Genomic DNA, 57,671 nt, shown 5'->3' on the forward strand with positions numbered 1-57,671 from the left:
CACGGCATGAGCGCCGATTCCAGCTGCACCTTGAGGCTCATCTTGGAGGCGCCGAGGGTGCGTTCCTCGAAGCGGATGGGCACCTCGGCGATGGTGATGCCTTTCTTGACGGTGCGGTAGTTCATCTCGACCTGGAACGAGTAGCCGTTGCTGCGGATCGAGGCGACGTCGATGGCGCGCAGGGTGTCGGCCTTCCAGGCCTTGAAGCCCGCGGTGGCGTCCTTGACGCCGAGGCGCAGGATCAGGTTCACGTAGAAGTTCGCCCAGGCCGAGAGCGCCTTGCGGTACCACTTCCATTCCTCGGCGGTGGAGCCGCCGGGCACGTAGCGCGAACCGAGCACGACGCCGGCGTCGGTGCTGGTGAGTTTTTCCAGCATGGCCGGGATGACTTCGGCGGGGTGCGAGAGGTCGGCGTCCATCTGGATGACGACGTCGGCGCCTTCGTCGAGCGCGCGGGTGATGCCCGCGATGTAGGCGCGGCCCAGGCCGTCCTTCTCGGTGCGGTGCAGCACGCCCACGACGTTGGGGAGTTCGGCGGCGAGCTTGTCGGCGACCTCTCCGGTTCCGTCCGGTGAGTTGTCGTCCACGACGAGCACGTGCAGGTCGGCCACCGGTAGCGCGGTCAGCCGTTCCACCGCAACGGGCAGATTTTCGCGCTCGTTGTAGGTCGGCACAACAACGGTAACCCTCAAGGGTCGCCCTCCCTGCTCACCTGGTCGCGCCCGGGAACCCGTACGCAGGCCGCGAGCGATCGTCTGATTTCTCGTGAACGGTAGCTGATCCGCCTCCCCGCGAATTCAGCGCACCAGGCCCACACTCTGCCATCTCACCGCGCCTGACGCACATCCGGTGATCTTGCGAACACTGTCGTTCAACTTCCGTCACGCCACTGCCGGTCCCGCGCATCCTCGGCCGCATTGCGTTCCCGCACGATCTCCAACGCCCGCTCCGCCGTCGCCTGATCCGGAAACGGCCCGAGCCGATCCGCAAACCAACACCGTTTCCCCTGCTCGGCCCGCTTGTGCTTGAGGCAGTAGTACCAGGAATCAGCCATACCCCCAGCTTCCCACCGTGACGAGTGGCGAACACGGAATTCGCCGATCCAGCCTGTGTATCGACGACGCCCAGGACTCGACCAAGAATCGGACAACCGATACCCGATGGAACCGGGGCAGCATATGGCCAGGAGGAGAGCGGACAAGAGAGCCCGAGGGAACGAAATCCAAAGACGCAACCAACCACAGGGGGGTCCGGGGGGCGAAGCCCCTCCGGGCGGGGACGGGGGGGTTGCACCCCCTCAAATAAATAGACCCTCCGCCATAGCGAGCGCTTTTCGCGAGCATGACGGAGGGCGGAGGGTGGCCAGGGCCGGGATCGAACCGGCGACCTTCCGCTTTTCAGGCGGACGCTCGTACCAACTGAGCTACCTGGCCGCAGGCACCCGAACGGAATGCCATACGTGAAACGCCGGATTTCTCCGGCGTTTACTTGCGACCCTGACGGGACTCGAACCCGCGACCTCCGCCGTGACAGGGCGGCGCGCTAACCAACTGCGCCACAGGGCCTTGCACTACTACTTACGATCCGAAGATCGTACCCCCTACGGGATTCGAACCCGCGCTACCGCCTTGAAAGGGCGGCGTCCTAGGCCGCTAGACGAAGGGGGCTCGTCCCGGATTTCTCCGGACCGGCTTTACAACGGCTGTCCGTTGGGAGCTCGCATAGCTTATGACAAGGTTGCGAGGTTTCCCAAACCGGCTGGTCAGAGCGCCAAACCGAGCTCTTCCAGGCGGGCGCCCGCACGCCAGCCCTCGCGGCGGAATCGTTCCACCCATTCCGGGGTGGACATGGACTCGATCACCACTTCGAGTGCCTCCTGGAACCGGGAGCGCAGATCGACGCCGTTGCCGAACAGGTCGATGAAGTAGCGCTGGCCGGCCAGCGCGGCCGCAAGGGTGCGGGCGAAGCGGTCGGGGTCCGCGTCGGCGCGCAGCTGCCCCTGCTCGATGGCGCGCACGGCGAGTGCGCGGGTGGCCCGCGCGATGATGCGGCCACCGCCGTTGGGGACCTCGCGATAGAAGTCGGGCTCGATGATGAGCCGGAATTCGGCTTGCACGATGATGTCGTGTTCGAGCCGCAGGGCGATCTCGTCGAGCATGCCGTGCATGACGTCGAGCGGACCGAGATCAGTGCGGGCGAGCCAGCGATCGGCCGAGAACCGATATCGATCCAGTGCGGTGTCGAGGACCGCTCGGGCCAGGTCTTCCTTGGAATCGAAATGGAAGTACATGGCGCCCTTGGTGGCTCGCGATCCTTCCAGTATGCGGTTGAGCGATGCGGCGGCGTAGCCGCTCTTGCCGAACTCAACGGCGGCGGACCTGATTATCGCCGCACGTGTCCGGCGGGCCCGCTCTTGCTGCCGTGCCATCTTCGAAACGCCTCCGAAGCCTTATGGAGCCCAAGGGGTTCCACCCCGGCGGGCTCCTTCGCCGCCAAGGCGAGCCCGAATGGAAACAGGCCATTGGCGCGAATTTATGAGTTTTATCAACACTTACAACAGGGTTTTCGCCCCGGATACAGACTTTTGGTACGAAAACTAGGCGAGAAACCCGAAACACACCGACTGGTATAATTTTCCTGCCCGGGTGCGCCGCAGGGGGTGCGCATCCGGGCTTTGTCGTCGTCGCGCTTTCCGTCGTCCCCGATTTGCCTCCTGGCGGCGTCAACTCATGGGAAGCCCCGAATTCACCGATTCGCCACGGTACCCGGAATTGTCACCCGACACGCGGCAAACCGTAAGAGTGAGGTTGCCGGACCAGCCGATACCGGCCGCAGCTAACATCACGCAACAACTAGGATGGACCGGCGGATACCGAATCGGCAAGCGACACAGCGCCGTTGGAGAATTCGGTTACCGTGTTCCGTACCCGGAATCCACTACACCCGCCACCGCCGCAGACATCGACCGCCCAGCGTGCGCGGATATCCAAACTCCTTGGTATGCAACATGTTTGAATGATATCGCGCCTGTCCGACCGCAGCCAAGGCCACCCTTGCCCCGCCCGCAAGCCCCCATGACATCGGCCATCCCCGACGCCGCCGGATCCGGCCCGGCGACCGCCCCCGAACCACCCCGCCCGGCCGCGCGGACTCACCACCGGCCCCGGTTACGAGAAACCGCGCCTCCCTATTACACTGCCAACCGCGCCCCTATAGCTCAGTTGGTAGAGCTACGGACTTTTAATCCGCAGGTCCCAGGTTCGAGCCCTGGTGGGGGCACCGCACGGGCGCCCGGTTCAGCACCGGGCGCCCGAGGTGTTTCCGGCGGTGAATCCGTACCGCCGCACCCGGTTCCGCGCTGCTCGGCGGGCATGCCGAGGTCGCCGGCCGGGTCTGCGGCGACTTTCGGAGCCGGCTCCCGCGGGCCGTTGTCGCCTGGCCGGCACGGGGCAAGGACGTGGGTAGCCATGGGGCAGAAATGGGGCAAACTCGCCGAGGCGCGACGCCGGAGTCCCCGCGGACCGGACGACCCTCGGACGAGGCGGGCGCCGAGCGGACGAGGACACCGCCGCGGCGTCGGCGACCCCGCATCCCCGGTGCGCGCTGAGTGATACCGCACAAGATCACCTGGTCCGCTAACGCCGGGCGGGGCCGCGGCGATAGACCCCTCGCTGCGGGACGAAGTCCTACACTCGCTAGTAGTTGCCGAGCGCCAATGACGGCGTATGACGTCCATCACCCCGACAATTCCGTGGCTGGATGCGTTTCGCATCACACCTACGGTGCCGTAAGGTATGGCCGCATCGGCAACGGTCAAACCTGAGGGGGGCGACCCGCAAGACCGCATAGATGAAGGGCTGATACATGGCAAGGGATCTGACTCAACTCGAGCTGCTGACGGAGTTGGAGCCGGTTGCCGAAGAGAACGTCAACCGGCACCTGTCCCTGGCAAAGGAATGGCATCCGCACGACTACGTCCCGTGGGACGACGGCCGCAATTTCGCCGCACTCGGTGGGGTTGATTGGGATCCGGAACAGTCGAAGCTGAGCGAAGTCGCCAAGGCTGCGATGATCACCAACCTGCTCACCGAGGACAACCTGCCGTCGTACCACCGGGAGATCGCCGAGAACTTCTCCCAGGACGGCGCGTGGGGCACCTGGGTCGGACGCTGGACCGCCGAGGAAAATCGCCACGGCATCGTCATGCGCGATTACCTCGTGGTCACCCGCGGCGTCGACCCGGTCGCGCTCGAAGAGGCGCGCATGATCCACATGACCAACGGCTTCGCCTCCCCCGCCGAGGCCGACGCCGGCTTCCTGCACTCCGTCGCCTACGTGACCTTCCAGGAACTCGCCACCCGCGTGTCGCACCGCAACACCGGCAAGGTCTGCGACGACCCGATCGCCGACCGCATGTTGCAGCGCGTCGCCGCCGACGAGAACCTGCACATGATCTTCTACCGCAACATGTGCGGCGCGGCCCTCGACCTGGCACCCGACCAGACGCTCGAGGCCATCACGCTCATCCTGGAGAACTTCCAGATGCCCGGCGCCGGCATGCCCAACTTCCGCCGCAACGGCGTGCTCATGGCCAAGCACGGCATCTACGACCTGCGCCAGCACCTCGAGGATGTCGTGGAGCCGGTGCTGAAGAAGTGGAACATCTTCGATCGCACCGACTTCACCCCGCGCGGTGAGGCAGTCCGCGAACGCCTCGGCAACTTCCTGGAGAAGCTGGGCAAGGACGTGGTGAAGTTCGAGGAGCAGCGCGACCGGATGCTGGCCCGCGAGGCCGCCAAGCGCGAACGCGAGCTGGCGAGCTCCGCGGCGAGCTGATCCGCGAGCAGTCGCAAATACAACAGAGCGCCGCCGTCCGATCCGGACGGCGGCGCTCGTGTGTTCAGGCTGGCTGCTACTTCAGCGGCAGCGCACCGTCGACCCCACCCACATCGGTGATCTTCCAGTCGGAGTTCTCATCGAGGGTCACGCTGTAGCTGACGGTGGTCTGCGCACCCTCCGGGGTCTGGGCGTTGGTGGAGTTCACGTTGACGAACACGCTCACCTGGTAGATGCCGTTCTGCTCCGACATCACCTTCGCGGTGATCGGCGACGCGGTGGAGGTCCACTTCAGCGGCACCAGGATGCGCTCGAGCTTGGGCGCGGTGCTGTCGAATTTGGTCGCCAGCTGATCGGTGGTGCCCGCCTTGAGTTTGCCGACCCAGCCGTTGATGTCCTGGTAGTTCACCGTTGCCGCCCCGACTGCGTAGTCGGTCGCGACCTGTTCGGCGCGGGCCGCGGCCGCATCGCGGGCCTCGCGATCGGCGACGTCGCCGCGGGCGGACCACCACAGCGCGGCGAACACCACCGCGGCGACCGCGAGCGCGCCGATGACGGCGCCGCGGACGATGGTGGAGACCTGCACCGAAACGGTGCCCGGTCGGTTGGTCTCGGGTGTCGGCGCCGTCGGAGCCGAGGTGGGTTCCTTGTCGATGGTCGCGGTGGTGCCGCTTCCGGAGTGCTCGGTCATTGATCCTCTTTCGATCGCATACCGCATCGCGCAAACTCCCCGGCGGCGATGCCTTGCGAACACCAGGCTAACGACTTGGTCACAAGTACCTCGAACCGAGGGTCACATACACCATCCGACCGGCCGAATGGGGGTGTGAGCCGATCGTCGCGGTGAGCAGTAGTGCACGGATGAGACACTGGAGGGCGTGACGATGACGACGAGCGAGCTGAGCACCGGGCTGCGGATCGGGCCGTATCCGGTCGATCCGGCGGTCGTGCTCGCCCCGATGGCCGGAATCACGAATCTGGCGTTCCGCAAACTCTGCCGCGAATTCGGCAGCCCCACCTCGATCTACGTCTGCGAGATGATCACCGCGCGGGCGGTGGTGGAACGCAATGAGAAGACGCTGCACATGATGTCGTTCGACGAGGACGAGCATCCGCGGTCGATGCAGCTCTACGGCGTCGATCCGGCGACGCTCGGCGAGGCCGTGCGCATCATCGTCGGCGAGGGCTGGGCCGATCACATCGACCTCAACCTGGGCTGCCCGGTGCCCAAGGTCACCCGCCTCGGCGGCGGTGCCGCGCTGCCGTACAAGCGCGCGCTGTTCGCCCGGATCGTGCGCGCGATGGTGGCCGGGGCCGCACCGGCAGGCATCCCGGTGACGGTGAAGTTCCGCATCGGCATCGACGACGACCACCTCACCTACCTCGACGCGGGCCGAATCGCCGAATCCGAGGGAGCCGCCTCCGTCGCCCTGCACGCGCGCACCGCCGCACAGCGCTATTCCGGGCAGGCCGACTGGTCGGCGATCGCCCGGCTCAAGGAAGCCGTGACCACGATCCCGGTGCTCGGCAACGGCGATATCTTCTCCGCCGACGACGCCGTGCGGATGATGGACGAGACCGGCTGCGACGGCGTCGTGGTCGGGCGCGGATGCCTGGGCCGGCCGTGGCTGTTCGCCGAATTGCAGGCCGCGCTGCGCGGCGAGCCGCTGCCCGAACCGCCGAACCTGGGCCGCGTCGGCGAGGTGCTGTACCGGCACGGCGCGCTGCTGGCCGAGCACCTCGGCGAGGACAAGGCCATGCGTGACCTGCGCAAACACATGGCCTGGTATCTGATGGGCTTCCCGGTCGGCGCCGATCTGCGCCGCTCGTTCGCGACCGTGTCGAGTCTGGTGCAGCTGGAAGATCTCATCGGCCAACTCGACCCCACCGTGCCCTTCCCGCGGGACGCCGAGGGCCCGCGCGGACGCCAGGGCTCGCCGGGCAAGGTGGCGCTGCCGCACGGCTGGCTCGACGATCCCGACGATCCCGCCGTGCCCGCGGGCGCCGACCTGATGCACAGCGGCGGCTGATCCACCCGGCGGCACCTCCGCGGGCAACCGTTCAGCATTCGCTTCGGCATATGACGTTTCGGTCGAGTGGGGCTCTCGTCGGGTGGCCGACCGTGGCGGAATCGTTATCATTGCGGAATCACTTCGGTCGGCCGGAGGCGGCGGCAACAGCGCGACGCCCGGCCGAACAGCGGTAAGACTGGAACACAGCAGTCGGGCCGGGCACTGAGGCAGAACGAAAAGCGAGGTTCGTTGGTGGGTGACGATCGGCACGGGCATTCGCCACGGCCCGGAGGTCGCGCCCCGTGGGAGCGGTATCCCGCGGCGGGTTCCCCCGAACGGGATGGCTCCGACGCGCCGCGCAGATCCCGTCACGCCGACCCCGCGGACTCCGAATCCCCCGCGATCTCGGTGCAGGATCTGGTCAACCGGGTCGACAGCGAACGCATCGGCAGACGCCGATCGGCCGATCCCGGACGCGGTGAGCCGCAAGGGCGCCCGGCGCCGCAAGCGCAGCCGCAGCGTCCGGAAACCGCCTCCCGTCAGCCGATCGCTCCGGCCCAGCGGGCCGCTCCTGGTGCACGGCAGCCGAGGCCGACGCAGCCGCCGCCCGCGGCGGAACCGCCGCCGCGCCGCGCCGCGCCGAGCCAGCGCCAGTCCGCCTCGCCCCCGCCCGACGACGGCGGACGGGCGGCGCAGCGCCGAGGCGAATCCACCCAGCGCCGAGTGGTCGACCCCCTGGCCGCCGATATCGCGCACCCGTCCGTCGATGCCATCCGCCACCCGGCCGAGACGGGGCGCCATCCCGCCGAGGCACCGCGTCGCGGCGCGGAGACCGGCGCGGTGCGGCGTCAACCCGATGGCGCCCGGCGGGCCGTCGACCCGGAGGCCGCGGCGAACCGCCCGGAACCGAAACGCCGTCAACCGGGCTCCACGGCCGCTGTTTCGGCGGCGGCCGCGCCCGGTTCCGGTCGTGGCCGGCAATCCGCCAGCACACCCGTGCGCGGCGCCGGCAGGACCGGCGCCTCGCCGGTGGTGCAGGACATCGCCGGCACTGCCGAGGCCGCAGGCCGGCGTAGCCAGGAGCCGCCCGAAGTCGTCACCGACGTCATCCCACCGGTCGAGGAGACCGGCCGCCCACGCAAGTCGCGTGGCAAGTCCGGTGACTGGCCGACCACCGACACCGCCACCCCGGAAGCCGTCGGCGCGCCGCGGCGGACCCGGCTCGCGGAAAGCAAACGGCGCAAGCACCGCCGGGCACGCGTCGCCGGACGGGCCGCGCTGGCCATCTCGGCGGCCGTCGCACTGCTGATCACCGGCGGCGGCTGGAGCTATCTGCGTGCCAGCGGAAACAGCTTCAACCAGGTGTCCGCGCTCGGCGACAACTCCGAAGACGTCATCGATGGCAATGCCCAGCTCGGCGACGAGAACTACCTCATCGTCGGCACCGACACCCGGGCAGGCGCCAACGGCAAACTCGGCGCGGGAACCGTCGAAGATGCCGAGGGCGCTCGCGCCGACACGGTGCTGCTGGTGCACGTGCCGAAGAACCGCCAGCGCGTGGTGGTGGTGTCGTTCCCGCGCGACCTGGATGTCAGCCGGCCCGAATGCAAGGGCTGGGACAACGCGAACAACGACTACACCGAGGAAACCTTCGAGCCGTTCATGGGCGACAAGCTCAACGCGGTCTACGCCCTCGGCGGTCCACGCTGCCTGGTCTCGACCATCCAGCGGCTGACCGGCAGCACCATCAACCACTTCATCGGCATCGATTTCGCCGGCTTCGAGGCCATGGTCGACCAGGTCGGCGGAGTTCAGGTCTGCACGACCGAACCGCTGATCGATGGCGAACTGGGCACCGTGCTGGACAAGGCGGGCAAGCAGACCATCAACGGCGCGACCGCGCTGAACTATGTGCGCGCCCGCAAGGTCTACGGCGAGATCCGCGGCGACTACGACCGCATCAACCGTCAGCAGAAGTTTCTCGCCTCGCTGCTGCGCACCGCGCTGTCCAGCAAGGTCCTGCTCGACCTCGGCAAGCTCAACGGCTTCATCAAGGCCTTCACCGAAGCGACGTTCGTGGACAAGGTCAAGCCCGACGACCTGCTGACGCTGGGACGTTCGCTGGCGGATGTGAACGCCGGCGCGGTCACCTTCCTCACCATCCCGACCTCGGGCACCAACGCCTACGGCAACGAGATCCCCCGCGAATCCGACATCAAAGCGATCTTCAAGGCGATCCGCGACGACCGCCCGCTGCCCGGTGAGAAGCCCGGCGCGGCCGCACCGACCCCGCCCGATCCGGCTCCGGCTCCGCCGCCCGCCTATGTCGCGGTCGACCCGAGCACCGTCTCGCTCCAGGTGTCCAACGGCTCCGGGATCAAGGGCCAGGCCAGCGCCGCGGCCACCAAACTCAACAATGTCGGCTTCCCGATCTACAACACCGGCAACTACGACGGCGGGACCTCCGACACCACCGTCGTGCGATACGCGACGGGTTACGAGGCGGAGGCGGCGACCGTCGCCAGCGCCATTCCGGGCGCGACCATGGAGGCCGCCGACAGCGCCGGCCTCGGCAGCATCATCGAGGTAGTGCTCGGTTCCGACTACCAGGGCGTGGTCAGCGAACCGACCGCCGTCGGCGAGTCGATCACCGATGTCGCGGCCGCCCCGTCGAGCCCGACCCAGACCGCGCTACCCGAGGATCTCGAGCACATCAACGCCGCGGACGACATCTGCGCCTGACGACTCCAGCAATCTTCCCCAGACGCGGCCCCGGCATTTCACCCGCTGTTCGTGACTTGGACAGCGCCGCGAACTAGTGTCAGTTTTCATGCGTGTCATCTACAACGAGCAAATGGCCGGTCTCGCTCAGCTGTTGGGCGAGATGGCCGGTCTCGCGGGTTCGGCCATGGACCGGGCCACCCAGTCGCTGCTCCAGGCCGACCTGTCGTTGGCCGAACAGGTGATCAGTGAATACGACCGGATCTCGGAGATGATCTCCGACGTCGAGGAGCGCACCTTCGCGCTGCTGGCGTTGCAGGCGCCCGTCGCCGGAGATCTGCGGCAGGTCGTGAGCGCCATCCAGATCGTCAACGACGTGAACCGGATGGGCGCGCTGGCCCTGCATGTGGCCAAGGTGACTCGCAGGCGTCATCCGAACCACGCGGTCCCCGAGTCGGTCAACGGCTACTTCGCCGAGATGGGCCGGATCGCGGTCAGCATGGGTGAGAGCGCCAAGGAGGTGCTCGAGACCCGCGACCCGGAGCGTGCGGCGCTGCTCAACCAGCAGGACGACGCGATGGACGATCTGCATCGCCACCTGTTCACCCTGCTGATGGACCGGGACTGGAAGTACGGCGTCGCCGCGGCCGTGGATGTCACGCTGCTGGGCCGCTACTACGAGCGCTTCGCCGACCACGCCGTCGAGATCGGCCGCCGGGTGATCTTCCTGGTCACCGGTGAACTGCCGCCGGACGACGACGCGGAGGTATAAGGACAAACGGAAAAGGCCCGCGGATCACGCGGGCCTTTTCCGTATCCAGGAGAGCCGGGCCGTACCCGGCCACCTGCCTTATCCGAAGCGACCGGAGATGTAGTCCTCGGTCTGCTTCTGCGACGGGTTGGAGAAGATCTTCTCGGTGTCGTCGATCTCGATCAGCTTGCCCGGCTTGCCCTGGGCCTCGAGGTTGAAGAAGCCGGTCTGGTCACTCACGCGCGCGGCCTGCTGCATGTTGTGGGTGACGATGACGATGGTGTATTCCTTCTTCAGCTCGGTGATCAGGTCCTCGATCGCGAGGGTGGAGATCGGGTCCAGCGCCGAACAAGGCTCGTCCATCAGCAGCACGTCCGGCGAGACCGCGATGGCGCGGGCGATGCACAGACGCTGCTGCTGACCACCGGACAGGCCGCCGCCCGGCTTGTCGAGCCGGTCCTTGACCTCGTTCCACAGGTTGGCTCCGCGCAGCGAGCGCTCGGCGACCTCGTCGAGTTCGGCCTTGTTGCGCACGCCCTGCAACTTCAGCCCGGCCACCACGTTGTCGCGAATCGACATGGTGGGGAACGGGTTCGGGCGCTGGAAGACCATGCCGATGGTGCGGCGCACCCCGACCGGGTCGATCTGCGAGCCGTAGATGTCCTCACCGTCGAGCAGTACCGCGCCCTCGACGCGGGCGCTCGGGGTGACCTCGTGCATCCGGTTCAGCGAACGCAGCACGGTGGACTTACCGCAACCCGACGGTCCGATGAAGGCGGTGACGCTGCGCGGCAGCACGGTCAGGGATACGTCGGCCACGGCGTGGAATTTGCCGTAGTAGATGTTCAGGTCTTTGATATCGATCCGCTTGGCCATCGTGGGTATCCGTTCGCTTCTATCGGTTCCGCGTGAGCAGTTTGTTGACCGCGGCAGCGGCCAGATACAGCAGCGCGATCATCAGGATCAGGGTCAGCGCCGCGCCCCACACCCGCAGCCGGCCCGCCGGTTCCGGGTTCGCCAGCTCTTGGTAGATCAGCAGCGGCAGCGAGGCCATATTGCCGTCGAAGACGTTGAAGTTGATCGACTTGCTGTAGCCGACCAGCACCAGCACCGGCGCGGTCTCACCCATGACGCGGGCCAGGGCCAGCAGGATGCCGCTGATCATGCCGGGCAGCGCGGTCGGGATGACGATGCGCGCGATCGTCTTCCACTTCGGCACGCCGAGCGCGTAGGAGGCTTCACGCAGTTCGTCGGGGACGAGTTTGAGCATTTCCTCGGTGCTGCGCACCACCACCGGCAGCATCAGCAGCACCAGTGCCAGCGAGACCGCGAACGCGCTCTGCGGGAAGCCCATGGTCGCGATCCACAGCGCGAAGATGAACAGCGCGGCGACGATCGAGGGCACACCCGCGAGGATGTCGACCATGAAGGTGGTCACCTTGGCCAGCCGGCCGCGACCGTATTCGACCAGGTAGATGGCGGCCATGATGCCGAGCGGCACCGCGATGATCGCGGCCACCGCGGACTGCACGATGGTGCCGTAGATCGCGTGGTACACACCGCCCGCGGTCTGGTCGGGCAGCACGCCCTTCTGCGAGTTGGTCCACCATTCGGGGGCCACGATCGCTTCGATGCCCTTGCTGATCACCATCCACAGCACCCACACCAGCGGGATCAGCGCGATGGCGAAGCACAGTGTGATCAGGCCGGTGGCGATGTTGTTGCGGATCCGGCGGCCGGTGCTCACATGCCGGAAGGTGGGCGCCTTGACCGGTTTGTCGAGCGTCGTCGTGGTAGTCATCAGGAGTTGACCTTTCCGCCGGACGCCAGCCGGGCCAGCGCGTTGACCACGAAGGTCAGGGCGAACAGCACGAAGCCTGCCGCGATGTAGGCGCCGGTGGGCAGCGCGGAGCTGAACTCCGCGGCCGAGGCGGCGATCCGGGAGGCGAAGGTGTAGCCGCCGTCGAACAGCGACCAGCTGCCGGCCTGGGCGGCGGTGCGCAGCACGATGAGCACCGCGATGGTCTCACCGAGGGCGCGGCCGAGGCCGAGCATGGATCCGGCGATCACACCGCTGCGCCCGTAGGGCAGCACCGTCATCCGCACGACTTCCCATTTGGTCGCGCCGAGCGCTTGCGCGGCTTCGATATGCGACACCGGCGTCAGCGCGAACACCTCACGCGAGACCGAGGTGATGATCGGCAGGATCATCACCGCGAGGATCACGCCGGCGGTGAAGATGGTGCCGCCACCGGAGATCGAGACGTTGCCTTCGGCGAACAGGAAGAAGAACCAGCCCAGCTGTTCGTTGAGGAAACGCTGGACCGGTTCGATCTGGGGTGCGAGCACCAGAAAGCCCCACAGGCCGAACACGATCGATGGCACCGCGGCCAGCAGATCGATCAGCATCGCGAACGGCTTGGCCAACCGGGTGGGCGCGTAATGGGTGAGGAACAGCGCGATGCCGACGCCGATCGGCACCGCGACGACCAGCGCGAAGATCGAGCTCAGCACCGTCACCATGAACAGATCGCGAATACCGAACCGCAGGTGGTCGGCGTTCGTGGTGGAGAACTCGGCGCTGGTGAAGAAGTTGGCCTCGTTGGCCATGACCGAGGGAACCGCGCGAATCAATAGGAACAGCGCGATCAGCGCGATGGCGCCGACGATCGTCGCGCCTGCTGCCGTGGCCAGCGACCGGAAGATCGTTTCGGCCCGCTGGCTGTGGGGCTGTCGTCCCTTGACAGAAGGTGTCTCGGGCTTGGGTTCGCTCGACATAGGCGCAGTATCTCCAGCCGCCTGCCGGCTCGTCGACTTCGACGAACCGGCAGGGGCCACCTCAGGGTGCACGGTCATGGCTGGCTGTCGATCAGGAGATGGCGTTGATCGCGGCGGTCAGCTTGGTCTTGAACTGGTCGGGGATCGGGATGTACCCGGCCTCTTCCAGTCCGGCCTGGCCGTTGGTGACGGCCGAGGTCAGGAACGCCTTCACCGCGGTGGCGGTGGCATCGTCGGCGTAGTCGGAGCACACGATCTCGTAGGTCGCCATCACGATCGGGTAGGCACCGGCCTGCGCGGGCTTGTAGAACGAGGAGGTGTCGAGGGCCAGGTCGTTGCCCTCGCCCTTGATCTTCGCGCCGTCGATGGCCTTGCCGGCCGACTCGACCGACAGGGTCACCGGCTCCGGGCTCGCCGAGGTGATGACCTTGGCGATGGACAGGTTCTGCGCCTTGGCGAAGGACCACTCGTTGTAGGTGATGGAGTTCTTGGTGCTCGCCACCGCGGCCGAGGTGCCCTCGTTGCCCTTGGCTCCTTCACCGACACCGCCGGCGAAGACCTTGCCCGCGCCCTTGCCCCATGCGCCGTCGGAGGCGGCGTCGAGGTAGAGCTGGAAGTTGTCGGTGGTGCCGGATTCGTCGCTGCGGAAGATCACCGCGATCGGCTCGGCGGGCAGCGCGGCGTTCGGGTTCAGCGCCTTGATCTCCGGGGCGTCCCAGGTCTTGACGGTGCCGTTGAAGATCTTGGCGGCGGTCGGGCCGTCCAGCACGAGGTCGGTGACGCCGGCGATGTTGTAGGTGATGGCGATGGGGCCGAAGACGGTCGGCAGGTTCCAGGCCGGCGAAGCGCAGCGTTCCTGTGCCTTGGCGGGCTCGTCCTTCTTCGCGCTCAGCGGCGAGTCGGAGCCACCGAAATCGGTCTGGCCGCCGATGAATTCGCTGACACCCGCGCCGGAACCGCTGGAGGTGTAGTTGAGCGTCTGGCCGTCGCAGTTGGCCTCGTAGGCCGTGGTGAAGCGCTCCATGGCGTTCTTCTGCGAGGAGGCGCCGCTGGCCTTGAGCGATTCCTTACCGCCGCACGCGACGTTGGTGTTCGCCTCGGTTCCGCCGGCCGTGGTGTTGTCATCGCTGCCACAACCGGCCAGCGTCATGGCACCGGCGGCCAGCACACCGACGAGTGCGCTGCTGCGCTTGAACTTCACAATTCCTCCGCATGTTGCGTAACTACTCGCCCGGCCCCTCACCGGCCCGGGCGGGTGATGTGGTGCGGTTCGCGGGGAACTTGCGCACCAGGCAGCGCGTGCTGCCCACAAGTAACCTAGATTCGCCCGGTTGACAGTTGGACCAGGCTGAGTGAACGGAAAGTGAACAGCCCGGCGATAACCGCGCTGACCGGTGTGACATTTGCCCCACATTTACTCGAACTCCCCGAATCGTCCGATTACCGTTCAGTTGGGTTGAGTGCTCGTGTCCGGTTCGTCCGGATTACCGATTGCCGCTCACGCCGGCCGCGTAGGCGGCGTCGACATGGGCGACGGAGAAGCCGAGCCGGGTGTAGGTGCGCACCGCGGAGGCGTTGTCGGCCTCGGTGTACAGCAGCACCGCACCGAGCCCGCGATCGCGTAGGTAGTGCAATCCGGCGAGGGTCAGCAGGCGCCCGAGCCCACGGCCCTGCGCGGCCGGATCGATCCCGACCACATACACCTCGCCCAGCGGCGGATCCAGCTCGGTGTGCACCTTGGTCCAGTGAAATCCCAGCAGCCGTCCGGGATCGCCCGCGTCCACCGCGAGGAACAGCCCCGCCGGGTCGAACCACGGCTCGTCACGGCGCACCGCGATCTCGCGTTCGGTCCAGCCGCCCTGCTCCGGATGCCAGTCGAAGGCGGCGTTGTTGACTCGCAGCAGTTCGGCGTCGTCGCCGGGACCGGCGTAGGTACGCAGCGCAATGCCCTGCGGCACCGTCAATTCCGGTAGCTCCTCGGTAGCCAGATCGCGGCGCATCTGCCAGAGTTCGCGCGCGATCGCCAGGCCGAGCCGCGCCGCCACCGCCCGCGCCGCGGGCAGATTGCCGTGCGCCCATACCCGGGCGCCCGCACCGCCGGCCTCCAGCGCCGCGGCCACCAGTTGGGTGCCGTAACCGATGCCACGCGCGGCGGGATCGACGGCGGCCTCGGCCATCGCCGGATGCTCACCCCGCGCGGGCACCAGATTCGCGTAGCCGATCACCGTCTCGTCGCGCAGACCCAGCAGGTGGTGCGCCGCACCCGGCTCCCGCAGCGATAGCACAGCCTGTTCGGAGACGGCGGCCACGCCGTCGGCCTCGGCCGCCCGTTCCAGCAGCGCACGCACCTGCTCGGCCGATCCGGCGTCGAGCCGGTCGCTCCAGCGCATCGTCATGTCGCTCACTCGCATACCACCCATCCACTGTCTCGTCGGAGATTCCGGGGTCGCGCTACCGCCAATTTAGCGGCAAAACGGACAATTCCCACCGTTGGTGAGCGGTTCGTTATCTAACGTGCCGTTATTGAGCGGTACCGTTCGCCGGCGCCAGCGGAGTGCCGTCCGAACCGTCGGCCTCCTCCTCGGTGAAGGCCGGGGCCTCCCCCTTGGCATTGGAACGCGCGGGCCGCACCGCCTTGTATCCGACATTACGGACGGTGCCGATCAGCGACTCGTACTCGCTGCCGAGCTTGGCGCGCAGCCGCCGCACGTGCACGTCGACGGTGCGGGTGCCACCGAAGAAGTCATAGCCCCACACCTCCTGCAACAGCTGGGCGCGGGTGAAGACCCGGCCCGCGTGCTGGGCCAGATACTTCAACAGCTCGAATTCCTTATAGGTGAGATCGAGCGGACGGCCGCGCAGCCGGGCGGTGTAGGTGCCCTCGTCTATCACCAGCTCACCGAGGGTGATCTTGCCGGTGCTCTCCGGGCTGGCGACGCCGCCGTTGCGGCCGACCAGCAGCCGCAGCCTGGCATCGAGTTCGGCCGGACCGGTGCCGGGCAGCAGGATGTCGTCGAGCCCCCAGTCGGCATTGACGGCGACCAGGCCGCCCTCGGTCAGCACCGCCACTACCGGCACCGAGGAACCGGTGCTGCCGAGCAGACGGCACAGCCCACGGGCGGCCGCGAGATCGGTGCGTGCGTCCACCAGGGCCACATCGGCGGTACCGGCCTCGAGCAGCGAGGCCACCTCGGTCGGGGCGGGCCGGACGGTGTGCGCCAGCAGCGCGAGCGAGGGCAGCACCGATTCCGGGTTGGGGTCGGACGTGAGCAGGAGCAGCTCCACAAGCACTCCTCCCATTTCGTAGCTACGCGAAAGCCCGGCATCGTCGCCGCGTGCCACGTCGCTGGTCACAGGTGATCGGATGCAAGATTAGCGCGTATGCGCCGACGAGCTTGTCATCCGGGTGAGCGGTCCGGTTACTGTTCATTCCATGCGCAAGCTGATTATCGGGCTGCTGTGTCTCGCGGGACTGGCGGTGGTCATCGATTTCGGCGCCGCCGCGTATTCGGAGTACCGCGTATCCCGCTCCCTGCGCGAAGGCGCCGATCTGAGCGCCGACCCCGAAGTGACCTTCCACGGTTTCCCCTTCCTGCGTCAGGCGTTCGACGGCCGCTACGACAACATCCAGATCACCGCACGCAGCATGCGTCCGGACATCCCCGGTGAGATCGCCGTGGAGGCGACGCTGACCGGCATGCAGCTGCCGCTCGGCGACCTGGTCGACGGCCGGGTGCGCAGCGTGCCGGTCGACCGCGTCGACGTGCGCATGCGGGTGGAACCGGTCGAGCTCGGCCGGCTCTTCGGCATCCCCGACCTGCAAGTTCACTCCCGGCCCGCGGACAAATCCGACGGCACCGGCGGCTCCGGCGGATCGGGCATGACCACCGCAGGCGCCCTGGTGCTGACCGGCACCCTGCCCAAGGCGCCCGCCGGACAGTTCGGCGCGAAGATCGCCGGCGAGCGGGTCAGCGTGCAGGCCGATCTGCTGCTGGACGGCGACCAGGTCCGCGTCATCGCGACCGGCTTCTACCGCGGCCCCGACGACACCTCCTCGGTGGTGGTGCCCGAGGACGAGGCTCCCGCGGTGCTGGCCCGATTCACCCGTACCATCGATACGAAGGAACTTCCGTTCGGCATCCGGCCCACCGAGGTCTTCGCGCTCGGCGGCCAGATCGTCGTCGAGGGCCAGGGTGAGAACGTGACGATCGATCTCGACAGATTGCGGCGACAATGATCGAAATCACAATTCTGGTGGTGATGCTGCTGGCCGGCATCGCCGTCGGGCTGTACCTGCGCGGCCGTGAGGGCACCGTCCGCCCGGCCACGCTCGACAAGGACACCGACCAGCGAGCCGAACTGCTGGCCGCGGCGGGCATCACCGGATCCGGCCCGGCCGTACTGCATTTCTCCGCCGAATGGTGCGGTCCGTGCACGGCGGTGCGTCGCGTAGTCGCCGGTGTCACCGAGGATTTGGCCGATTCGCCGCAGCCGCCGCGCGACATCGAGGTCGATATCGACGCCGACCCCACCCTGGCCAAAGCGCTCAATGTGATGTCGCTGCCGACCACGTTCGTCTTCGACGCCGAAGGCCGCGAACGCTTCCGCATCTCCGGCGTCCCGCAGGCCGGCGATCTGCGAAGTGCGCTCACCCCGTTGACGGTCTGAAACCCGTCGTCTACCTGCGGAGTAAGCCTCCTGATCAACCCGGGGTCCAATTCTCCCCGGGAATTGGGTAAACTGCCTTCCGTGCAAACCCACCGCGAGCTGATGCTCACCCGACGCCGCACAGTTGATCTGTGCCGGCTCGGTGGTTGTTGCTGCCTGTGCCGCTGATCGGTCGGCCCGCTCAGATTTCCTGACGCCGACCAGCGTTCGCCGCGCGAGAGATCCCTTGATCCCCCGGCGAATTGGCAATTTTCCCGCCGAACAGCACCTCGAGCGCAGGAGTACGCACGATGTCCACCGATTCCCTCAAGACTTCCGGAACCAGGACCATCCCCGACGGCCACGTCGACGTCCGCGGGCCGCGGTTCGTCGCCTGGGTCACCACCGGCGTCCTCGTTCTGGTCCTGATCGCCTCCGCCTTCTCCCCCGCGATCGCCGCCGTGCTGATCGCGGCGCAGGCGGTGGTCTTCGCCCTCGGCGCCGTCAACGGGCCCAAACGGCACCCGTACGGCCGCATCTACGCGAACCTCATCGCCCCGCGTTCGGGCCCGGTCACCGAGACCGAACCCGAAGCCCCGCTGAAGTTCGCCCAACTACTCGGCCTGGCCTTCGCGGCCGTGAGCCTGCTGGGCTTCGTGCTCGGCGCCCCCGTTGTCGGCGCGCTCTTCGCCGGCTTCGCACTGTTCGCCGCGTTCCTGAACGCGGCGTTCGGGATCTGCCTGGGCTGCAAGATCTATCCCCTGGTAGCCCGTTTCCGCCGGACCCCGGCACCGAACTGACCCTGCAAGTCACCACCGAAAGGAACAACATGGCCCGCTCCGATGTCCTGGTCTCCGTTGACTGGGCCGAAGAGAACCTCAACGCCCCCGGCGTGGTCTTCGTCGAGGTCGACGAGGACACCTCCGCCTACGACGGCGGTCACATCGAGGGCGCCGTCCGGCTCGACTGGAAGAAGGACCTGCAGGATCAGGTTCGTCGTGACTTCGTGAACCAGGAGCAGTTCTCCGATCTGCTCTCGGCGCGCGGCATCTCCAACGACGACGAGGTCATCCTCTACGGCGGCAACAACAACTGGTTCGCCGCCTACGCGTACTGGTACTTCAAGCTGTACGGCCACAACAACGTCAAGCTGCTCGACGGTGGCCGCAAGAAGTGGGAGCTCGACGGCCGCCCGCTGTCCACCGAACCGGTGAGCCGCCCGGCCACCCAGTACAAGGCGTCCGCCCCGGACCTGACGATCCGCGCCTTCCGCGACGAGGTCATCGCGGCCATCGGCGCCAAGAACCTGGTCGACGTCCGGTCCCCTGACGAGTTCTCCGGCAAGATCCTGGCTCCCGCGCACCTGCCGCAGGAGCAGAGCCAGCGTCCCGGCCACATCCCCGGCGCCATCAACGTGCCGTGGAGCAAGGCCGCGAACGAGGACGGCACCTTCAAGTCCGACGAAGAGCTGGCCAAGATCTACGCCGAGGCCGGCCTGGACGGCTCCAAGGACACCATCGCCTACTGCCGCATCGGTGAGCGTTCCTCGCACACCTGGTTCGTGCTGCAGGAGCTGCTCGGCCACCAGAACGTCAAGAACTACGACGGCAGCTGGACCGAATACGGTTCGCTCGTCGGCGCACCGATCGAGTTGGGAGCGTAATCAATATGTGTGCAGCACCTACCCAGGGTCAGGCCATCCCCGCGGGCGTGGACGTGGAGAAGGAAACGGTCATCACCGGCCGCGTGCTGAGCGCCGACGGCCAGCCGGTGGGCGGCGCGTTCGTGCGTCTGCTCGACGGCAACGGTGACTTCACCGCCGAGGTCGTGGCCTCGGGCACCGGTGACTTCCGGTTCTTCGCCGCGCCGGGTTCGTGGACCGTGCGCGCGCTGAGCTCGGCGGGCAACGGCTCGGCCGAGGTCCGCCCCGAGGGCGCGGGCATCCACAGCGTGGACGTCGCGGTCGCGAAGTAATCTCGCAGCCATTCAGCGGCCCCGCAGTTTCCGTTATCGGAGGCTGCGGGGCCGCTGTGCGTCGGTCGGGGCTGTGTCGTGGATGTCCTGTTGCGGCGGAGCGGTGCTGTTGCCATGGGGACGCACTGTGATGCCGCCGGGGGCGTTTGCGTCCGGCCGCACGGTAATAGCTAGACTCCAGATGTGGTCCTCTTCTTCGAGATTCTGCTGGTGGCCGTGTCCATCCTCATCGGGTGGTTCGGCCTGTACGTGTTCTACCGGCTGTTCACCGAGTCATGAGCGTCAGCGGCCGGAGGCGGCAGCGGAGCGTAACCACGCAGGCCGCCGCGAATGACTCGATGGACTCTGTGTCATGAGCGATCTCGCGAGCGAGGGTTCCGATCCGGCCGAGCGAGCGAGCGAGAACATGAACGGCAACGCCCCGGCCGAACGGCCGGAGCGTCGTAGCGGTGATGCCGCGGTGGCCGACGCGGCCGAGCGGGCGAAATCGACCGGTGCCCGCAATATCCCGGTGCTGCCGGATCTGCCGCTGCCCGAGGACACCGCGAATCTGCGGCTCGGGCCGGATCTGAGTTCTGCCATGCTCGCACTGCTGCCGCTGGTCGGCGTGTGGCGCGGTGAGGGCGAAGGCAACGATCCCGAGCGCGGCGACTACCGGTTCGGCCAGCAGATCATCGTCTCCCATGACGGCGGCGACTTCCTGGCCTGGGACTCCCGCTCCTGGATCATCGAATCCGACGGCAGCTACGGCGGGCCCGATCTGCGCGAGAGCGGATACTGGCGGGTCGGCACGGACGCCGACGACGAGGTCATCGAACTGCTGCTGACGCATAGCTCCGGCATCGTCGAGCTGTTCTACGGTCAGGCGCTGACCCAGTCGTCGTGGGAGCTGGCCACCGATGTGGTGATCCGCAGCCAGTCCGGTGTGGTCGTCGGCGGAGCCAAGCGGCTGTACGGGATCGTCGAGGGCGGGGATCTGGCCTACGTCGAGGAGCGGGTGGTGGCCGACGGGCCGCTGGAGCCCCGGCTGTCGGCGCGGTTGCAGCGGTATATCGGCTGAGTCAGCTGCCTCTAGCGCGGTGCCCGATTCGGGTGCCGCGCTTTTTCGTGCCCCGGATATGGAACGACCCCCGAGCCGTACCGTTGTGCCGGAGCACATCGGTCCCGATCGGACAAGATCGGGGACTCGGGGGCCGGGTGACTGCCTGGGATTCGCTATCAGCACGTACTCGCCGAAGGGAATCCATACAGCGGTGGGTGCCTAGCGGGCAGCCACCTCACGCGTCCAAGAGTCAAACATTCTTCAGACCACCTCCTTCCTTGTGTACCGACGAATCTAACCACCGGTCAGGAGGTCGGCAACGGAATTTCGCGCGGGGCGGACACGGGGTTGTGCGCGGCACCGGAAACCGTGCTGACCTGGCCCGACGCATCGACGTGCAGGACCAGATCGGCGCGGTGGTCCGGTGGGAGCTGATGTGTGACGACCACCACATCGCGCTCGGCGTCGACCAGACCGCTGTGCACGTCGAGCAGGGCACGCAGCAGGTCCGCGCCCGCTTCCGCTTCCAGGTGCTCGGTCGGTTCGTCGAGCAGCAGTACCCGGGCCGGCGAGATGAGCGCCCGCGCCAGCAGAATCCGGCGGCGCTGACCGCCCGACACGGCCGCCGGCCCACCCACCAGATCGGTGTGGATGCCTTCGGGCAGCGAGTCGAGCCAGGGGCCCGCGCCCACCGCTCGCAGAGCCTGCTCGCCCTCCTCGGCGGTGAGATCGCCGCGCGCCACCCGCAGATTCTCCAGCACGCTTGTGCCGAAGAGGTGGGCGTCCTCGGCGAAGAAGGTCACGCCGGGGACCGGGGTGCCGAACAGGCCGGCCCACGCCATCAGCAGGGTGGTTTTCCCGGCGCCGCTGGGGCCGACAATGGCTACGCGGTGGGCGTTCGGACGTTCGGGGAATGCACCGACAGGTCCGGGTAGTGCGGGCGGCGTCACGTCGACGGGGACCGGCCTGTTGTCCGGAGCCCCTGGATCGCTTTCGGGCGCCTTCGCCGCGTTCAACCGGTGCAGGGCGGCGCGCGCGGTGGTGAGGGTTTGGGCCGCGGCAGGCAGGGGGCCGACCGCCTCGAAGGCCGACAGCGGCAGCAGGACCAGGATGGTCAGGGCCATCGGGGTCATGGCGCCGGGGGCACCGCCGTCCGGGCCGTAGACGGTGATGCCGATGAGCAGGGCGCCGAGCACGCTCGCGCCGATGGACAGCGGGGTGGCAGCCGCCGACCAGGCGCTGCGGGAGGCGGCGGCATCCTCGGCGGCGACGGCCCGCTTGCTCGCGGCCGAGGCGGCGGCGAGGGCGTCGTCCAGGCGGCCCGCGACGCGCAGTTCGGGGGCATGGTCCAGAACGGTGAGCGCCTGCGCGGTGAACTCCGCGCGGTCGGCGCGCACCGCCCGCTCGGCCGAGGCCGCGGCCCTGGCCGACAGCCACGGCGCGAGAACTCCCGAAACGATCAGCGCCACCGCCAGAATCGCGGCGGCGGCGACCGAGATGAGCGCGAGCAGCACCACCGCGGCGATGGACAGGATCGCGGCCACCGCGATCGGCACGAACGAGCGGACCACCACCGCGCCGAGATCGTCGATATCGCTGCCGACCCGCACGAGCAGGTCGCCGCGCCGCAGATGCGTGGCCGATCGACCGGCCGACGGTCCCGCCGAACTCGCGACGGGGTCCCTTGACGAGCCCGGGCTGTTCGCAGGGCCCGGGGTACCGTCTCGCCCGTTCGCGTGCGCTTCCGGTGTCAGGCTGTGATCACGCCGGTCGCCGGTGACCCGCTGGGCACGCGTACCGGCCGCCGGCACCGGGATCGAATTCCGTCGCGGGATCCACAGATCCGACCGGGCCAGCGCCCGGTAGGTGGTGGTCCGCGCCGTCGTCATCGCCCGCAGCGCCACATCGTGAGTGGCCAGCCGCTCCAGATACCGGCACAGCCCGCGCGAGATGCCCAGCGCCCGCACCGCCACCACCGCGACGGTCAGATCCAGCACCGGCGGCATCTGCCAGGCCCGCGCGATCAACCACGCCGCCAGCGCCGCCAGCGCCAGCCCACTGCCCAGCGCGAGCACACCCCACGCGACCGCCACGGCCACTCGCCACGGCGACAGCCGCAGCATCGACCACATCCCGCGCACGTCACGCATGAGTTCACCTGTCGAGGCGCGCAGCGGTGCAGGGCTCACAGCGCCACCTCCTGCGGACGAGTGGTGGCGGGGACCTCGATGACGGTGTCGGCGACCGCAAGCAGGGGTGGGCGGTGAGCGACGATGACGACTGTCGCGCCGGTGCGGGCGCGGGCGGTGAGGGCGGTGAGCACCGCCGCTTCGCTGTCGGCGTCGAGGTGGGCGGTGGGTTCGTCGAGCAGCAGGATGGGGCGGTCGGCGGCCAGCACGCGGGTCAGGGCCATGCGTTGACGCTGGCCGAGGGACAGACCCGCACCGCCCGCGCCGACCCGGGTGTCCCAGCGGTCCGGGAGCTCGTCCAGCACGGCATCGAAACCGGTTGCCGCGCAGGCCGCCTCGAGTTCGTCGAGCACCCGGGCCGACTGCTTGCGCGGCGGCTCGGTGACGCGAGCGCCGAGCAGTTCCAGGTTCTCCCGCAGCGTGCCCGGCACCAGCACCGGACGCTGCGGCAGCCACGCCACCCGCGACCACCACCGCGCCGAATCGAGGTCGCGCACATCGACGCCGTCGACCCGGACCGCGCCGCGATCCGGCGTGATCAGCCCGAGCACCGCTTGCAGCACAGTCGATTTCCCGCAGCCATTCGGGCCGGTCAGCACCGTGACAGCACCTGGTTTCAGCACCGCCGACAGCCCATCCGGTGCAAGACCGTCACGAGCGCGGACAGCGAGATCACACAGTTCGATCACGCCGACCGAAGAAAACGACTTCGCCTCGGTTCCGCCGGAATACACGGCGGCTCCATTCTGCGCGGGGTCGTACCTGTCGACGTCCTGGAGTGGCGGCTCGGACGAGCGCCCGCCGGTCACACTCCCGCCCGCCCGATCGCTGCTACCAACTGGCACACCGGCACGCACTGAGCGCCCGCCCGGACCATTCGAGGCATGGATCGAAGCCTCGGACGAGCGCCGGCTGCCAAGCCGCTCAGCACTTTGATCGCCGAGGTCAGTGGGCGCACCGTGCTGCGCAGAATGTTCAGTCGAGGAGTCCGTACCGGCTCGGCGATCGCCCTCGGCGGTCGAGTCGTCCACTCTCCCCTCGGTGCCAACGGGGTCGAGCACCGCGAACGCCTTGTCCGCCGCCGCCATTCCGTCCTGCGCCGCGTGGAACCGCTCGCCGACGGTCCGCAATGGCAGATACACCTCCGGCGCCAGCACCAGCGCGACAATGCCCGCGTACAGGCTCATCTCGCCGAAGACCAGGCGCAGGCCGATGGAGACGGCGATCAGCGCGACCGACAGCGTGGCAAGCATCTCCAGCACCATCGACGACAGGAATGCGATGCGTAGCGCCGACATGGTGCGGTGACGGAGAGCGTCGCCGAGTTCCTGGACCCGGCCTGCCATCGTGCGCGGCTGATCGTCCGGCCGACCCGACGCCGAGGCAGACCCATGCGACAAGCCGCCCGCACCGGAACTGGCACGAGCCACGGCCGCCGGCGAACCGGGCGCCTCGGGGGCTTCCGGTGCGCCCGCCGCGCTCTCGCGCCCCAGCGCCCGCAACGTCGGCATGCCGGCGAACAAATCGAGCAGCTGATCCGACAGCCGCGTGGTGGCGTCGAGGGTGGCGCGCGCCCGCCCTTCGGTGAGCAGGCCGATGAGGATCATGAAGATCGGGATCAGCGGCAGCGTGATCACCACGATGATCCCGGAGGTCAGATCGTGCATCGCGATGACGATCCACACCACCGGCGGCACCAGCACCGCGAGCAGCAGCGCGGGCAGGTACCCGACGAGGTAGCCGCGCAGCCCGGACAGTCCGGTGCCGACCACCACCGCCAATTCGGTTCGGCGCGATTCCAGTTCGCGCGGCGGCATCTGCGCCCCCGCCTCCAGCACCGACTGTTCCAGTTCGGCGACCACCGACGCGCCCGCGCGGTGCGCGATCCTGGCCTGCACCCAGGTGGCGAGCACACGGCAGCCGACCGCGAGGGCGAGCACGACCAACTCGACACTCCACGTGCCGATCTCGCGGGCGCCGGGATCGGTGATGACCCCCGCGAGCACCCGTCCGATCATCACCGCGGCGACCACGATGGCGATGGTCGTCAGGACCGAAAGCCCGACGCTCAGGACCAGGTAGCGCCGCGCCGAACGCGCATACCGCCACAGACGCGGGTCGACGGGCGGGCGGCGGGCCATGACCTACTCCTCGACGACGGGCTGGCGCGACAGACCGATACCGGGCGGGATCTGCTCAACGGTAATGCGCTTGCGGAACACCCAGTAGGTCCAGCCCTGGTAGAGCAGCACCACCGGCGTCACGATGACCGCCGCCCAGCTCATCACCTTCAGCGTGTACGGCGTGGACGAGGCGTTGTCGACGTTCAGGCTGAACGCGGGGTCGATGGTCGAGGGCAGCACATCCGGGAACAGCGAACCGAACAGCAACGCCGACGCGGCCACGATCACCAGCGCGGTGCCGGTGAAGGCCCAGCCGTCACGCTCGGCGAAGTGCGCGACGGCAGCGACGGCCAGGCCGAGCACCGCGAGCCCGAGCGGGATCCAGGTCCAGTCGGCGCCGTAGGCGAGCTGGGTCCACAGCCCGAATCCGCCGACCACCAGCGCGGTGGGGGCCAGCAGCAACCGCCCGGTGCGCATGGCATCCTCGCGCACCTCGCCGCCGGTCTTCAAGCTCAGGAACACCGCGCCGTGCAGGGCGAACAGCAGGCCGGTGGTGAGCGCGCCGAGCAGCGCGTACGGGCTGAGCAGGTCGAGGAACGAGCCGGTCATCTGGTGATCGGCGTCGAGCGGGACGCCGCGCACGATATTGGCGAAGACCCAGCCCCAGGCCAGCGCGGGCACCCAGGATCCGATGCCGATGCCGAGGTCGCAGCGCGCCCGCCACACCGGATCGTCGATCTTGCCGCGGTATTCGATGGCGCAGATCCGCAGGATCAACGCGACCAGCAGCAACAGCAGCGGGAAATAGAACCCGGAGAACAGGCTGGCGTACCACTCGGGGAACGCCGCGAACATGGCGCCGCCCGCGGTGATCAGCCACACCTCGTTGCCGTCCCAGACCGGGCCGATGGTGTTGAGCACCACGCGTCTGCGGGTGTCTGCGGCGTGAGCGTCAGGCCCGGAGGCGGCAGCTTGCGTAACCACGGAGGGCCCGCGAGCGCCGCGATCGGATACAGCGCCTCGTCCCAGGACCGGCATCAGCATGCCGACGCCGAAGTCGAAGCCCTCCAGCACGAAGTAGCCGGTGAACAGCACGCCGATCAGAACGAACCAGAACTCTTGCAGATCCATCGTCGGCTCCTAGTAGGCGAACGAAAGCTGTTCGACGGCAGGCTCTTCGGTGCGCGGTTTCGCGCCGGGCTCCCCGGTGTCGTCCGGTCCCTTCGCGGGCGCGGGTGCGCCGGGTTTGTCCGGCCCCTCGATGACGTAGCGGCGCATCAGGTAGAACCACACCACCGCCAGCAGGCCGTACACGATCGTGAAGGTGATCAGCGAGACCCATACCGTGGTCGCGGAATGGTTCGACACGCCGTCCTGCACCAGTAGTCGCAGGTTCGGGTCACCGGTGGGGTTGGGCACCACCACCCAGGGCTGGCGCCCCATCTCGGTGAACACCCAGCCCGCGCTGTTGGCCAGGAACGGAGTCGGGATGGCCAGCAGACTCAGCCAGGAGAACCAGCGCTGATCGGGCACCCGGCCACGGCGCATCACCCACAGCCCGGCGATGGCCAGCAGGGCCGAGCCCCCGGCCAGGCCGATCATGGCGCGGAAGGACCAGTAGGTGACGAACAGGTTGGGCCGGTAGTCGCCGACGCCGTACTTCTCGTTGTAGGTCTTCTGCAGGTCGACGACGCCGTCGAGCGTCACGCCGGTGAACTTGCCCTCGGCCAGCCACGGCAGCACATACGGCACCTCGATGACGTGGGTGACGCTGTCGCAGTTGTTGTGCGTGCCGACCGTCAGCACCGAGAAGTCCGGGTTGGTCGCGGTGTGGCACAACGATTCCGCCGACGCCATCTTCATCGGCTGCTGCTCGAACATCAGCTTGCCCTGGACGTCGCCGGTGTAGATCAGTGCGACGCCCGACAGCGCGATCACCGCCAGCGAGGCCCGGGCGGCCGGGCGCCACATGGTCTTGGCCTCGACGAGCTTCTTCTCGTCGCCGCTGCGCGCGTTGCGCACCATCCACCAGCCCGCGATACCGGCGACGAAGGTGGCCGCGGTCAGGAACGATCCCGCGACGACGTGCGGAAACGCCGCCAGCGCAGTGTTATTGGTGAGCAGTTCGACGATGCTGGTCAGCTCGGCGCGCCCGGTCTCCGGGTTGTAGCGGGCGCCCACCGGATGCTGCATGAACGAGTTGGCGGCGATGATGAAGTACGCCGAGGCGTTGACGCCGATCGCCACCATCCAGATGGTCGCCAGGTGCAGCAGTTTCGGCAGGCGGGACCAGCCGAAGATCCAGAGTCCGATGAAGGTGGACTCCATGAAGAAGGCGACAAGGCCCTCCAGCGCGAGCGGCGCGCCGAAGACGTCGCCGACGAAGCGGGAGTATTCGCTCCAGTTCATGCCGAACTGGAATTCCTGCACGATGCCCGTGGCGACGCCGAGGGCGAAGTTGATCAGGAACAGCTTCCCGAAGAACTTGGTGAGCCGGTACCAGTGTTCCTTGCCGGTGATCACCCACGCGGTCTGCATACCCGCGATGAGCGGGGCGAGTCCGATGGTGAGCGGCACGAACAGGAAGTGGTAGACGGTCGTGATGCCGAACTGCCACCGCGAGACGTCCAAGGCACTCACACTGACCTCCTGGCGATCTACGACGTGTCGTAGTAAAGACTACGCGTGAGGTCAGCCCGGTCAACGTGTCGCGCGACACGACACGCCGACCGCTCGCGGGCCGGTCAGGGCCGGGGTTCACCAGTCGGCGATCGAACCCGCCCGCTCGATACCGCGCTCGACCAGCTCGACGATCTCGGCGGCATGGTCCGGCGCCGACATCCGCAGCCCGTCCAGCGAGTTCACCCGCGCGGCCAGTGTGATGCTCGACAGCATCCAGATGGAATCGCAGGTGAGCAGGTCAGCGGTGTACAGCGATTCGTAGCGGCAGTCGTAGCCCGCCTTCTTCGCCTCCGCGTAGAACGCCCGCTGGGTGACGCCGGGCAGCACACCGTTCTTCGCCGGCGGGGTGATCAACTGCTTGTCACGCACGATGACCACCGTGGAACGCGGCCCCTCCAGCACCCGGTTCTCGGTGCTGGTGAAGATCACATCATCGGCGCCCATCCGAGCGGCGAAACGCAGCGCGGCCATATTCGTCGCGTAGGACAGCGTTTTCGCGCCGAGCAGCTGCCACGGCGCGGCCTGCGCGAGATCGATCGAGATACCGCGCGACAACGTCACTACCGACACGCCCTCGGTCCTGGCCTTGGCCACCCGCGCAGGCACCCCGACCACCAGGACATAGGAGGTCGGCACCGGCACCGTCTCCGACAGCTCACCGGAGGTCACCGAGGCCTTGACACTGTTCAGGTCGGCATCGCGGCCGCGGGTCAGCACCAGCCGCATCAGCCCCTCCTGCTCGGAGCCCCACTCCTTGGCCGCGGTCTCGACAGCCTCGCGCCAGCGACCGAGTTCGGGCTCCGGTAGGTCGAGCGCCTGAGCCGAGCGGCGCAACCGCGCGAGATGGAATTCGAGGGCGCACGCATTGCCCTCGCGCACCAGAATCGTTTCGAAAACGCCATCACCACGCAGTGCGCCGATATCGTCGGCAAACAACAACGGCGCGTCCGCATCTCGGACCTCACCGTCGAGTGTTACAAGAACTCGATCCACCATGCGAAGAAGCGTAGGCCACCAAGCCCCGCCGCGACGGGCTACGGGCGCACCGTTGTCGCTGGATGGACAATCCGCCCCTCGACCATGCGCGTCCGGAACCCTGTCGGAGCTTTCGCCTAGAGTGGGTTGCGTGTCCGTGGTCGCCGCACCCAGCCCTGTCCTCGCTGTTACGGGAGCCGTCGCGGGAGCGCCGGGAACCCCCGACGCCGCCGTCGCGTGGCATTACGGTGATCCATTCGGTGAACAACGCGCCGCGGCGCAGCAGGTGGCAATCGTCGACCGCTCGCATCGTTTCGTGCTCGCCATCACCGGCGGCGAACGCCTGAGCTGGCTGCACACCATCTCCAGCCAGCATGTGGCGAACCTGCCCGACGGCCATTCCGCCGAGAATCTGGACCTCGATCTCAACGGCCGCGTGCAGCACCATTTCGTGCTGACCGACCTCGACGGCACGGTCTGGATCGACACCGAGGCCGACCGCGGCCCCGCGCTGCTGGACTTCCTCACCAAGATGGTCTTCTGGGCCGACGCCAAACCCCGCGAGGCCACCGACCACGCGGTCCTGAGCCTGCTCGGCCCACAGGTCCCGACCCTGACCGGCGCACTCGGCATCGATCGCCTCCCCGACGTGTACGAAGCCGTGCCGCTGCCCGATGGTGGCTTCCTGCGCCGCATGCCCTGGCCGACGGCCGACTCCTTCGACCTGGTGATCCCCCGCGACAAGCTCACCGGCTGGTGGACCACCCTCACCGAGGCAGGCGCCGCACCGGCCGGAATGTGGGCCTTCGAGGCGCTGCGGGTGACGGCGCTGCGCCCCCGGATCGGCATCGACACCGACGACCGCACCATCCCGCACGAGGCCCGCTGGATCGGCGGCGTCGGCGAACACGGCGCCGTGCACCTGGACAAGGGCTGCTATCGCGGCCAGGAGACCGTCGCGCGGGTGCACAATCTCGGTAAGCCGCCACGTCAGCTGGTGCTGCTGCACCTGGACGGCTCGGCCGACGAACGCCCGGCGCCGGGAGACGCGGTCACCGCGGGCGGACGCACTGTCGGCCGCATCGGCACCGTCGTCGACCACTACGAATACGGTCCGATCGCCCTCGCGCTGATCAAGCGGGCCGTGCCGGTCGACGCCAAGCTCGAGGCGGGCCCGGCGGCCGCCGCCATCGACCCGGATTCCGTCGTCGTCGACGACACCCCGCAGGCGGGCCGGGTCGCGGTCGATCGGCTCCGTGGCCGCTGAGCGCGGGCCGGCCGCCATCCGCCCCTGGGGAGAGGAGCTCGTCCATGCGCGCCGGTGACACCGGAGAAGTGCTCGCGGTGTGCGTACTGCACGCCGAAATCGAGGTACCGGGCCGGGTGGGGCGCTCCGCGATCGACAAGCGGCCGCGGCCCGGCCGCGTCGCGGTGCGCGCGCTCGGCCTCGAGGGCGATCACGTCTGCGATACCGCCCACCACGGCGGCCCGCACAAAGCCGTCTACGCCTACGCCGACGAGGACGCGCACCGGTGGGCCACCGAACTCGACCGGGACCTGCCCGCGGGCTGGTTCGGCGAGAATCTGCGCATCCGCGGTCTGCCGGTGAGCGACGCCGTCATCGGTGCCCGCCTTGCCATCGGTCCCGGACCGGTGGGCCCCGGCCACCTCCTGCTCGAGGTGAGCGAACCCCGCGTCCCGTGCGCGACCTTCCAGCACTGGTCCGGCGAACGGCAGTGGGTCAAGCGCTTCACCCTGCGCTCCGATACCGGCACCTACCTGCGGGTGCTCACCGAGGGCACGATCGGCGCCGGCGACACCGTGCATGTGGTGCACGTCCCCGCACACGGCATCACCGTGCGCGACGTCTTCACCGGCGCCGACCCGGACAAGCTGGAGCTGCTGCTGGCCACCGAGCCCACCGTCTCCGACGATGTCCGGATGCAGATCGACCGGCACAACCGCCGCCGTGCCAATGCTGAACGCGCGGCGCAGCGGCGCGACGACGGCGATCACCTGAAGGCAGGAGTGCGAGCGTGAGCGTCGAACTGGTCGAGGTGGTGCGGTCCGGATTCCGGGAATGCGTGCATCGCGGGTCGGTGGTCGTCATCGGCGCCGACGGCGAACCCAGCTGTGAGCTCGGCGAGATCCACGTGCCGATCTTCCCGCGCTCGACCAATAAGCCGATGCAGGCGGTGACGCTGCTGCGCAACGGGTTCGAACCGGTCGACGACGCCGAACTGGCGATAGCCACCGCCTCCCACTTCGGCGAACCCGACCACGTGAAGCTGGTCGAACGGCTGCTCGACCGCTTCGGCTTCGACGAATCAGACCTCGAATGCCCGCCGGATCTGCCACTGGACGAACGCGCCCGCGCCTCGGTGCTGTGCCACGACCGGCCGCCGAGCAAGCTGTTCATGAACTGTTCGGGCAAACATGCGGCGATGCTGGCCACCTGCGCGATCAACGGCTGGCCCACCACCGGATACCTCGATATCGCGCACCCGCTGCAACAGGCCGTGCTGTCCACCGTCATCGAGCTGACCGGCGAACCCGAGACCGACCTCGGCATCGACGGCTGCGGCCTGCCGATCATCCCGGTCGCGCTGATCAACCTCGCCCGCGCCTTCGCCGCCATGGCGACCGCCGAACCGGGCACACCCGAACGCCGGGTCGCCGACGCCATCCGCACCCATCCGCGAGTGATTTCCGGCACCAACGCCCCCGATTTGCTGACCATGAACGCCACCCCGGGCCTGTTGTGCAAGATCGGCGCGGACGGCGTGCACGCGGGCGCGCTACCGGACGGAACCGCGTTCGCCTACAAGATCGATGACGGCGCCGACCGCGCCCGGATGCCGCTGACGCTGGCGATTCTGCAACGCATCGGCGTCCCGTGGTCGGATGCGCTCGCCGAATTGGCGGCACCGGCGGTAGTGGGTGGCGGTGCGCGGGTCGGCGTCATCCGCGCGATCCCCGGCGTGCTGTAGCCAGGCGAGCATCGGGCAAACGGCTTCGGTTCGGTAGCTGTTCCACCACTCCTGGAAGCGCGACCGCCGCACACGCGCTAGAGTGTCTGTCAGGAAGAGTATTAATTCGAACGGGGCCGCCACCAATCCCCAGGCCGCCCCGCTGTGACGCGAGGGGGTCAGCCATGGGCCGTGGCCGGGCTAAGGCAAAGCAGACCAAGGTTGCACGCGAGCTGAAGTACAGCTCGCCGTCGACCGACTTCGCGAGCCTTCAGCGCGAGCTGTCGGGTAGCAGCCCCCGCTCTCAGCGGAGTGGTGTGCTGTCCGATGAGCACGACGCGGATGATTCGTTGTCCCGCTGGACCAGCGACGACGACTACGACGATTGGCGCCGCTGACCAGGTGCGACGTATGAAGGGGGAGGCCGAGGCGCCTCCCCCTTCAGTCGTTGCCATCCGGTCGGCCAGCCAGCCGCCGAGGTTCGCCCGACATCGGGTCTCGACCGCCGAGGTCGAGACCTGATCGAGAGCTCGGTTCGATCGCTCGCATCGACTCTCGAGATACTCGAACAGCATCGGCACCCGTTGCTCAGCACGGGCCGCCCCGATGCCCGCCCGTCCGGACATCGTCCGAGATAGGCGAACTCGCCCCTCGGCGACCCTCCGGGACCGCTGCTCACGCGCAGCGCATCGCTCCCTCGCTCAGCCGCAACTCCCCTGCGCTGCCGTCCCCGGGCAGCGCATCCCTCGTGGACGCGCACCCCTACGCCGCGGATCTCCGCATCTGAGCCGACTGCCCTCGCCCGGCACACCCAGAAACGAATCAGCCGGCCGGCCCGTAGGCCGACCGGCTGACGAAGACTTCCGACACTCAGAAGCGCGGGTGTTCGCCCACCATCACCGCACGCGGCGCGCCGGCATCCTTGGCCTTGGTCACCGTGCCGAGCGTCCAGCATTCGATGTGCCGGGCGGTCAGCACCGCCAGCGCCCGGTCGACGTCCTCCGGCGCCACCACGGCCACCATGCCGACGCCCATATTGAACGTCTTCTCCATCTCGGGGCGCTCCACCCGGCCGCGCTGGGCGATCATCTTGAACACCGGCGCCGGGTTCCAGGTCCCGCGGTCGAGCTCGGCGACCAGTCCCGCGGGCAGCACCCGGGCCAGGTTCGCGGCCAGGCCGCCGCCGGTGACGTGGGCGAAGGTGCGCACATCGGTTTCGGCGATCAGCGCCAGGCAGTCCTTGGCGTAGATGCGGGTCGGCTCGAGCAGCTCCTCACCGAGGGTCCGGCCGAACTCCTCGACATGCCCGGTCAGCGACATGCGGTCGATATCGAGCAGCACCTTGCGGGCCAGGCTGTAGCCATTGGAGTGCAGGCCGGACGAGCCCATGGCGATGACCACATCGCCGGGACGCACCCGCTCGGGGCCGAGCACCGCGTCCGCCTCGACCACGCCGACGCCGGTCGCGGACAGGTCGTAATCGTCGGGGTCCATCAGACCGGGATGTTCGGCCGTCTCACCGCCGAGCAGCGCACATCCGGCGCGCACACATCCCTCGGCGATACCGGACACCAGTTCGGCGACCCGCTCGGGGACGACCTTGCCGACCGCAATGTAGTCCTGCAAGAACAGCGGCTCGGCACCGCAGACGACCAGATCGTCGACCACCATAGCGACCAGATCCAGCCCGACGGTGTCGTGCTTGTCCATCGCCTGCGCGACCGCGATCTTGGTGCCGACGCCGTCGGTGGACGCCGCCAGCAGCGGCTCCTTGTATCCACCCTTCAGCGCGAACAGACCGGCGAAACCGCCGAGGCCACCCTGCACCTCGGGGCGGCTTGCCTTGCGAGCCAGCGGTGCGAACAACTCGACTGCGCGGTCGCCGGCCTCGATGTCAACACCGGCCGCGGCATACGAGGCTCCGGCACCACTGGGGGTCTGTTCACTCATTGTCGGTGATTGCTCCAAACCGAATCGGCGGATAATTGCCTGATCACGCTACCGTCGCGCGTCGGCGGGGCGAGTTCAGGGCCTGCTCAACGCGCTGGCGTTGGCGTTGCGGCCCAGCAGTTCGGTCTCGGACTTGCCGCTGAGCATGCCCTCGAGCACGTTCTTGCCGATGGACGCCTCGGTCGGCAGCGGGATCGGGTAATCGCCGTCGAAGCAGGCGCAGCACAACCGCGAACGCGGCTGCTCGGTGGCGGCGATCATGCCCTCGGTGGAGATGTAGCCGAGGCTGTCGGCGCCGATCGAACGCCGCACGTTCTCCACCATGTCGGCGTAACTGTCGTCGGAGCCCGCACCGTTGGCGATGAGCTCGGCGCGTGAGGCGAAGTCGATGCCGTAGAAGCACGGCCACTTGACCGGCGGCGAGGCGATGCGCACGTGGATCTCCAGCGCACCCGCTTCCCGCAGCATCCGGATCAGCGCGCGCTGGGTGTTGCCGCGCACGATGGAATCGTCGACCACGATGAGCCGCTTGCCGCGGATCACCTCGCGCAACGGGTTGAGCTTGAGCCGGATGCCGAGCTGGCGGATGGTCTGGCTGGGCTGGATGAAGGTGCGGCCCACATAGGCGTTCTTCATCAGGCCCTGCCCGTACGGCACGCCGGAGCCCTGCGCGTAACCGACCGCGGCGGGGGTGCCGGATTCGGGCACCGGGATCACCAGATCGGCCTCGACCGGATGCTCCTTGGCCAGCCTGCGGCCGATGTCGACGCGGGTGGCGTGCACCGAGCGACCGGAGATGGTGCTGTCCGGGCGGGCGAGATAGACGTACTCGAAGACGCAGCCCTTGGGTTCGGGGGTGGCGAAGCGCAGCGAACGCACGCCGTCGGCGTCGATGGCCAGCAGCTCGCCCGGCTCGATCTCGCGCACGAACGAGGCGCCGACGATGTCGAGCGCGGAGGTCTCACTGGCGACCACCCAGCCGCGGTCGAGCCTGCCGAGGCACAGCGGGCGCACGCCGTGCGGGTCGCGGGCCGCGTAGAGGGTGTGCTCGTCCATGAAGGTCAGGCAGAAGGCGCCCTTCAGGGTGGGCAGCAGCTTCATCGCGGCCTGTTCGATGCTGGAGTCGGCGGCGGCATGGGCCAGCAGCGCCGTCATCACATCCGAGTCGGAGGTGGCGGCCATCGGGCCCGGACGGCCACCGCGCGGCATCCCGCCGAGCAGGCCGAGTTCCCGTGCCCGATCGGCCAATTCGGCGGTGTTCACCAGATTTCCGTTGTGCCCCAAGGCCAATCCGGAACCGACCGCGGTGGTGCGGAAGATCGGCTGGGCGTTCTCCCAGGTGGTGGCGCCGGTGGTGGAATAGCGACAGTGCCCGACGGCGACATGGCCCGGCATCGCGGCCAGGGTCTGCTCGTCGAACACCTGGCTGACCAGGCCCAGATCCTTGAAGACCAGCACCTGCGAACCGTCGGCTACGGCGATGCCCGCCGCCTCCTGCCCACGGTGCTGCAACGCATACAGGCCGTAATACGTGAGTTTGGCCACGTCTTCGCCGGGCGCCCAGACTCCGAAGACACCACACTCCTCGCGTGGTGGATTCTCGTCCTGATCCGCGGGGGCGGGATTGCTGACAACCGGCAGGTCGGCGTTGGTCACCGTGTGCTCCCTGTTCGGGCGGGCTGGGGGCACCGTCATTCTACGGGTCGAACCGCCCGCCGATGACCGCCGCCGCCAAATGGGGCGGCCCGGCGTGCCCGTCGCCGCGGCGGATCCAGGCATACGTGCAGTTAACCGGTGCGGCGCAGTCCCCGGTATCGGGCCCATCCGGCTGTTACCGTGCGATCCGTGACGACTTCCGACAGCGCAGCGGCGAATCGAACCGATCGCCGCCTCGGAATGCGCATCCTGCTGCCGATCGGCGTATTGGCCCTGCTCACCGCACTGCTCGGGGTGATGTACCTCGACTACGTCGCCGACCCCGAGGGGAACCTGCACGACTTCCCCATCGCGCTGGTGAATCAGGATGTCGGGGACGTCACAGGCCCGCCCGACGCGCAGCAGCAGGTGAACTACGGCAAACAGATCACCGACGCGCTACAGCAGGGCATGCCCGAGGACAAGATCGATCTGCGGGTGGTCGGCATCAGCGAGGCCGAGCGGATGATGCAGCAGGGCCAGGTCTACGGCGCGATGGTCATCCCGAGCGATTTCAGTAAGCGACTCGGCATTCTCGGCGTCGGCAGCATCGTTCCCGGCGATATCGAACGTCCGATCATCACCTTGCAAACCAACCCGCGCATGGGCGCGTTCGGCACCCAGATCGTGTTGCGGGTCGGCGATCAGGCCCTGACCCAGGTGCGTCAGCAGGTCGGCGAACAGCTCACCGATCAGGTGAACGCGCAGCTCGCGCCGGAACCGGGCGCACCGCCGAACCCGGAGCCGAGCGGTGCGGCACGGGTGGCGCTGGAAGACCCGGTCCAGATCGTGTACCAGCAGTACCGGCCGCTGCCCGACGGCACCGGCCAAGGCCTGACCGCGTTCTTCTACGCACTGCTGATTCTGCTGGCCGGCGTGGTCGGCGCGATGGTCATCCACACCATGATCGACGCCGCGCTGGGCTTCGTCCCGACCGAATACGGGCCCTGGTACGTGCATTTCCCGCCGACGCCGATCTCCCGTTTCCACACCCTGCTCATCAAATGGGGTGTGATGGTGGTCGCGGCCACCCTCGTCTCGGCCATCTATCTGGGTGTGGCCAAGCTGCTCGGCATGCCGATCGACCATCCGCTGGGGCTGTTCCTCTACGGCGCACTGGCCTTGACCGCCGTCGGCATGACCGGCCTGTCCATCCTCGCGGCCATCGGCTCGGCCGGCCTCCTGGTGAACCTGATCCTGTTCATCATCCTGGGCCTGCCCTCCTCCGGCGGCACCGTGCCCATCGAGGCCACCCCCAAGTACTTCCACTGGCTGGCCGCCTGGGAACCGATGCATCAGGTCTTCCTCGGCGTGCGCTCGATCCTCTACTTCGACGGCAGCTTCTCCGCGGGCCTGAGCCGCGGCGTCTGGATGGCTCTGCTCGGCCTGGCCATCGCCATCGTGTTCGGCGCGGTGATCACCCGGTTCTACGACTACAAGGGGCTGCACCGGGAGAACCGGGTGGCTGCGGCGGGAGCGCCTGCGGTGGGGTCCGGTGTGGGCCCGTCGGGAGCCGAGGCCGTCGGCGATGACGCGGCCGGGGCCACCGATCCGAAGTCGGGCTCGGCGGGTTCCACAGCAACACCTGACGCCGACGCCGATGCCGATGCCGAACCGTCGGGCAATGGCGGCTCCACCGGTACCGGCAAGGACTGACAATCCCCGTTCCGGGCAGGCCGATGCCCGGCGGGCAGACCGATCCGCCGACTGGTACTCACAGCCCGCAGCGACGAGACGGGATTTCGGCCGGGCGCACAAGCCTGGTCGGGCCACAGTGGTCGAAGCCGTACGCGGACGCGTCGGCTGGTCGCAGTATCGTCGCCCCGTGGTTCGACGTGCGGCGGTGAAACCGGAAGAAATGCGTGCGGCGGTCGCGGCGGTGCGGCCGTGGCTGCTCGATGAGGAGGCGGCTGTCCCTGCGCGGGGCGAGCTCGGTGCCGCCGTACGGATGACGGCGCGCGCGCTGGCCGAATCGGCGCCGGGGCATTCGGTGGAGGTCCGGGTGCCGCCGTTCGTGGCGGTGCAATGCATCGAAGGTCCCCGGCACACCCGCGGGACCCCGCCCAATGTGGTCGAAACCGATCCGCGCACGTGGCTGCTGCTCGCGACCGGTCTGGCGGATTTCGCCGCCGTGCGCGACGACGGCAAGCTGACCGCCTCCGGCAACCGCGCCGACGAAGTATCCCGCTGGCTGCCGATCCTTCGGGTGGACGCAGGCCCCGAGTGGGAGTCCCGCTTGTTGTAGTCAGCGGTTGCCGACGGCGAATCGGGCCGCGAGCGCCCCACCAGCATTGATCGCCCAGTGCAGTAGGGCAGGGGCGGTGGCACTGTCGGTGCAACGGCGAAGCAGGCCGAACAGCGCACCGGCGGCGGCCGTCGCGCCGACGGTGACCGCCACATTCTCCCCGGTGGCGCGGGCCGGTGCGATATGCCAGAGCCCGAAGGTGGTGGCGCCGAGCAGGGTTGCGATGCGCGGCCCGAAGGTCTTGTCCAGCAATGGCTCCAGGGTCGCGCGGAAGATCAGTTCTTCGCTGTAGACGGTGCCCAGCGGAATGTGTATGCCCACCCATTCGGCGGTCGAGACTTCAGGCGCGCGGTCTGGGCGCTCGGCCAGCTCACGGCGCACGGCCGGGATGGCCAGCGCCGCACCGTAACCGGCGGCGACGATCCCCGCGCTGCCCAGCCCGTAGCGCCGGCCGCGTGCCGAGCACCAGTTCGGACGCGCACCGAAGGCCAGCGCATAGCCGGTCGCGGCACCGGCATTCACCAGCGTGCGCAGCCGCATATCCTCCGGCAGCCGCGGCACCACCCCATTGCTCCACAGCAGCGGCAGGCTCACCCCGAGCGCGACCCGTCCCCTCATTTGATCTGCCGTTCGTAGGCTTCGGAGATCTCGATCTCGTACCGGATGCGTTCGGCCAGCTCGGGATTCCATCCGGGCGGCGCGGCGATGGCGGCCCAGCCGTCGAGTACCAGGCTGCCGTAGCGGTGCCCGTGCCCGTCGGTGACGCCCTGTGCGTTGGTGAGGTCGGCGGTGACCTGCCAGAACGTGACGAACGGCGCCCACCGCATCCGCCCGGAGACATCCGATCCGCGCGGCTCGGACAGCCAATCCGGTTGCGAGAAGATCAGATCCGCCGACCACCAGACGATGGGGTCGGATGGATGTTGCAGGTAGGCGATGCGCGGTGCCCGCCATTCCGGGCCGGGCCTGGCGAAATCGTCGGCGTCGGCGGCGAACCGGACCACCAGCCCGTCTGCGTACACCGGCTCCACCTCCCGCGAGCCGGGGTCGCGGCGCGCGACGAACTGCTGCCACAGGCGATTCGAGTTCGGCGGCCCCACCCACAGTGCGCCGTCGACCTTCTCCCGCAGATCGGCCAGCCCCTCGAAGGCCGCCTCCGAGCCTTGCGATCCGAGGCTCTCGCCGTAGACGAACAGTTTCGGCCGCTGCTGCTCCGGTCGCGCCGACCAGTGCTGATACACCGCGTCGAACACCTCGCGCCCCGCCGCGGCGGCTTTGCTCTTGTCCGCGAGGAACGACAGCACGCTGGGCAGATACGAATACTGGGTGGCGACCAGCGCGGTATCGCCGCCGTACATGTACTCGATCGCGCCCGCCGCCATCGAATTCACCCAGCCGGTGCCCGTGGTGGTGATCACCACGATCACCTGCCGGTCGAAGGCGCCCGCGCGTTCGAGTTCGGCGACGGCGAGTTCGGCCTGCGATTGGCCGTTCTCGGCCGACTCCAACCCGACGTAGGCCCGGATCGGTTCCTTGGCCGGCTTACCGGTGACCTGGGCGATCCTCGCGGCGTTCGGACCGTGCGAGACGAACCAGCGGCCCTCGAAACCGAGGGTGTCCCATTTCGCCAGCGACATCGGGCTGCCCGACTTCTCCGGCAGTTGCGGCTGCACCGCGTATTCGGAGGTGTGGTCGTTGCGCACGCTGAACGCCTGGTTGGCGACCGCGAAGAACGCCTGCGTCGCCACGCCGTTGAACAGGGTGACCGCCAGCAGCACCAGCACCAGGAATCCGGCGGCGGGCGCCAGCTCGCGCGGCACCTTCACCCAGCGGTTGAGCTGACGCGCCAGGTACAGGATCAGCTCACGCACCGTGCGATACACCGCGACGACCAGCACACCGACAGCCAGGCTCAGCAGTCCCGTGCGCAGATAGGCAGGCGTGGTGGTGCCTTCCATATCCATCAGCGCGGTGATCTCGCGCTGCCAGCGCGCCGACTGCACCAGCATGTACGCCGCGAGAACCGCTGCGGTCAGCAGAATCGCCGACTTCACCCCGTAGCGCACCCAGGTGGGTGGCGCCGGGATCTTCAGCCGCGGCCGCACCCACAGCCGGAACAGCCATTCCAGCAGGCAGCCGACGCCGTATCCGATGGCGGCGTTGATACCGCTGATCAGGCCCTGGAACATCCAGTCGCGCGGCACCAGCGACGGCGTCACCGACAGCGCGAAGAACACCGTCGCGACCACAAGCCCGACATAGTTGAGGTCGATGACCACCTCGGCCCGGCGCACCGCTGCGACGCCGCGCGAGCGCAGCTTCGTGAGGGTGGACGCCGTTTCGAGCACCAAGACAGTATGGCGGCAGCCCCCGACAACGCCGGTGCGTTACCCACGCACGGCGCGGCAACTACCCATCGCACTCGAGTAGTTGTACGCGGTCGCGATGGCCGCCCACATCGCACACTCGATAACCATGAGCACACCAAACGCAGCGCCGAAAACCACTTCGGCCTACATCGCCCAGGCCGCGATCGCGTTCGGCGTCAGCTTGTTCGGGGCGGGCGTCGGAATCTTCTACCTGCCGTTGGATCCGTGGCAGCGCGGATTCCTCGGCATGACAGTGCTGTTCCTGGTGACCAGCACCTTCACCTTGGCGAAGGTGGTCAGGGACAAGCACGAAGCCGATTCCCTGCGTGGACGAATCGACGAGGCGCGGATGGAGAAGCTGATCGCCGAGCACGATCCGTTCAAGTCCGTCGCCTGAGCCCGCGCGGGCGCCACCCAGGCGGTTCGCCGGCACAGCAGAACGCTCACCCGCACGGGCCCGGTCATCGAGGGGTCCGGGTCCGGCGGGTGAGCGTTCGTGTCGTGTTCGGTCCCAGTGGGACTCGGCTCAGACGGCCGAGCCGAACAGCTTGGGCAGCGTGCCTTCATGCGCCTCGCGCAGTTCGGCCAGCGGGACCGTGAACTGTCCCTGCACCTCGATCGAATCGGAGCCCTGATCGACCACGCCGATGCGCACCCACGGCAGTTCGCGCGCGGTGCACATGCGGGTGAACCGGGTCTCCTCCGAGCGCGGCACGGCGACGAGCACGCGGCCGGCCGATTCCGAGAACAGGGTGACGAACGGGTCGGCGTCCTCGGGAAGCAGGATGCGGCAACCGGTCTCGCCGGCCAGCGCCGCCTCGACCACCGCTTGGGCCAGGCCGCCCTCGGAAAGGTCGTGCGCGGCACTGATCATGCCGTCGCGGGAACCGGCGGTGAGCACCTCCGAGAGCAGCCGTTCGCGGGCGAAGTCGACCTTCGGCGGGACACCACCGAGATGATCGTGGGCGACCTGCGACCAGATCGAACCGCCGAACTCGTCGCGGGTGTCGCCGAGCAGGATCAGCGTCTCGCCGGGTTCCAGGCCGAGGCCGGTCGGGATGCGGCGGTGCACATCGTCGATGACGCCGAGCACACCGACCACCGGGGTCGGCAGGATCGCGTCCTGACCGGTCTGGTTGTAGAAGCTGACATTGCCGCCGGTGACCGGGATGCCCAGCTCCGCACAGCCGTCGGCGAGTCCGCGCACCGCCTGCTGGAACTGCCACATCACGCCCGGATCCTCCGGCGAGCCGAAGTTGAGGCAGTTGGTGACGGCCTTCGGGGTGGCGCCGGTGGTGGCGACATTGCGGTAGGCCTCGGCCAGCGCGAGCTGCGCGCCGGTGTAGGGGTCCAGCTTGGTGTAGCGGCCGGAGGCGTCGGTGGCCAGCGCGATACCGCGGCCGGTCTCCTCGTCGATCCGGATGACGCCCGCGTCGGCGTGTTCGGCCAGCACGGTGTTGCCGCGCACGTAGCGGTCGTACTGCTCGGTGATCCACTTGCGGCTGCACAGCTGCGGGCTCGACACCATCTGGAGCAGCGTCGCGCGCAGTTCGTCGGCGGTCTTGGGCCGGGTCAGGGTGTCGGGGGTGTCGGCGATCAGGGCGTCCTGGTAATCGGGACGCCGCACCGGACGCTCGTAGACCGGGCCTTCGTGCGCGACGGTGCGCGGCGGCACATCCACCACGGTCTCGCCGTGCCAGGTGACGACCAGCCGCTCACCATCGGTGACCTCGCCGATCACGGTGGCCAGCACATCCCACTTGCGGCACACGGCCATGAACGCGTCGACGTTCTCCGGCGTCACCACCGCGCACATGCGCTCCTGGGATTCGCTGGACAGCACCTCGGCCGGGGTCATATCGGCCGCGCGCAGCGGCACCTTGTCCAGCTCGATGTGCATACCGCCGTCACCGGCGGCCGCGAGCTCGGAGGTGGCGCAGGACAGCCCGGCGCCGCCGAGGTCCTGGATGCCGACGACCAGCTTGGCCGCGTACAGCTCGAGACAGCACTCGATGAGCACCTTCTCGGTGAACGGGTCACCGACCTGCACACTCGGCAGCTTCTTGCGGCCGGCGCCGGATTCGTCACCGGAGAAGGTGTCCGAGGCCAGCACCGACACACCGCCGATGCCGTCGAGGCCGGTGCGGGCGCCGAACAGGATGATCTTGTTGCCGGTGCCGGAGGCGAAGGCCAGGTGCAGATCCTCGACCCGCATCGCGCCCGCGCACAGCGCGTTCACCAGCGGGTTGCCCTGGTAGGAGGCGTCGAAGACGGTCTCGCCGCCGATATTCGGCAGGCCCAGCGAGTTGCCGTAGCCACCGATACCGCGCACCACACCGTCGACCACGCGACGGGTGTCGGCGGCGTCCGCGGCGCCGAAGCGCAGCTGATCCATCACCGCGATCGGGCGCGCGCCCATCGCCATGATGTCGCGCACGATGCCGCCGACGCCGGTCGCGGCGCCCTGATACGGCTCGACATAGGAGGGGTGGTTGTGGCTTTCCACCTTGAAGGTGACCGCCCAGCCGTCGCCGACGTCGACCACGCCCGCGTTCTCACCGATGCCTGCGAGCATCGAGGAGCGCATTTCCTCGGTGGTGGTCTCGCCGAAGTAGCGCAGATGCACCTTCGACGACTTGTAGGAGCAGTGCTCGCTCCACATCACCGAGTACATCGCCAGCTCGGCGTCGGTGGGGCGGCGACCGAGAATCTCCTTGATCCGGGCGTATTCGTCATCCTTGAGCCCGAGCTCGAGATACGGCTGCGGAGTGTCCGGAGTGGCTGCGGCGGTTGCGACCGTGTCGACCTGCGGAGTCACGGGATTACCAGGGTCCTTTCGGCCAGGCATGCGGAGACAATCCAGACGACCGCCGCTGCGACGCGCCGAGTTGCTGAATTGCCGCGAGATACTCCTGCGAGTCTACTGCCGGGGCAAACGCGACTACTGCCGGGGCAAACCCGGCCGAGCCTCGGCCGTTGCGCGACCGGCTAATCTGTCCCGGTGAACGATCGATCGGGGGTTGCGGAACCGGCCGAGCAGCCCGTCACCACAGCTGACGCGCGCCCCGGGTCGAACGGCGATGACGTATCGACCAGGAACGACGTCGTGCGCGGGAACCACGAAGCGCGGACGGCCCGCGGCCTGTCATCGCGCCAGATGCGCTGGCTGGCCGGTGCGATCGCGCTGTTCGTGATCCACGCGATCATCGCCCCCATCGTGCACTGGTGGGACGGCTACATCGATCTCCAGGTCTACCGCAACGGCGCGCGGGTCTGGCTCGACGACGGTGACCTGTACGGTCCCATGCCCGAGGTGTTCGGCATCGGACTGCCGTTCACCTATCCCCCGCTGGCCGCGCTGTTCTTCGCCCCGCTGGCGCTGATGCCGCTGGGCCTGGCCGAGATCGTGGTGCTGGCCACATCCGTACTGAGCCTCGGCATCACGCTATGGCTGGTGCTGTCGCGGATCCGTCCCGAACTGGATCGGACATCGGTGCTCGCCGCCGTCATCGCGGCGGTCGCGGTGGCCGGCTACTTCGAGCCGGTGCGCCAGACGTACTCCTTCGGCCAGATCAATCTGGTGCTGATGGCCGCGGTCGCGCTGGACTGCCTGGTGCGCAAGCCGTTCTGGCCGCGCGGCATGCTCATCGGCATCGCGGTCTCGGTCAAGCTGATCCCGGCCGGGTACCTGCTGTATTTCCTGTTGCGCAAGGACTGGAAGGCTGCGGGCACACTGGTCGCCTCCGCCATCGGCGCGGTCGGGCTCGGCTTCCTGATCTTCCCCAGCGATTCGGTGGAGTACTGGTTCCACACGCTCGCCGACACCGGCCGCATCGGCCCGCCCTATTACGCGGGCAACCAATCGTTGAAGGGCTTGGCCTTCCGGCTCGGCGTCTCCGATTCCCTGGCGACACTGATCTGGATCTCGTTGTCGCTGGTGGCGGTCGGCCTGGCAGCGCTGTGGATGCGCAGGCTCATCGAGGCGGGCGCCTCGGTGGCCGCGCTCATGGTGAACGCGGCCGCCATCCTGCTGGTCTCGCCGGTGTCCTGGTCGCATCACTGGGTGTGGGTGGCGCCCGCGCTGCTGGTGACCGCCGACGCCATCGCCCGCGGCAGGCGCAACCCGCTGCTGATCGGCGCGGTCACCGCGATGACGGTGATGTTCCTGATCGGACCGCACTGGCTGCTCCCGCACGAGGCCGACCGCGAACTCGACTGGTCCTGGTGGGAGCAGATCCTCGGCAGCGGTTACGTCATCACCACGTTCGCGGTGTTCGTCGTCGCCGTGCTGACCTACCGGCCCGCGGTCTCCGGGGTCAAGAAGGCGGCCAGCGCCGCGGCATAGGCGCCCACATCGTCGGCGCCCATCAGTTCGCGCGCCGAATGCATGGCCAGCTGGGGCGCGCCGACGTCGACGGTCGGCATGCCGGTGCGCGCGGCTGTCATCGGGCCGATGGTCGAACCGCACGGCAGGTCCGCGCGATGCACATACCGTTGCAGCGGCACCCCCGCCTGATCGCAGGCCAGTGCGAACGCACCCGCGCCGGTGGCGTCGGTGGCGTAGCGCAGGTTCTGGTTCACCTTGAGCACGGGACCGCCGTTGATCTCGATGCGGTGCGCGGGTTCGTGCCGGTCCGGATAGTTCGGGTGGGTCGCGTGGGCCATATCGCCGGAGGCGCAGACCGAACCCGCCAGCGCCGCCAGGTATTCGGCCCGGCCGCCGCCCCGGGTGAGCACGATGCGCTCCAGCACGGTCGCCAGCAGATCCGATTGGGCGCCGCGATCGGACTGGCTGCCCACTTCCTCGTGATCGAACATGGCAAGCACCGGCACCGCCGCACCGGGGGTATCGATGGCGGCGAGGAAGGCGCGCAGGCCCGCGTAGCAGGTGCCCTGATTGTCCAGGCGGGGCGCGCTCACCAGATCGCGGTCGCGGCCGACCAATCGGCTCGGATCGAGGTCGTGGGTCATCAGCTCCCAGCCGAGCACGGCGTCCGGCGAGATACCCGCATGCTCGGCGACATAGGCGATGAACGAGCGCGGTTCGGACCCGACACCCCAGATGGCGTTCACATGCCGCTGCGGATCCAGCGTCACCCCGCGCCGGTCCTCGGACAGGTGGATCGCCAGCTGCGGCACCCGCAGGATCGGCTCGTTGATGCGGACCAGCCGATGGCCGACGGTGTTGCCCTCGCGCACACTCAACCGCCCGGACAGCCCGAGCTCACGATCCAGCCATGAATTCAGCCAGGCACCGCCGTACGGCTCCAGGCCGACCAGCTGCCAGCCTGCCGAACTCAGATCCGGATGCTGTTTGACCCGCAGATTCGGGCTGTCGGTATGCGTGCCGACCACCCGGAACGGCGCCGCCGCCTCGGGATCGTGATCGGCCCACGCCACCAGCGAACCGCCGCGCACCACGTAATGCCTGCCGCGTCCGCCCGCCGGCCAGGCCGACGCCTCGTCGAGCCTGGTGAACCCATGCTCGTCGAGATCCTGTGCGACCGTATGGCACACGTGGAACGGTGACGGCGACTCATCGATGAAGGCACACAGCCCGGCGGCCGAGGCCGCGGTGGAGGAAACCGGCATACCGCGATCCTAGGCGTGGCGATGCCGGTCGCCGCGAATCCGGCCGGCGGTCCGGGCGATGAGAGAGATCCACCGATAACTGTTTTCGCCCACCTCTGAGCGACAACGGATTCCTGTTGTCGCTCAGAGGTGGGCGAAAAGTGTGCGGGCCGGCGGGCCGATCTGCCCGCCGTGCCGGTGAATCAGGCAGAGACGAGCGTGTCCAGCACCGAAAGGAACAGGCCGAGACCATCGTCGCTCGGGCCGGTGAGCGGCTCGGTGGCGTGCTCCGGATGCGGCATCAGGCCGACGACGCGGCGGTTGGCCGAGGTGATGCCCGCGATCCCGCGCTGCGAACCGTTCGGGTTGTCGCCGGCGTAGCGGAACACCACGCGGCCCTCACCCTCGAGCTCGTCGAGCACGGCTTCGGAGGCCTGGAAGCGGCCCTCACCGGACTTCAACGGCACCAGGATCTGGGCGCCCGGCTCATACCGGGAGGTCCAGGCGGTATCCACGGCGTCGACGCGCAACCATTCGTCGCGGCAGATGAAGTGCAGGCCCTCGTTGCGGGTGAGCGCGCCGGGCAGCAGGCCCGCCTCGCACAGCACCTGGAAGCCGTTGCAGATGCCGAGCACCGGCATGCCGTTTTCCGCGGCGCGGACGACCTCGCCCATGACCGGGGCGAAGCGGGCGATCGCGCCGGCCCGCAGGTAGTCACCGTAGGAGAAGCCACCGGGCACGATGACGGCGTCGACCTGCTTCAGATCGGCGTCGGCATGCCAGAGGCTGACCGCCTCGGCGCCGGCCAGCCGGACCGCGCGGGCGGCGTCGACGTCATCGAGCGTGCCGGGAAAGGTGATGACCCCGATGCGCGCTGTCATGAGACGCGGACCACCTTCCACTCCTCGATGACGGTGTTGGCCAGCAGCGATTCCGCGATCTGCGCGAGTTCGTCGTCGCTGACGTCATCGCCGACCTCGAGTTCGAATCGCTTGCCCTGCCGGACGTCCGAGACTCCCTGGAATCCCAGGCGCGGAAGTGCACCGGCAATGGCCTGACCCTGCGGATCCAGGATCTCGGCCTTCGGCATCACCTCGACGACGACTCGTGCCACGCGTTGCTCCTCGAGTGGTGGTGGGGGTTACCTGAACAGCGTAGTTGGCGGGCGCGACCGGCGCGGTGCCGGGTTGGCTGTGCGCGTTCCGATGTGGCGCGGCCCATAACAGTCGCGTCGCCGCGTACGCGTCCGGGCGACCGGCATGCTTCGCCGAGGCCGGGCGCCGGTCCGCCGAGACGCTGGAGCGGATGCGCGAGTGCGCCTAACGTAGCCGTATGCGCATTGCCCACTTCGGTCATTCCTGCATCCTCGTGGAGTTGCACGGCAGAAGGATCCTGTTCGATCCGGGCACCTTCGCTCACGGTTTCGAGGGCCTCACCGGCCTGGACGCCATCGCGGTCACCCACCAGCATCCCGACCACATCGACCCGAACCGGATCGACGCGCTCATCGACGCCAACCCCGAGGCCCGGCTGTTCAGCGACCCGCAGACCGCGCAGCAGCGCGGCGGCCGCTGGGAGGCGGTGCACGCGGGCAACATCATCGACCTCGACGGTCTGCGGATCACCGGCGGCGGCGGACGTCACGCCGTCATCCATCCCGAGCTGCCCGTCATCGACAACACCGTCTTCCAGCTCGGCACCCCCGACGACCCGGCTCAGCTCGTGCACCCCGGCGATTCCCTCTGGGTCCCGCCCACCCCCGTCGGCGTCCTCGCCCTCCCGGCCGCCGCCCCCTGGATGAAGATCAGCGAAGCCGTCGACTACCTGCGTTCCGTAGCGCCCCGCACCGCCGTCCCCATCCACTACGGCATCATCGCCCCCGAAGCCCACGGCATCTACTTCGGCCGCCTCTCCGAAATGGGCCCGGCGGGAACCGAATTCCGCGTCATCGAACCGGAGAATTCCGCAGACCTCTGATCGTGGTCGCTTCCCTCGAACTCCGGCGGGCGACGGCGCGGGTCACCCCGCCGCGACTGTCGCCATGGCCCGGTTGTGCACATCGCGCCGGTATTTACCCGGCGCGATGCCGCGTTCGCGCGAAAACGCACGGGAGAAAGTGAATTCCGAGGTGTAGCCGACGGCCGCGCCGATGTCGGAGATGCGCTGATCGGTATCGCGCAAGAGCTTGGCGGCCAGGTCCACGCGGACCCGGCTCAGATAGGCCAGCGGCGACTGCCCGACCAGCGTCTTGAACTCGCGGGCGAACGCGGGCCTGGACATGTGCACCTCGCGGGCCAGCCCCTCCACCGTCCACCGACGCTGTGGGCTCGCGTGCAGCAGCGACAGTGCGGTCCCGATCCGTGGATCGCGCAGGGCGGTCAGCCACGATTGCGAGCCCGTGCCCTCCGCACTGTCCAGCCACGCCCGGATCACCTGTACGAACAGCACTTCGGTGAGCCGGGCGGCCACCGCGCGTGCGCCCGGCCGGTTGCGAGTGCACTCCGCGGCGAGCAGCCGGATCACCCCCTGCAATTCGGGATCGGCGCTCATGCCCGGCACGTGGATGACGGGCGGCAGTTCGCCGAGCACCGGATGACCGGCGGCGTCGCCGTCGAAATCGAATTTGCCGCAGACGATCCGAGCGGTCTGTCCGCCGCTGCCGAGCTCGAGTATGCCGTCCCGGAGGGGGTGTGTCCGCTCGAGTTCCCGGTAGGGAACGCCGGGATGCGCGGGATCGCCCGACAGGCGGTGGGGCACCCCCTGCGGTAGTAGCGCGACGTCACCGGGCACCAGTTGCCGGGGCGGCTCGTCACCGTAGGTCAGCCAGCAGGTTCCCTCCCCGACGAGGTGGAACCCGGCCGTGCCGGACCGCTCGACCAGACATCCCCAGTCCGGTCCGCTGCACCGCAGCTGAGTCAGCAGCACCCCGGTGAATCCGGTCGTCGTCAGCACATCCGCCAGCACATCCATACCTGACAGGATAAACCACGAAAACGCTCGACAGATGAGACGAATTGTCAGGAATCACGATAGTTCTTGCGATTCCATTGCCATGTTTCCACTTCTAACGTTGTTCGCAACGGGCCACGCGGCCCGCTGGACCAACAGGAAGCACGGATATGAACGACCTCTTCTCCCCCTACTCGCTCGGCTCGATCGACCTCGCGAACCGCGTCGTGATGGCGCCGATGACCCGGTCGCGGCGGCCGGATCTGGTACCGGACCGCACCACCGCCGAGTACTACGCCCAGCGCGCGGGGGCAGGCCTGATCATCACCGAGGGCGTGTTCATTTCGCCCGAGGCGCAGGGCTACGGCGATGTGCCCGGGCTGTGGACCGACCGGCAGGCCGCGGGCTGGGCCGGCGTCACCGACGCGGTGCATGCCGCGGGCGGGCGCATCGTCGCCCAGCTCTGGCACGTCGGCCGGGTCTCGCACGCCTCACTACAGCCCGGCGGGGACGCTCCGGTCGGCCCCAGCGATATCCGCGCGGACGCGCAGGTCTGGCTGCCCGGTGCCGGAATGACCGATGCGAGCGCTCCCCGACCGCTCGGTACCGACGAGATTCCGCGTGTCGTCGCGGATTTCGCCGACGCCGCGGCGCGCGCGATCCGGGCCGGCTTCGACGGCGTGGAAGTGCACGGGGCACATGGGTTCTTGTTGGACCAATTCCTCAACCCGCACGTCAACGACCGCACCGACCGGTACGGCGGATCCGTCGAGAACCGGGCGCGGCTGCTGTTGGAGGTGCTCGACGCGGTCGCCGACCGGATCGGCGCCGCCCGGGTGGGTGTGCGTTTGTCGCCGTTCACCGTCGCCAACGATCTGCCCGGCGACGACGAGACGCCGGCGGTGTATCGGTACCTGGCGGCTGAACTGTCGCGCCGCGGTCTGGCCTATGTGCACCTCAGCGATCTGCACCTGTCGGGCGGGCCCGACATCCCCGAGTCGTTTCTCGCCGAGTTCCGTTCCGGCTACCGCGGTACCGTGCTGCTGGCCGGTGGACTGGACAGGCACCGTGCCGAGCAGCTGCTCGACGCCGGCTACATCGACCTCGCCGTGTTCGGCAAGCCGTTCATCGCCAACCCCGATCTGGTCGAGCGGATGCGTCACGATCTGCCGCTGGCGCTGCCCGATCCGGCGACCTTCTACGGCGGCGATTCGGCCGGCTACACCGACTACCCGCGCGCCGGCCTCGCCACCGTTTCAGCGGGTGTAGGTGGCTAGGAACAGGGCTTCGGCCAGGGCCAGGTGTTCGATTTCGGTGGGGTCGACGCTTTCGTTGGGGGCGTGGATCAGGCACTGGGGTTCCTCGACGCCGAGGAGCATGATCTCGGCGTCGGGGTAGGTGTCGGCGAAGACGTTGCACAGCGGGATGGAGCCGCCCTGGCCCTGGGTGGTGGCGGGGCGGCCGTAGGCGGCGGCGAGGGCCGATTCCATGGCGGTGCGGGCGGGGCCGCCGCTGCCGGAGCGGAAGGGGGCGCCGGTGGCTTCCAGGTCGACGGTGAGTTTCGCCTGCCACGGGGTGTGCGCTTTCAGGTGCGCGACCAGCGCCTCGTGCGCCTGGTCCGGGTCGGTGCCCGGCGGGATGCGCAGGTTGAGGCGGGCGCGGGCGATGGGCTGCACGGCGGCCGAGGAACCGACCACCTTGGGTGCGTCGATGCCGAGCACGGTGAGCGCCGGACGCGCCCACAGCATGTCGGCCACGGTGCCGTCACCGAGCAGCCCGACACCGGAGAGCACGCCGGCGTCGGTGCGGAACTGGTCCACGGGATACTGCACGCCGGACCAGGTTTCGTCATTGGGCAGGCCGTCGACGGTGGTGTTGCCGTGTTCGTCGCGCAGTGAGTCGAGCAACCGGATCAACGCCGCCAGCGCGTCCGGTGCGGGCCCGCCGAACATGCCCGAATGCACCGGCCCGGCCAGCGTTTCCACGGTCACCACCACATTGACGTTGCCGCGCAGCGTTTCGGTGAACGTCGGCACCCCGACCGCGAAGTTCCCGCTGTCGCACACCAGGATCGCGTCGGCCCGCAGCAGGTCCGGGTTCGCCTCGACGAACCGTTCCAGCCCGCCGGTCCCCTGCTCTTCCGAGCCCTCCGCGACCAGCGTGACCCCCACCGGCAGTTCGGTGCCAAGCGCCCGCAGCGCCGTGAGGTGCATGACGATATTGCCCTTGCAGTCGGCGGCGCCGCGCCCGTACCAGCGGCCGTCCTTCTCGGTGAGCTCCCATACCGGTGTCCGCCAGGCGGCGTCGTCGAGCGGCGGTTGCACGTCGTAATGGCAGTACAGCAGCACCGTGGGCGCACCGGGCGGTGCCGGACGTGAGGCGATCACCGCCTTACTGCCGTCGGGTGTTTCGTGCAGCCCGACCCGGGTCAGCCCGACCGCCGCGAACGCGTCGGCCACCCAGTGCGCGGCGCGTTCGCATTCCTCGGCCGGGAACTGCCGCGGGTCGGCCACCGATTTGAACGCGACCAGCTGCGCGAGATCGGCCCGCGCCTGCGGCATCTGCTCGGCGACACGTTTACGGAGGTCGGTGACGCGGGCGTCATCGGAGGTCATCGCATTCTCACTTCGTCGTTTCGTCGAACTTCATGTCCCCCACTTGGTTTCGGTACTCGTCGAGATGCTCTGGACAATAGGTGGCGATGGCGAGTTCGACCGCGTGCACCATATCGCTCGAGCCGATCACCGGCCGCTGCCCCGGCCCGCCGGCACCGGTGCTGATGGCCTGCTGATACCTGGCCCGGATCATCGCCGACGACGGATCCTGGCAGACGAGCCCGCCGTCACGTCCCAGCGAATTCGCGATGACCTGCGGGTCGGGCGCGGGCAGGCCCGCGGCGACCAGCTGATCGTGCAACTGCGCGGCCAGCACGTCGGCCTGGTGGTCGTCGCGGATCCGATCGAATTGCGCGAGCCCGAACAGTGCGAACGTGCACAGCAGCACGACCGCGGTGATGTAGATGATGCGGCGCTTGCGGTCGGGTGCGTCGCCGGTCTCCGGCCCGTTCATGGCGTCACCTCCGGCGCCGCGATCTTCCAGCTCTCGCGCCGGAACCGATAGAACAGATACGGAATCAGCAGCCCGACGATCCCGAGCCCGCCGCCGACGATCAGCACATAGATGCCGGTGTTGCCACTGCCGAACTGCGAGGGCGGCACGAACCCGATGACGAAGGCCGCCACCGACGACGCCGCTCCCAGCACGCACAGCCCCACCAATCCGGGCGCCCGGTACCCGCGCGGGTGATCGGGCTGCGTGCGCCGCAGGCGGATCGCCGCCGCGAACATCAGCACATACATGATCAGATACACCTGCGTGGTGATGACCGACAGAATCCAGTAGGCGCTGGACACATTCGGGATGAACGCGTACAGCAGCGCGATCAATGTGGTGAACACACCCTGCGCGACCAGCATGTTCTGTTGCACCCCATGGGCATTCGTTCTGGTCAGGATCGGCGGCAGATAGCCCTCCGACCGGCCGATCAGCAGCAGGCCCTTCGACGGTCCGGCCAGCCACGTCAGCATCCCGCCGAGCGCCGCGGCCACCAGTGCGATGCCGACGATCGGGGTCAGGAAGTCGATGCCGAAATGCCCGAAGAACCCGTCGAACGCCTGCATCACCCCGGCGGTCAGGCTCAGATTCGCCGCGGGCACCACCCAGCTGATCGCGAGGGCGGGCAGGATGAAGATCAACAGCACCAGCCCCGACGCCAGGAACATCGCCCTCGGGAATTCCCGTCCGGGACTGCGCAGACTGGACACGTGCACCGCGTTCATTTCCATCCCGGCATAGCTGAGGAAGTTGTTCACGATCAGCACCAGGCTGGCCAAGCCCGCCCACGCGGGCAGTAGATGACCGCTGTCCATCGGCGCGGCCGACGCATTGCCCTGCGCCAGGAACACCAAACCCAGCAGCACCAACACCGTTCCCGGAATCAACGTGCCGATCACCAGGCCCATGCTCGACAGCCCCGCCACCGTCTTGGTGCCCTGCGAGGAGATGTACACCCCGGCCCAGTACACGGTGATGATGACGATCGCGACATACACGCCGTTGGACGCCAGCGACGGATGGATGATGTAGGCGAAAGTGCTTGCCACATAGGCCAGCAGGCTCGGGTAGTAGAAGATCGTCATCGCGAACTGGCACCACACCGCGAGAAATCCCAGCGGTTTGGACAGCCCTTCGCCGACCCATCGGTACACCCCGCCCTGCCAGCCGGAGGCGAGTTCGGCCGCCACCAGCGAGGTCGGCAGCAGGAACAGCACCGCGGGAATGAGATAGAGGAAAACACAGGCCAGCCCGTACACGGCCATGGTCGGTGCCGACCGCAGGCTGGCCACCGAGCTGGTGGTCATCAGCGCCAGCGTCACCCAGGTGATGTATTTCGTGGTGGTGGCGCCTGCCGTTGTCGCGGTCACCGCTCGCTCCTGCCTGCCCGGTACAGCCCCGATCCAGCAACCAAGAAGCGGCCGACAGCACGCCGCCGCGACCACTGTGGCACGAAACTATGCGGCCATCCGGTGGATTCGGGCTATTGCGGCGCAACCATCACCCAAATCGTGACCAGGGGCGTAGACGTCGCCGCCCGTCGATCGCCGAACCGGGGCGGCGACGTCTCATGCCGCCCGCGCCGCGGTGAACGGCTGCCAGCGATACACCTCGCTGACCGCACCGTGGTAGAGGGCGAGGTCGACGGCGTCGAGCATGGCCTGACGCGGACCGGGACGACTCAACTGGGCACCCGATACGGCCAGCCGCAGCACGCCGCCGCGCCGTGCGGTGCGGGCGGCGCCCATCACCAACGCGCGACACCACCACGGTTCGGCGCGGAAACCCTCACCGATCCCGTACACCCTGGCCTTCTGCGCGATATCGCGTTCCAGGTCGAGGATGCTGGTCAGGCCGAGCGCGAGCCGGAAACCCGCCTGGGGCAGCGCCGCGATGGCACCGGCCGAGGCGTCCCAGCGCGGCGCCGCGAACAAGCGGGTGCGCAGGCCGACCTGCTCGAGCACCCGGTCGGCGGCGGTCAACCGCAGCAGGGCCTCGTGTTTGGGCAGGGTCGCGAACTCCGCGCGCCTGCGCTTGGTGGCGGCCTGGTCGTAGCCATGCAGCACGATGGCATCGCCCCCGGCGCGGCGGCCACGCAGCCAGGCCTGCGTGGCCGGGTCGTTCACCAGGCGGTATTTGCCCTTCAACCGGGGCGCCACCAGCAGCGACAGCCGCACGTCACGCCGATCCATTTCCGCGGCGAACTCGATCGCCGCGTCCCGGGTGGTGTCCCGGATACCGGAAACCGACACGATCAGCTCAGCGTTCATGAATCCACGGTGGCAGCCGCAGATGTATTCGGCGTGCTGTGCGGATGACCGCCCGACGAACTCAGTCGTTCGCCGAACCCACGGTGTCGAGCACCCACGCGTACTCGAACGCCACTTCCTTCCACTTCTCGTACCGGCCGCTGACGCCGCCGTGGCCCGCGCTCATCTCCGTCTTGAGCAGGATCGGCGCGTCGCCGGTCGCGGTGGCGCGCAGCTTGGCGACCCATTTCGCGGGCTCCACGTAGAGCACGCGGGTGTCGTTGATGCTGGTGATCGCCAGGATGGCCGGGTAGTCCTTGGCCTCGACGTTCTCATACGGCGAGTAGGACTTCATGTAGTCGTAGACGTCCTTGTCGGCCAGCGGGTTGCCCCATTCGTCCCATTCGATGACGGTCAGCGGCAGCGACGGATCCAGGATCGAGGTCAGCGGATCGACGAAGGGCACATTGGCGAGAATCCCGGCGAACAGCTCCGGCGCCAGATTCGCCACCGCGCCCACCAGCAGTCCGCCCGCACTGCCGCCGTCGGCGATCATCCGGTCGGCGGCCGTGGTGCCGTTGTCGATGAGATGACGGGCGCAAGCCACGAAATCGGTGAAGGTGTTCTTCTTGGTGAGGGTCTTGCCGTTCTCGTACCAGAGCCTGCCCATCTCGCCGCCGCCACGCACATGTGCGACCGCGAACACCATGCCCCGGTCCAGCAGCGACAGCCGCGACACCGAGAACGACGGATCCATGCTGGCCTCGTAGGAGCCGTAGCCGTACAGCAGCAGCGGCTTCGGCGCGGTGACGTCGAGATCCTTGCGTTTGATCACCGAGATCGGGATGCGGGTGCCGTCCTCGGCCTCGGCCCAATCCCGGTGCTGCTCATAGTCGTCCGGGTCGTAGCCGCCGAGCACCGGCTGCTCCTTGCGCAGCAGCAGCTCGCCGGTGGCGGGTACGTAGTCGAACACCTGCATGGGCGTGATGAACGAGGTGACGCCGAGCCGCAGCGTCGGCTGGGTCCATTCCGGGCTGGCGCCGACGCCGGCGGCGAACAGTTCCAGCCCGAAGTCGAGTTCACGCAGTTCGCCGTAGCCGTCGGGGCCGAGCGGCCAGACCGCGACGCGGGTCAGCGCTTCGCGCCGGTAGCTGAGCACCAGGTGCCCGGCGAACGCGTCGACGTCCTCCAGGCGGACATCGTCGCGGTGGTCGATGAGCACGGTCATATCCGCCGGATCGTCCACCGGTGCCTCGGCGAGGACGAAGTTCTCCGCCTTGCCGCCCGCGCCCGGCTTACCCTCCGGGATCACGTCGTTGTGCAGGATCAGGAAGCGGTCACGGCCGGCGATCACGGCGTGTTCGGCGGAGTACTCCACCCCCTCGCGGCGCGGCAGCAGCACCCGGAATTCGCCCTCCGGGTTGTCCGATTCCAGCACCCAACCCTCGGTGGTGATCTTGGAGCCGACCCAGATCATCAGGTACTTCTCCGAGCGGGTGGCGCCGACGCTGACCCAGTAGCGTTCGTCGGGCTCGTGGAAGACCTTCACATCGGCGTCGGTGCCGGTGCCGAGGCGGTGCCGCCAGACGGTGTCGGGACGCCAGGATTCGTCGACGGTCTGATAGAAGACGTGCGTGCCGTCCAGCGACCAGGTGGCGCCGGGCGCGGTACGCGGGATCTCGTCGCCGAGCAGCTCGCCGGTGCGCAGATCCTTGAACCGCAGCGTGTAGCGCTCATCGCCCTGGGTGTCGACCGAGAAGGCCAGCAGGTTGCCGTCATAGCTGAGCGAGAAGGCGCCGAGGGCGAAGAAGTCGTGGCCTTCGGCCAGGGCGTTGCTGTCGAGCAGCACCTGTTCGCCCTCGATCTCGGTGCCCGCCTCGAGCTGCGGCGGGGTCCAAGCGTCGATCCCGGTCGCGTCGGCGTTGATCGGGCAGCGGCAGTGCACGCCGTACTGCTTGCCCTCGAAGCTGCGCGAGTAGTACCAGTAGTCGCCGACGCGGGTGGGCACCGACAGGTCGGTCTCCAGTGTCCTGGCCTTGATCTCGTCGAAGATCTTGTCCCGCAGCGGCCGCAGATGCGCCGTCTGCGCCTCGGTGTAGGCGTTCTCCGCCTCCAGATAGGCGATGACCTCGGGGTTGTCCTTGTCCCGCAGCCACTCGTACTCGTCGACGAAGACGTCGCCGTGATGCACCCGCTCGGTGGGCACCGTCTTGGCGATCGGCGCCGCCACCGCCTGGTCGGTTGTCGATCCGCTACCACTGTCGAGAGCCATGCGCACCACCGTAGCCGGGACCGCCGGTGCACCGCCCGCCCGGATTCGGCGCGGGCCGGGATCGCGCTGCCGAGCATGTCGTGGGACCCAACGCTGCCCCCCGGAGCAGAGGCGATTCCAGGTGCCGGCGTCGTCTGAGGTCTGCATACGAAGGACCGGCCCACCACTCATGAGCGGTGGGCCGGTCGCGGATCCGGAAGGTCAGGCGCCGAGCGCGGGCCCGATCGTCGACCAGGACGCGTGCAGCGTGTCCTGCCAGTACGACCAGGAATGCGTGCCGACGGGGCTGTAGTCGATACGCGCCGGAATCCGCGCGGCACGCAACTTCTGCTCGAACGCGACCGTGCACAGGTTCACACCCAGCTCGACCGGCCCGCCGAGGAAGATGTTCTCCGCCAGCTGCGGCTTGATCTCGGCCTCGTGCGGGCCGGGGATACCGGTGCCGGTGGACAGGTAGAGCGTCTTGCCGCGCAGCCGTTCCAGCATGAGCGCGGGATCGTGTTCGGCCCAGGCCGGGCTGCCGGGCGGACCCCACATGTTCAGCGGATTGCCGCCGCGGTTGGCGATGGAGAACATCACCGCGCCCTGGGCCATCGCGGTGTCGGGGCAGGCGCTGTATCCGGCGACGGCGCGGTAGAGACCGGGATGACGCGCGGCGATGATGTAGGCGGCGTTACCGCCCATGGACAGGCCGCCGATGCCGTTGACGCCGTTGCCGTTGAACTGGGCGTCGATGATCGGCGGCAGCTCCTGGGTCAGGAAGGTCTCCCACTTGTACCGGCCGAACCGCGGGTCGTCGCTGACCCAGTCGGTGTAGTAGCTGGCCTGCCCGCCGACCGGCAGCACCACGTTGACGTTGCGGCCGGCGAAGAAACGTTCGGCGTCGGTGGCATTGGTCCAGGTGCTCTGGCCGACGCCGGGGTCGAGCCCGTCGAGCAGGTAGTACGAGCCGCGCGAACCGCCACCGGCCGGGTGCAGCACCTGCACCTGGATGGTGCGGCCCATCGCGGCGGAGTCGACGAAGATCGCCGATCGGGTGGGGCTCAGCTCGTCGACGCGGACCAGTCGGGCCGCCGACGCCGGCGCGGGCTGCACCACCGCCGGGCCGATCAGTGCCGCCGCGAACGCCAGCACCACGGCAGCAATTCTTGCTCTACGCACTTCCCCTCCTGCATCAGCGCATGACAATGGGCTTCTAAACTAACCCAGGGGCGAGTTGCCAGTGATCATTTGAGGATTCGGCGTTTCGACAGCAAACTGTCCGGTACGTAACAGCTTTCACCGATTGCGCACGTCAGCGGTCGAGCACACCCCTGATCGACGCCGCGAGATAGTCCAGATCCTCCCGGTGCGGCGAGGTGGGCCTGGCCTTCAAGCCGAAGCCGTCACCGATGGTGCGCGGGATGACGTGCAGATGCACATGGAACACCTCCTGACCAGCGGCGACACCATCGGCCAGGAAGAAGTTCACCCCTTCGCACGCCACCTCGCTGGCCCGCAGCGCCGCCGCCAGCTTCTGCCCCACCTGGAACAGCTTGCCGCCGAGCTCCGGGTCGAG

The 57,671-nt window shown here is 68.4% G+C and carries 51 protein-coding genes and 4 tRNA genes (2 of these 55 cut by a window edge); 21 read left to right on the forward strand and 34 right to left on the reverse strand.

Going from position 1 to position 57,671, the window contains the following annotated elements; all coding sequences use genetic code 11:
- The 6 genes from FEK34_RS02510 to FEK34_RS02535 form a co-directional block, all read right to left on the reverse strand.
- Positions 1–692 carry the 5' portion of a polyprenol monophosphomannose synthase gene (locus FEK34_RS02510; RefSeq protein ID WP_218582357.1) on the reverse strand. It extends 28 nt beyond the left edge of the window, so only the first 692 of its 720 coding nucleotides appear in the window; its start codon is at positions 690–692; its stop codon lies beyond the left edge, outside the window.
- Between the two features lie 179 nt (positions 693–871).
- Positions 872–1,054 (reverse strand): hypothetical protein, encoded by a 183-nt coding sequence (locus FEK34_RS02515; RefSeq protein ID WP_138446211.1) that lies wholly within the window; start codon positions 1,052–1,054, stop codon positions 872–874.
- Between the two features lie 305 nt (positions 1,055–1,359).
- Positions 1,360–1,433 (reverse strand) — tRNA-Phe (locus tag FEK34_RS02520).
- A gap of 58 nt (positions 1,434–1,491) precedes the next feature.
- A tRNA-Asp gene (locus FEK34_RS02525) sits at positions 1,492–1,565 on the reverse strand.
- Positions 1,566–1,594: 29 nt separating this feature from the next.
- A tRNA-Glu gene (locus FEK34_RS02530) sits at positions 1,595–1,667 on the reverse strand.
- A gap of 95 nt (positions 1,668–1,762) precedes the next feature.
- Positions 1,763–2,428 carry a TetR/AcrR family transcriptional regulator gene (locus FEK34_RS02535; RefSeq protein ID WP_048832707.1) on the reverse strand — a complete coding sequence of 222 codons (666 nt, stop codon included), beginning with the start codon at positions 2,426–2,428 and terminating at the stop codon, positions 1,763–1,765.
- Positions 2,429–3,206: 778 nt separating this feature from the next.
- Here FEK34_RS02535 and FEK34_RS02540 point away from each other — a divergent pair.
- Positions 3,207–3,279 (forward strand) — tRNA-Lys (locus FEK34_RS02540).
- A 585-nt stretch (positions 3,280–3,864) separates the two neighbouring features.
- Positions 3,865–4,836, forward strand: coding sequence for an acyl-ACP desaturase (locus tag FEK34_RS02545; protein ID WP_014348908.1), 972 nt, complete (start codon positions 3,865–3,867; stop codon positions 4,834–4,836).
- Between the two features lie 76 nt (positions 4,837–4,912).
- On the opposite strand, the gene FEK34_RS02550 is transcribed toward FEK34_RS02545, so the two are convergent.
- Positions 4,913–5,527 carry a hypothetical protein gene (locus FEK34_RS02550; protein ID WP_138446212.1) on the reverse strand — a complete coding sequence of 205 codons (615 nt, stop codon included), beginning with the start codon at positions 5,525–5,527 and terminating at the stop codon, positions 4,913–4,915.
- Between the two features lie 193 nt (positions 5,528–5,720).
- Here FEK34_RS02550 and dusB point away from each other — a divergent pair, with 193 nt between their 5' ends.
- From dusB to phoU, 3 genes are all read left to right on the forward strand, one after another.
- Entirely contained in the window at positions 5,721–6,866 is a 1,146-nt protein-coding gene (gene dusB, locus FEK34_RS02555; protein ID WP_138446376.1) for a tRNA dihydrouridine synthase DusB, read from the forward strand.
- A gap of 234 nt (positions 6,867–7,100) precedes the next feature.
- Positions 7,101–9,590 carry an LCP family protein gene (locus FEK34_RS02560; RefSeq protein WP_249358751.1) on the forward strand — a complete coding sequence of 830 codons (2,490 nt, stop codon included), beginning with the start codon at positions 7,101–7,103 and terminating at the stop codon, positions 9,588–9,590.
- An 88-nt stretch (positions 9,591–9,678) separates the two neighbouring features.
- Positions 9,679–10,341: a phosphate signaling complex protein PhoU gene (gene phoU / locus FEK34_RS02565; protein ID WP_138446213.1), complete on the forward strand. Its 663-nt coding sequence runs from the start codon at positions 9,679–9,681 to the stop codon at positions 10,339–10,341.
- 78 nt (positions 10,342–10,419) lie between these two features.
- On the opposite strand, the gene pstB is transcribed toward phoU, so the two are convergent.
- The 6 genes from pstB to FEK34_RS02595 all read right to left on the reverse strand — a co-directional run bounded on the left by pstB (position 10,420) and on the right by FEK34_RS02595 (position 16,383).
- Positions 10,420–11,196, reverse strand: coding sequence for a phosphate ABC transporter ATP-binding protein PstB (gene pstB, locus FEK34_RS02570; RefSeq protein ID WP_138446214.1), 777 nt, complete (start codon positions 11,194–11,196; stop codon positions 10,420–10,422).
- A 19-nt stretch (positions 11,197–11,215) separates the two neighbouring features.
- On the reverse strand, positions 11,216–12,121 hold the full coding sequence (pstA, locus tag FEK34_RS02575) for a phosphate ABC transporter permease PstA (protein ID WP_036532881.1): 906 nt from the start codon (positions 12,119–12,121) through the stop codon (positions 11,216–11,218).
- Entirely contained in the window at positions 12,121–13,098 is a 978-nt protein-coding gene (pstC, locus tag FEK34_RS02580) for a phosphate ABC transporter permease subunit PstC (RefSeq protein WP_138446215.1), read from the reverse strand. Before pstC ends, pstA begins: the two co-directional genes overlap by 1 nt.
- 91 nt (positions 13,099–13,189) lie before the next feature.
- Positions 13,190–14,299 carry a phosphate ABC transporter substrate-binding protein PstS gene (gene pstS, locus FEK34_RS02585; RefSeq protein ID WP_138446216.1) on the reverse strand — a complete coding sequence of 370 codons (1,110 nt, stop codon included), beginning with the start codon at positions 14,297–14,299 and terminating at the stop codon, positions 13,190–13,192.
- A 283-nt stretch (positions 14,300–14,582) separates the two neighbouring features.
- The gene (mshD, locus tag FEK34_RS02590; protein WP_432760918.1) at positions 14,583–15,509 is read right to left on the reverse strand and encodes a mycothiol synthase; all 927 of its coding nucleotides are present in this window, start codon (positions 15,507–15,509) and stop codon (positions 14,583–14,585) included.
- 109 nt (positions 15,510–15,618) lie between these two features.
- Positions 15,619–16,383 carry a winged helix-turn-helix transcriptional regulator gene (locus tag FEK34_RS02595; RefSeq protein ID WP_138446217.1) on the reverse strand — a complete coding sequence of 255 codons (765 nt, stop codon included), beginning with the start codon at positions 16,381–16,383 and terminating at the stop codon, positions 15,619–15,621.
- Positions 16,384–16,531: 148 nt separating this feature from the next.
- Here FEK34_RS02595 and FEK34_RS02600 point away from each other — a divergent pair, with 148 nt between their 5' ends.
- The 6 genes from FEK34_RS02600 to FEK34_RS02625 all read left to right on the forward strand — a co-directional run bounded on the left by FEK34_RS02600 (position 16,532) and on the right by FEK34_RS02625 (position 20,779).
- A complete protein-coding gene (locus tag FEK34_RS02600; protein WP_138446218.1) occupies positions 16,532–17,335 on the forward strand; it encodes an LmeA family phospholipid-binding protein in 804 nt (267 codons plus the stop codon).
- Positions 17,332–17,766, forward strand: coding sequence for a thioredoxin family protein (locus FEK34_RS02605; protein WP_138446219.1), 435 nt, complete (start codon positions 17,332–17,334; stop codon positions 17,764–17,766). Before FEK34_RS02600 ends, FEK34_RS02605 begins: the two co-directional genes overlap by 4 nt.
- Positions 17,767–18,056: 290 nt before the next feature.
- Positions 18,057–18,545, forward strand: coding sequence for a DUF4395 domain-containing protein (locus FEK34_RS02610; RefSeq protein ID WP_138446220.1), 489 nt, complete (start codon positions 18,057–18,059; stop codon positions 18,543–18,545).
- A 29-nt stretch (positions 18,546–18,574) separates the two neighbouring features.
- Positions 18,575–19,408, forward strand: a complete 834-nt coding sequence (locus tag FEK34_RS02615; protein WP_138446221.1) for a sulfurtransferase — start codon at positions 18,575–18,577, stop codon at positions 19,406–19,408.
- 5 nt (positions 19,409–19,413) lie between these two features.
- Complete coding sequence (locus FEK34_RS02620) at positions 19,414–19,719, forward strand: DUF1416 domain-containing protein (RefSeq protein WP_048832701.1); 306 nt, start codon at positions 19,414–19,416, stop codon at positions 19,717–19,719.
- A gap of 352 nt (positions 19,720–20,071) precedes the next feature.
- Entirely contained in the window at positions 20,072–20,779 is a 708-nt protein-coding gene (locus FEK34_RS02625; RefSeq protein WP_138446222.1) for an FABP family protein, read from the forward strand.
- A 287-nt stretch (positions 20,780–21,066) separates the two neighbouring features.
- Here FEK34_RS02625 and cydC read toward each other — a convergent pair whose 3' ends face one another.
- From cydC to FEK34_RS02650, 5 genes are all read right to left on the reverse strand, one after another.
- Positions 21,067–22,911, reverse strand: coding sequence for a thiol reductant ABC exporter subunit CydC (gene cydC / locus FEK34_RS02630; protein WP_249358764.1), 1,845 nt, complete (start codon positions 22,909–22,911; stop codon positions 21,067–21,069).
- Between the two features lie 35 nt (positions 22,912–22,946).
- Positions 22,947–25,091 (reverse strand): ABC transporter ATP-binding protein/permease, encoded by a 2,145-nt coding sequence (locus FEK34_RS02635; protein WP_138446223.1) that lies wholly within the window; start codon positions 25,089–25,091, stop codon positions 22,947–22,949.
- Positions 25,092–25,094: 3 nt separating this feature from the next.
- Positions 25,095–26,204: a cytochrome d ubiquinol oxidase subunit II gene (gene cydB, locus FEK34_RS02640; protein WP_138446224.1), complete on the reverse strand. Its 1,110-nt coding sequence runs from the start codon at positions 26,202–26,204 to the stop codon at positions 25,095–25,097.
- Positions 26,205–26,213: 9 nt separating this feature from the next.
- A complete protein-coding gene (locus FEK34_RS02645) occupies positions 26,214–27,713 on the reverse strand; it encodes a cytochrome ubiquinol oxidase subunit I (RefSeq protein WP_138446225.1) in 1,500 nt (499 codons plus the stop codon).
- 117 nt (positions 27,714–27,830) lie between these two features.
- Positions 27,831–28,751, reverse strand: coding sequence for an aminodeoxychorismate lyase (locus tag FEK34_RS02650; RefSeq protein WP_138446226.1), 921 nt, complete (start codon positions 28,749–28,751; stop codon positions 27,831–27,833).
- Between the two features lie 130 nt (positions 28,752–28,881).
- Here FEK34_RS02650 and FEK34_RS02655 point away from each other — a divergent pair, with 130 nt between their 5' ends.
- From FEK34_RS02655 to FEK34_RS02670, 4 genes are all read left to right on the forward strand, one after another.
- On the forward strand, positions 28,882–29,997 hold the full coding sequence (locus FEK34_RS02655; RefSeq protein ID WP_138446227.1) for a YgfZ/GcvT domain-containing protein: 1,116 nt from the start codon (positions 28,882–28,884) through the stop codon (positions 29,995–29,997).
- Between the two features lie 44 nt (positions 29,998–30,041).
- Positions 30,042–30,770: an MOSC domain-containing protein gene (locus FEK34_RS02660; protein ID WP_138446228.1), complete on the forward strand. Its 729-nt coding sequence runs from the start codon at positions 30,042–30,044 to the stop codon at positions 30,768–30,770.
- The gene (locus tag FEK34_RS02665; RefSeq protein WP_138446229.1) at positions 30,767–31,720 is read left to right on the forward strand and encodes an asparaginase; all 954 of its coding nucleotides are present in this window, start codon (positions 30,767–30,769) and stop codon (positions 31,718–31,720) included. Before FEK34_RS02660 ends, FEK34_RS02665 begins: the two co-directional genes overlap by 4 nt.
- A gap of 164 nt (positions 31,721–31,884) precedes the next feature.
- Entirely contained in the window at positions 31,885–32,097 is a 213-nt protein-coding gene (locus FEK34_RS02670; RefSeq protein WP_138446230.1) for a DUF3073 domain-containing protein, read from the forward strand.
- 472 nt (positions 32,098–32,569) lie between these two features.
- Here the strand turns inward: FEK34_RS02670 and purM are convergent, their stop codons facing one another.
- Both purM and purF read right to left on the reverse strand, forming a co-directional pair.
- On the reverse strand, positions 32,570–33,649 hold the full coding sequence (purM, locus tag FEK34_RS02675) for a phosphoribosylformylglycinamidine cyclo-ligase (RefSeq protein WP_104362133.1): 1,080 nt from the start codon (positions 33,647–33,649) through the stop codon (positions 32,570–32,572).
- A gap of 75 nt (positions 33,650–33,724) precedes the next feature.
- A complete protein-coding gene (purF, locus tag FEK34_RS02680; protein ID WP_138446231.1) occupies positions 33,725–35,305 on the reverse strand; it encodes an amidophosphoribosyltransferase in 1,581 nt (526 codons plus the stop codon).
- A 240-nt stretch (positions 35,306–35,545) separates the two neighbouring features.
- Here purF and FEK34_RS02685 point away from each other — a divergent pair, with 240 nt between their 5' ends.
- Together FEK34_RS02685 and FEK34_RS02690 are read left to right on the forward strand one after the other, a co-directional pair.
- Positions 35,546–37,000, forward strand: a complete 1,455-nt coding sequence (locus FEK34_RS02685; protein WP_138446380.1) for a YhgE/Pip domain-containing protein — start codon at positions 35,546–35,548, stop codon at positions 36,998–37,000.
- Positions 37,001–37,169: 169 nt separating this feature from the next.
- The gene (locus tag FEK34_RS02690; RefSeq protein WP_249358753.1) at positions 37,170–37,589 is read left to right on the forward strand and encodes a sterol carrier family protein; all 420 of its coding nucleotides are present in this window, start codon (positions 37,170–37,172) and stop codon (positions 37,587–37,589) included.
- Here FEK34_RS02690 and FEK34_RS02695 read toward each other — a convergent pair whose 3' ends face one another.
- A complete protein-coding gene (locus FEK34_RS02695) occupies positions 37,590–38,207 on the reverse strand; it encodes a CPBP family intramembrane glutamic endopeptidase (RefSeq protein ID WP_138446232.1) in 618 nt (205 codons plus the stop codon).
- Positions 38,204–39,940, reverse strand: a complete 1,737-nt coding sequence (locus FEK34_RS02700; protein ID WP_138446233.1) for an alpha/beta hydrolase — start codon at positions 39,938–39,940, stop codon at positions 38,204–38,206. Before FEK34_RS02700 ends, FEK34_RS02695 begins: the two co-directional genes overlap by 4 nt.
- Positions 39,941–40,064: 124 nt before the next feature.
- Between FEK34_RS02700 and FEK34_RS02705 the strand changes: the two genes are divergently transcribed.
- The gene (locus FEK34_RS02705; protein WP_014348876.1) at positions 40,065–40,355 is read left to right on the forward strand and encodes a YiaA/YiaB family inner membrane protein; all 291 of its coding nucleotides are present in this window, start codon (positions 40,065–40,067) and stop codon (positions 40,353–40,355) included.
- Between the two features lie 129 nt (positions 40,356–40,484).
- On the opposite strand, the gene purL is transcribed toward FEK34_RS02705, so the two are convergent.
- Positions 40,485–42,776 (reverse strand): phosphoribosylformylglycinamidine synthase subunit PurL, encoded by a 2,292-nt coding sequence (purL, locus tag FEK34_RS02710; protein ID WP_138446234.1) that lies wholly within the window; start codon positions 42,774–42,776, stop codon positions 40,485–40,487.
- A gap of 183 nt (positions 42,777–42,959) precedes the next feature.
- On the opposite strand from purL, the gene FEK34_RS02715 reads away from it, so the two are divergent.
- Positions 42,960–44,303: a glycosyltransferase 87 family protein gene (locus FEK34_RS02715; protein WP_249358754.1), complete on the forward strand. Its 1,344-nt coding sequence runs from the start codon at positions 42,960–42,962 to the stop codon at positions 44,301–44,303.
- Here the strand turns inward: FEK34_RS02715 and FEK34_RS02720 are convergent.
- The 3 genes from FEK34_RS02720 to purS form a co-directional block, all read right to left on the reverse strand.
- Positions 44,252–45,550, reverse strand: coding sequence for a M18 family aminopeptidase (locus tag FEK34_RS02720; protein ID WP_138446235.1), 1,299 nt, complete (start codon positions 45,548–45,550; stop codon positions 44,252–44,254). The genes FEK34_RS02715 and FEK34_RS02720 overlap by 52 nt on opposite strands.
- A gap of 182 nt (positions 45,551–45,732) precedes the next feature.
- Positions 45,733–46,410: a phosphoribosylformylglycinamidine synthase subunit PurQ gene (gene purQ / locus FEK34_RS02725; protein WP_138446236.1), complete on the reverse strand. Its 678-nt coding sequence runs from the start codon at positions 46,408–46,410 to the stop codon at positions 45,733–45,735.
- Positions 46,407–46,643, reverse strand: coding sequence for a phosphoribosylformylglycinamidine synthase subunit PurS (purS, locus tag FEK34_RS02730; protein WP_014348871.1), 237 nt, complete (start codon positions 46,641–46,643; stop codon positions 46,407–46,409). Before purS ends, purQ begins: the two co-directional genes overlap by 4 nt.
- A 218-nt stretch (positions 46,644–46,861) precedes the next feature.
- Between purS and FEK34_RS02735 the strand changes: the two genes are divergently transcribed.
- A complete protein-coding gene (locus FEK34_RS02735) occupies positions 46,862–47,506 on the forward strand; it encodes an MBL fold metallo-hydrolase (protein WP_138446237.1) in 645 nt (214 codons plus the stop codon).
- A gap of 42 nt (positions 47,507–47,548) precedes the next feature.
- Here FEK34_RS02735 and FEK34_RS02740 read toward each other — a convergent pair whose 3' ends face one another.
- On the reverse strand, positions 47,549–48,499 hold the full coding sequence (locus FEK34_RS02740; protein ID WP_138446238.1) for an AraC family transcriptional regulator: 951 nt from the start codon (positions 48,497–48,499) through the stop codon (positions 47,549–47,551).
- Positions 48,500–48,648: 149 nt separating this feature from the next.
- Between FEK34_RS02740 and FEK34_RS02745 the strand changes: the two genes are divergently transcribed.
- The gene (locus FEK34_RS02745) at positions 48,649–49,755 is read left to right on the forward strand and encodes an alkene reductase (protein ID WP_138446239.1); all 1,107 of its coding nucleotides are present in this window, start codon (positions 48,649–48,651) and stop codon (positions 49,753–49,755) included.
- On the opposite strand, the gene FEK34_RS02750 is transcribed toward FEK34_RS02745, so the two are convergent.
- The 7 genes from FEK34_RS02750 to FEK34_RS02780 form a co-directional block, all read right to left on the reverse strand.
- Positions 49,735–51,093, reverse strand: a complete 1,359-nt coding sequence (locus FEK34_RS02750) for a dipeptidase (RefSeq protein ID WP_138446240.1) — start codon at positions 51,091–51,093, stop codon at positions 49,735–49,737. The genes FEK34_RS02745 and FEK34_RS02750 overlap by 21 nt on opposite strands.
- 7 nt (positions 51,094–51,100) lie before the next feature.
- Positions 51,101–51,547, reverse strand: coding sequence for a hypothetical protein (locus tag FEK34_RS02755; RefSeq protein ID WP_138446241.1), 447 nt, complete (start codon positions 51,545–51,547; stop codon positions 51,101–51,103).
- Positions 51,544–52,962 (reverse strand): APC family permease, encoded by a 1,419-nt coding sequence (locus FEK34_RS02760; protein ID WP_138446242.1) that lies wholly within the window; start codon positions 52,960–52,962, stop codon positions 51,544–51,546. Before FEK34_RS02760 ends, FEK34_RS02755 begins: the two co-directional genes overlap by 4 nt.
- A gap of 198 nt (positions 52,963–53,160) precedes the next feature.
- Positions 53,161–53,862 carry a DUF2334 domain-containing protein gene (locus FEK34_RS02765; RefSeq protein WP_138446243.1) on the reverse strand — a complete coding sequence of 234 codons (702 nt, stop codon included), beginning with the start codon at positions 53,860–53,862 and terminating at the stop codon, positions 53,161–53,163.
- Between the two features lie 61 nt (positions 53,863–53,923).
- Positions 53,924–56,113 (reverse strand): S9 family peptidase, encoded by a 2,190-nt coding sequence (locus tag FEK34_RS02770; protein WP_138446244.1) that lies wholly within the window; start codon positions 56,111–56,113, stop codon positions 53,924–53,926.
- A 201-nt stretch (positions 56,114–56,314) separates the two neighbouring features.
- Positions 56,315–57,274, reverse strand: a complete 960-nt coding sequence (locus tag FEK34_RS02775; RefSeq protein WP_138446245.1) for an alpha/beta hydrolase — start codon at positions 57,272–57,274, stop codon at positions 56,315–56,317.
- Positions 57,275–57,407: 133 nt separating this feature from the next.
- Positions 57,408–57,671, reverse strand: partial view of an HIT family protein gene (locus FEK34_RS02780; RefSeq protein WP_249358755.1) — the 3' portion only. It continues 177 nt past the right edge of the window; only the last 264 of its 441 coding nucleotides appear in the window; the start codon falls outside the window, past its right edge; the stop codon is at positions 57,408–57,410.

This window comes from Nocardia cyriacigeorgica (genome assembly GCF_005863245.1).
GTDB classification, from domain to species: Bacteria; Actinomycetota; Actinomycetes; order Mycobacteriales; family Mycobacteriaceae; genus Nocardia; species Nocardia cyriacigeorgica_C.

Coding starts and splice junctions, on each gene's coding strand:
- FEK34_RS02620 (WP_048832701.1), top strand. CDS start 19,414: ATGTGTGCAGCACCTACCCAGGGTCAGGCCATCCCCGCGGGCGTGGAC.
- FEK34_RS02740 (WP_138446238.1), bottom strand. CDS start 48,499: ATGGATGTGCTGGCGGATGTGCTGACGACGACCGGATTCACCGGGGTG.
- FEK34_RS02635 (WP_138446223.1), bottom strand. CDS start 25,091: ATGGCCCGCCGCCCGCCCGTCGACCCGCGTCTGTGGCGGTATGCGCGT.
- FEK34_RS02745 (WP_138446239.1), top strand. CDS start 48,649: ATGAACGACCTCTTCTCCCCCTACTCGCTCGGCTCGATCGACCTCGCG.
- FEK34_RS02755 (WP_138446241.1), bottom strand. CDS start 51,547: ATGAACGGGCCGGAGACCGGCGACGCACCCGACCGCAAGCGCCGCATC.
- FEK34_RS02660 (WP_138446228.1), top strand. CDS start 30,042: ATGCGCGCCGGTGACACCGGAGAAGTGCTCGCGGTGTGCGTACTGCAC.
- cydB (WP_138446224.1), bottom strand. CDS start 26,204: ATGGATCTGCAAGAGTTCTGGTTCGTTCTGATCGGCGTGCTGTTCACC.
- FEK34_RS02720 (WP_138446235.1), bottom strand. CDS start 45,550: ATGCCGGTTTCCTCCACCGCGGCCTCGGCCGCCGGGCTGTGTGCCTTC.
- phoU (WP_138446213.1), top strand. CDS start 9,679: ATGCGTGTCATCTACAACGAGCAAATGGCCGGTCTCGCTCAGCTGTTG.
- FEK34_RS02685 (WP_138446380.1), top strand. CDS start 35,546: ATGCGCATCCTGCTGCCGATCGGCGTATTGGCCCTGCTCACCGCACTG.
- purQ (WP_138446236.1), bottom strand. CDS start 46,410: ATGACAGCGCGCATCGGGGTCATCACCTTTCCCGGCACGCTCGATGAC.
- FEK34_RS02615 (WP_138446221.1), top strand. CDS start 18,575: ATGGCCCGCTCCGATGTCCTGGTCTCCGTTGACTGGGCCGAAGAGAAC.
- FEK34_RS02600 (WP_138446218.1), top strand. CDS start 16,532: ATGCGCAAGCTGATTATCGGGCTGCTGTGTCTCGCGGGACTGGCGGTG.
- FEK34_RS02610 (WP_138446220.1), top strand. CDS start 18,057: ATGTCCACCGATTCCCTCAAGACTTCCGGAACCAGGACCATCCCCGAC.
- FEK34_RS02625 (WP_138446222.1), top strand. CDS start 20,072: ATGAGCGATCTCGCGAGCGAGGGTTCCGATCCGGCCGAGCGAGCGAGC.
- FEK34_RS02695 (WP_138446232.1), bottom strand. CDS start 38,207: ATGAGGGGACGGGTCGCGCTCGGGGTGAGCCTGCCGCTGCTGTGGAGC.
- pstB (WP_138446214.1), bottom strand. CDS start 11,196: ATGGCCAAGCGGATCGATATCAAAGACCTGAACATCTACTACGGCAAA.
- FEK34_RS02545 (WP_014348908.1), top strand. CDS start 3,865: ATGGCAAGGGATCTGACTCAACTCGAGCTGCTGACGGAGTTGGAGCCG.
- FEK34_RS02770 (WP_138446244.1), bottom strand. CDS start 56,113: ATGGCTCTCGACAGTGGTAGCGGATCGACAACCGACCAGGCGGTGGCG.
- purM (WP_104362133.1), bottom strand. CDS start 33,649: ATGAGTGAACAGACCCCCAGTGGTGCCGGAGCCTCGTATGCCGCGGCC.
- pstC (WP_138446215.1), bottom strand. CDS start 13,098: ATGTCGAGCGAACCCAAGCCCGAGACACCTTCTGTCAAGGGACGACAG.
- FEK34_RS02535 (WP_048832707.1), bottom strand. CDS start 2,428: ATGGCACGGCAGCAAGAGCGGGCCCGCCGGACACGTGCGGCGATAATC.
- FEK34_RS02750 (WP_138446240.1), bottom strand. CDS start 51,093: ATGACCTCCGATGACGCCCGCGTCACCGACCTCCGTAAACGTGTCGCC.
- FEK34_RS02515 (WP_138446211.1), bottom strand. CDS start 1,054: ATGGCTGATTCCTGGTACTACTGCCTCAAGCACAAGCGGGCCGAGCAG.
- FEK34_RS02670 (WP_138446230.1), top strand. CDS start 31,885: ATGGGCCGTGGCCGGGCTAAGGCAAAGCAGACCAAGGTTGCACGCGAG.
- FEK34_RS02705 (WP_014348876.1), top strand. CDS start 40,065: ATGAGCACACCAAACGCAGCGCCGAAAACCACTTCGGCCTACATCGCC.
- cydC (WP_249358764.1), bottom strand. CDS start 22,911: ATGCGTGACGTGCGCGGGATGTGGTCGATGCTGCGGCTGTCGCCGTGG.
- FEK34_RS02605 (WP_138446219.1), top strand. CDS start 17,332: ATGATCGAAATCACAATTCTGGTGGTGATGCTGCTGGCCGGCATCGCC.
- FEK34_RS02735 (WP_138446237.1), top strand. CDS start 46,862: ATGCGCATTGCCCACTTCGGTCATTCCTGCATCCTCGTGGAGTTGCAC.
- FEK34_RS02550 (WP_138446212.1), bottom strand. CDS start 5,527: ATGACCGAGCACTCCGGAAGCGGCACCACCGCGACCATCGACAAGGAA.
- pstA (WP_036532881.1), bottom strand. CDS start 12,121: ATGACTACCACGACGACGCTCGACAAACCGGTCAAGGCGCCCACCTTC.
- FEK34_RS02765 (WP_138446243.1), bottom strand. CDS start 53,862: ATGAACGCTGAGCTGATCGTGTCGGTTTCCGGTATCCGGGACACCACC.
- mshD (WP_432760918.1), bottom strand. CDS start 15,509: ATGCGAGTGAGCGACATGACGATGCGCTGGAGCGACCGGCTCGACGCC.
- FEK34_RS02650 (WP_138446226.1), bottom strand. CDS start 28,751: ATGGTGGATCGAGTTCTTGTAACACTCGACGGTGAGGTCCGAGATGCG.
- dusB (WP_138446376.1), top strand. CDS start 5,721: ATGACGACGAGCGAGCTGAGCACCGGGCTGCGGATCGGGCCGTATCCG.